This window comes from Mesorhizobium ciceri WSM4083 (genome assembly GCF_000519305.1).
In the GTDB taxonomy this organism is placed as follows: domain Bacteria; phylum Pseudomonadota; class Alphaproteobacteria; order Rhizobiales; family Rhizobiaceae; genus Mesorhizobium; species Mesorhizobium ciceri_B.
The window spans coordinates 57335-113536 of sequence record NZ_JAFG01000010.1 but is presented as its reverse complement, the minus strand read 5'-3'; the positions used below and the strand labels follow the sequence as shown (position 1 = coordinate 113536).

Here is a 56202-nt window from a genome sequence, read left to right as displayed (position 1 = left end):
ATGCCCTTTTCCAGCACGAAGCCACGGATCTCGTCCTTGCCGTTCTCGCCCTTCAGCTTCGCCCAGACGACGAACACGTCGGCGACCGGCGCGTTGGAAATCCACATCTTCGAACCGGACAGCTTATAGCCGTTGGCTGTCCTCTCGGCGCGTGTCTTCATGCCGCCCGGGTCGGAGCCTGCATCCGGCTCGGTCAGGCCGAAACAGCCGATCCACTCGCCGCTGGCAAGCTTGGGCAGATACTTCTTGCGCTGCTCGTCCGAGCCATAGGCGTAGATCGGATACATTACCAGCGACGACTGCACTGACATCATCGAGCGATAGCCCGAGTCAACACGTTCGACTTCCCGCGCGACCAGCCCGTAGGTCACATAGTTGGCGCCGAGACCGCCGAATTCCTCGGGGATGTTGATGCCGAGCAGGCCGGCATCGCCCATTTCACGGAAGATCGCGGTGTCGAATGTCTCGTTGAGATAGGCGTCCTCGATCCGCGGCGCCAGTTTGTCGGCGGCGAAGGCGGCCGCGCCGTCGCGCACCATGCGCTCGTCTTCCGAAAGCTGGCCCTCGATCAGGAACGGGTCTTCCCAGACGAATGCGTTCTTGTCGGCGGCCATCGCGTTTCTCCCAAACCAATGCATGTCGCTCAAAACGACGACATGCATGAAGCAAAATGTTGGCCCGTTCTATCGGCCTGCGCCTCGAAAAAATCAAACGAAATTGATTCACCGATCAATGAGCGTTAGGAATGGATCATGAGTGTCCAACGCCGCCTTTTGCCCAATATAAGCGCCCTTGCCGCCTTCGAGGCAGTGGCCCGACTGGGCAGTTTCACCGCCGCCGCCCAGGAGCTCGATCTGACCCAGGGCGCGGTCAGCCGGCAGATCAGACTGCTGGAAGATCAGTTCGGCCGCCGGCTGTTCGAACGCGACAGCCGCAATGTCAGGCTGTCGACATCGGGCGAAATCTACGCCGAGGCGGTGCGTTCAGCACTTGGCCAGTTGCGTGACGCAGCCCTTGGATTGATGAGCAATCGGCATAGTGGCATCCTGAACCTTGCCATTTTGCCGACCTTCGGCACGCGCTGGCTGATGCCGATGATCCCCGATTTCGTCGAAAACAATCCCGATATCACCATCAACTTCGTCACCCGCGTCGGCCGCTTCGACTTCGCCAGGGAGAGGCTGGATGCCGCCATCCACTATGGCCTGCCGGACTGGCCTGAGGCCGACTCGACACTGTTGGTGCGCGAAACGGTGGCGCCGGTCGTGTCGCCCGAATTCCTCGCCGGCCGCGCCATCGCCTCACCGGCCGATGTCGGCCGCCTGCCGCTGCTGCACATGGCGACGCGTCCTGGCGCCTGGACCGAATGGTTCGAGCATCAGCGCCTGAGCGCACCGACCGGGCCCGGAATGCAGTTCGAGCAGTTCGGCACCGCCGCCCAGGCCTGCATGGCGGGGCTCGGTGTGGCGCTGCTGCCGCTGATCCTGATTGCAGGCGAATTGCAGCGCGGCCAACTGGTGCCGGCGCCAGGCCAGCCCATGCAAAGCCGCAGCGCCTACTATCTCGTCGTCCCGCACGACAAGCGCGGCCATCCGCCGGTCGCCAGTTTTCGCGACTGGCTGTTAAGGCATCTAACTTTGCAGGAGGTCATCCGCAAAGGCGTAAAAAGTGGTCCGGGCATACCGGCGGAGCAGGTATTTGAGCGGCTGGAAGAAAAATACAGCGGCGGAAACCCGTAGCAACGTGGGGCTTTCGAATGCGTCCCGTTACCAGTCACGAACGTTAGTGCTGCCCCTCACCTGCCTGCCGGCATCCTCTCCCCGTATAGGGACGGGGAGAGGGGCGCTGTGATCGCCGATTTCGTCAATCACCAATGTCGCAAAGAAGGGCACCGTCGTTGCGGACAGCCTCCTTCTCCCCGTCACTATACGGGGAGAAGTGCCCGGCAGGGCGATGAGGGGCGGCGCCGAACTCGACGATTGGTCATCTTCGTCACAAGCAGAATAGCTACTTCCGCTTCAGCGCATCCGCCAAGGCAGCGCCGAATGCGCCTTGCTGTGCCGGCCGCTCCGGCTGACGTTGCTGCGGTGCCGGCGAACGTGGTGCCGGCCTGCCGCCACCATTGTCGCGTGGCCCGCCACGCGGTGCGCCACCCTCGCCGCCATCCTTGCGCATGGAAAGCGCGATGCGCTTGCGCTTGATGTCGACGTCGACGACCCGCACCTTGACCACGTCGCCGGCCTTCACGACCTCATGCGCGTCCTTGATGAAACGGTCGGCCAGTTGCGAGACATGCACCAGCCCGTCCTGATGCACTCCGATATCGACGAAGGCGCCGAAGGCGGCGACATTGGTGACGGTGCCTTCCAGCAGCATGCCGGGCTTCAGATCCTTGATGTCGTCAATGCCGTCGGCAAAAGTCGCCGTCTTGAAACCGGGGCGCGGGTCGCGGCCGGGCTTTTCCAGCTCCGCCAGGATGTCGCGCACCGTAGGCAGGCCGAAACGCTCATCGACGAAGACGCGCGGGTCGAGCGCCTTCAGCGCAGCGCTGTCGCCCATCAGAGAGCGCACGTCACGCCCGCAGGCCGCCACGATCTTCTTCGCCACGCCATAGGCTTCCGGATGCACCGACGAGGCATCGAGCGGCTCGCTGCCATTGGCAATGCGCAGGAAGCCGGCGGATTGTTCGAAGGCCCGAGGTCCGAGCCGCGGCACCTTGAGCAGATCCTTCCGGCTGGCGAAGGGCCCGGTCGCATCGCGATGCGCAACGATCGCGTCGGCCAGCGACGCACCCAGACCTGAAACGCGCGCCAGCAGCGGCGCCGAGGCTGTGTTGAGATCGACGCCGACGGCATTGACTGCGTCTTCCACCACCGCTTCCAGCGAGCGGCCGAGACGGTACTGGTCGACATCATGCTGGTACTGGCCGACGCCGATCGATTTGGGCTCGATCTTGACCAGCTCGGCCAGCGGATCCTGCAGGCGCCGGGCGATCGACACGGCGCCGCGCAGCGACACGTCGAGACCCGGGAATTCCGCCGCCGCCGTCGCCGATGCCGAATAGACAGAGGCGCCCGCCTCGCTGACGATCACTTTCAAGGGCTTCGGTCCGCCATCCGCCGGCATGTCGGACAGCATGTCGGCGACCAGTTTTTCCGTTTCGCGGCTGCCGGTGCCGTTGCCGATCGAAATCAGCTCGACCTTGTGCAGCCGGATGAGCTTGGCGAGCTCCGCCTGCGTGCCACGCACATCATTCCTGGGCGGAAACGGATAGACCGTCGTCGTTGTCAGCACCTTTCCGGTGCCGTCGACCACGGCCACCTTGACACCTGTGCGGATGCCGGGGTCGAGCCCCATCGTCGCGCGCGAACCGGCGGGAGCGGCCAGCAGCAAATCCTTTAGGTTTCGGGCAAAGACGTGGATCGCTTCCTCTTCTGCCCGCTCACGCAGGTCGCGCATCAAATCGAGTGTCAGGTGCAGCGACAGTTTTATGCGCCAGGTCCAGCCCGCCACCTCCATCAGCCATCTGTCACCCGGCAGGCTGCCGCCGATGGCATAGGCATTGGCGATCATCCTCTCGACCGGTTTCACCGGCGACGCGTCGTCGGCATCGACCTCGATGTCGAGCGACAGCACTTCCTCGTTGCGGCCGCGCAGCATCGCCAGCGCGCGGTGGCTCGGCACATTTGTCCAGCGCTCGACATGGTCGAAATAATCGGAGAACTTCGCGCCGGCCTCCTGCTTGCCGTCGACCACCCTGGCCCGCATGAAGGCGCGCTCCTTCATGTAGCTGCGCAATTTGCCGACCAGATCGGCATTCTCGGCGAATTGCTCCGACAGGATATCGCGCGCGCCGTCGAGCGCCGCTTTGGCGTCAGCCACCTCTTCGCTGACATAGGCCAGCGCCAGTTCGGCAGGCACCAATGAGCGGTTCGCCAAGATGGCTTCGGCCAGCGGCCCCAGCCCGCGCTCCCTGGCGATCTCGGCCTTGGTCCGGCGCTTGGGCTTGTAGGGCAGGTAGATGTCCTCAAGTTCCGCCTTGGTGGTGGCGGCGACGATCTTGCCTGCAAGCTCCTCGGTCAGCTTGCCCTGTTCGCGGATCGAGCCAAGGATGGTGTCGCGGCGCGCGTCGAGCTCGCGCAGATAGGCAAGGCGTTCGGCAAGATCGCGCAATTGCGTGTCGTCCAGCCCGCCGGTGACTTCCTTGCGGTAGCGCGCCACAAATGGCACCGTCGCGCCCTCGTCCAGCAGCCCGATCGCCGCGGCCGCCTGTTCGGGCCGCGCCTTGATCTCGGTTGCGATGATGGCTGCGATGCGCTTGATGTCGGATGCCATGTCGTTCCTGCTCTCATCCAAAGAGCGGCGACCATAGGCGCAGACATTCGGTCCGCCAACCGCTGCGCTTTCATCAGCCCGGCGGGTCCACAGGAAAGCGTGCGCTAATGTGGCGGCTCGGGTCCAGTCTAGACCATCCGGCTGAGCGCCTCGAAGAAGGCGACGATCTCGATATCGAGCGGATCGTCGACCGGCTCCGGCTGCGACGACATCTTGGCGATCACCACTTCGGTCCTGGGATCGACATACAGCCACTGGCCATGAATGCCGATGCCGCAATAGGCGCCGTTCTCGTGTCCAGTCTGGTACCATTTGTTCCGGTAACGACCTTTGGGAAACAGTGGCAGCATCGCACCGCGCTGCCAGGCGTCCGCACTGCCGCCAGTGCTGGTCGTGTCGCGAACCCAGGCTTCCGGTAGGATGCGGCGGCCATTGGCCACCCCGCCCTGCCGCATCATCTCGCCGACACGCGCCAGGTCGCGCGGCGTCACCGAAATACCGCCGGCCGTGCGCGCCGTACCTTCCATGTCGACGCCGATCGAGGCTTCGCTGACAGCGCCGAGCGGCAGCCACAGCCTCTCGCGCATCAGGTCGGTGAACCGCTGGCCCGACGCGCGCTCGAGCAGCAGGCCGAGCAGGTCGGAATTCGGCGAGCGGTAGCGGAAGGTCTGGCCATGCGGCTCGGCAAGGCGTTGCAGGGTCAGGATGAATTCGCGCAGGCTCTCCGTGTCGCCGCCCGGATTCCACAGCGTGGCGCGGCGATAGCGGGCGAAAGCGCTCTCCGGGTCGAGATAGGCCTCCTCGAAATCGAGGCTGACGCTCATGTCGAGCACGTGCCGCACGCTCGCATCGCCATAGGCCGAGCCGGCGGCTTCAGGGAAGTAAGCCGTCACCGGCGCTTCCGGGTCGAACACCCCCTCGCCTTGCAATATGCCGGCGATGATGGCTGTCACCGACTTGCTGATCGAAAAGATGATGTGGCGGGCGCCGAAGTCCATATGCGGGGCGAACCAGTCGCCGACGATCTTGCCGCCTTTCATCACCGTCAGTGCGTCGGTGCTCGAACGTGCGAGAAATTCAGCCACCGTCTCCGGTGTGCTGGCGATCGCGACCTTCTCGCCGAGCAGCCCCCCCATATCGCGCACGGGGGTTTCAACAACCCCCGACGCCACCGCTACGCGGGCGGTCGGCACCAGTTCGCCGAGATTCTGGAACGACCACCGGTTGAACGGGTTCTCGCGCCAGTTGGCGAGCACCACCTCGTTGCGCCGGAAGCCATAGCGGGTCTCGAACACGGTCTTGCCGGTCATGGCGTTTCCTTCCGGGTCGTTTCTTCTTTGTGGGGGCTCAGCGAAGTGCCGTGGCGATAGCGTGCACGGCTTTCAGCGTCGCTATGGAATAGGCACCATTGGCGAAATCCGGCCAGGTCGAAAGCTTCACCACGACCATTCCGGTGTTCCAGTCGATATGGATCATCTGACCGAACACGCCGCGGCACATCAGTGCGCGCGAGCGCGGGTCCTCGATCCAGAACTGGTTGCGATAGCTGCCCTCCGGCAGGCTGGGGCTGAAGCCCGGCCCATGCCTGCCGTTGCGCGTCGCCTCGACCCAGCCGGCCGGCACGACGCCGCCACCATTGTCGAGGATCAGCTGGCCGAAGCGGCCATAGTCGCGCAGCGTCGCGTTGAAGCCACCGTCGGCCACCGCATAGCCGGCGCTGTCTACCGTGAAGCAGGCGCTTTCATCAGCGCCGAGCTTTTGCCAGAGTTCTTCCGAAACCACCTGCGGCAGCCGTTTGCCTGTCACCCGCTCCATGATGAAGGCAAGCACGTCGGTCTCGATCGAGCGGTATTCGAATTGAGCCCCGTGCGGGCGGATCGTATCCTTCAAGCCGAGGATCAGCTCGAACATGTGCGAGGGCCAACGAAAGGCCGGATCGCTGTCCGGCGGCACCGGCTTCCAGCCGGTGGCGACATCGACCTGGCCGATGTCGGAATAGCGGTCGGTATATTCCTCTGAGAAACGGACGCCGCTGGTCATGTCCAGCACATGCTGGACGCTGGCGCCGGTCCAGCCGGTAACGCCGAGCTCCGGCAGGTAGTCTGTTACCAGTCTGGCCGGATCGATCAGGCCGCGCCCAACCAGTATGCCGAACACCGAACCGGTAACGGACTTCGCCATCGACTGCGACAGGTGCAGCGTGCGCTCATCCATGCCGTTGAAGTAGCGCTCATAGGCGACCTTGCCGTCCTTGAGCACCAGGAAGCCGTCCGTATAGGTCTCGTCGAGCAGCCCGGCGAGCGTCGTCGGCATGCCCTCGCTGTCCTCGACCGCCAGCCCGTCGAGATCGGCCTCGGCGCGTTCGAAGCGGTGGCGATGGCCATTGCCGCGCCAGACTTCGGCGGTCGGCAGAATTTCACGAATGTGCTGGAACGCCCAGCGGTTCCACGGCGGCCGGTCCCAGTCGAGCTTCGGCGGCACCATGGCGGGCGGCGAGCCCTGCATGATCGGCGGCCGCGGATCGGAATTGCGATAGGAGTCCATGACGGCCGAGTCCCTTGAACATGAAAACGGACCCGGCGGCATGTGCCGCCGGGTCCGTCGAACCCAGTTTATTTCTGCAACTCGGTCCAGATCTTGGTGTAAATTTCCTGGGTCTCCGGCGAGCACATCTGCTGCAGCTCGCCACGTGGCTTGTCCGCGGCCGGAATGATGACTTCCGGCGCGTCCTTCATGTCGGCCGGCATGTACTTGTCCGAGCCGGTGATGGCATTGGCGTAGCGATGGAAGGCCGAGAGACCTGCCGCGTTTTCCGGGTCCATGATGAAGTTCTGGAAAAGCTTGGCGTTCTCGACGTTCTTGGCTTCCTTCAGAACGACGACGTTGTCGCTCCACAGGCCGAAGCCTTCTTTCGGATAGTTGTAGTGGATGGCAGGGTTGGCCAGCCGCTGGCGCAGCGCCGAGCCGTTCCAGTCGCTGGTCGCCTTGAAGTCGCCGGCGCCCATCTTCTCGATGGTGTTGTATTCCATCGCGATCCAGTTCGGCTTGGCCGCCACCAGCAGGTCGCGCACCTTCTTCAGCACCGCCTTGTCGTCGGTGCATTGCTGGCCGCCGACATACTTGATCGCGGCGAACATCACATCGCCCATCTCCGGAACGACATTGACCTTGCCTTTGAGCTCGTCAGGCGTGTTGAAGATGATGCCCCAGCTATCCGCCGGTCCCTTGTAGGCATCGGTGTTGACGACCACGCCGATCGTGCCCCACGCCCACGGAACGCTGTATTTGCGACCCGGGTCGAAATCGGGATTGGCCCATTCCGGCGCCACGTTCTTGAAATTTTCCATCTTGCCCGGATCGGTCTCCTGAATGAGGCCTTCCTTGATCCAGATCGGCACGTAGGTCTGCGACGGCACCGCGATGTCGAAGCCGGTGCCGCCCTGGCGAACCTTGGCCAGCGCGGTGTCGTTGGAATCGTAATCGGTGATGGTCACCTTGACGTTGTATTTGGCCTCGAACTTCTTGATCACGTCGGGGCTGGTATAGTTGCCCCAATTGTAGATGTTGAGCACGCCATCGGCGCGGGCCAGGCCCGTCGAGGCGAGCAACGCCAACCCCATGGCGGTTGCTGTCGTCTTCCAGTTCATGGTTTTAACTCCCATTTTTCGGTTCAGTCTCGTTTCCTGCTGACGAAGAAAAACAACGTGACGATCGCGACCGAAAGCAGCAGGAAGGCGGTCGATATCGCGTTGATCTCGGGGGTGATGCCGCGGCGGATCTGGCCGAGCATGTAGGTGGGCAGCGTGTCCTGGCCGCCTGATTTGACGAACTCGGTGATGACGACGTCGTCGAGCGAGATGACGAAGGCCAGCATCAGCCCGGCCAGGATGCCGGGCCACAGAAGCGGCAGCGTGATGCGCCGGAAGGCCTTCCAGGGCGTCGCGTAGAGGTCGGCGGCGGCACGCTCCAGCGTCAGGTCCATGTTCTCAAGCCGCGCCCGGATCGGCAAATAGGCAAAGGGAATGCAGAACGCCGTGTGCGCGGCGACCAGATAGCCGATGCCGGAATAGCCGGTGAAGATCTTGATGCGCGAGAAGAAGATCAACAGCGCCACCCCGGTGACGATCTCGGGCACCATCAGCGGCTGGTTGATCGCCGCATATTTGAAGGTGAGGCCGGGATAGGGCGCGGTGCGGGTGGTGGCGAGCGCCGCCATGGTGGCAAAGATCGTGGAGAGCACCGCCGCGATGGAGCCAATCTGGAAGGAACGCAGCGTGGCATCGACGACCTGCGTGTTCTGCCATGCCGACTGGAACCATTTCAGCGAAAAGCCGCCCCATTCGGAGGTCGAGCTCGCCGCGTTGAAGGCATAGATGACCAACACGATGATCGGCAGATACAGCACGATAAAGCAGGTCGCGGCGATCGCGGTGAATCCTGGCTGGTGCTTGATGGAAAAGTTCTTAGCCATGACGCACCCCCGACTTGCCGGCATTGCGCACATAGGCAAGCAGCGCCACCATGACGATGATCATGACGGCGATCGACAGCGCCGAGCCGAGTGGCCAGTTGCGACCCTGCCCGAACTGCAATTCGATCAGGTTGGACAGCATCATGTTCTTGCCGCCGCCAAGAACGCTCGGTGTCACATAGGCGCCAAGCGCTGGAATGAAGACCAGTATGGAGCCGGCGATGACGCCCGGCTTGACCAGCGGAAAGATGATCCGCCGCAGCACCTGGAAGCGCGACGCGTAAAGGTCGTACCCCGCCTCCACCAACCGGAAATCGAGCTTTTCCATGCTGGCATAGATCGGCAGCACCATCAGCGGCAGGTAGACATACGCCATGCCGATCAGGATCGCCGTGTCGGTGTAGAGTATCTGGATGGGCGCCGAGATGATGCCGAGCTTGAGCAGCATCGTGTTGACGATGCCTTCGTTGCGGATGATCTGCAGCACCGCGAAGGTGCGGATCAAAAGGTTGGTCCAGAACGGAATGGTAATCAGGAACAGCCAGAGATCGCGGGTCTTTTCGCTGCGCGTCGCCATGAAATAGGCGGTCGGGAAACCAAGCACCAAAGTGGCGATCGTCGTCACCACCGAGAGCTTGATCGAGCGCAGGAAGATGGTGACGTGGGCGGCGGCGATCGAAAGCGTGTCGTCGAAGATATCGCGTTCCAGAAACACCGATACCCAAGCTTCCGGCGAGAACTGCCACTTCACGTCGCCATAGGAGCCTGGCGTCAGGAACGAGTAGACGAGCACGATCAGCAAGGGGCCGGTCGCGGCGAGGAAAATGACCAGCAGCGCTGGCGCTGACAAAAGCCAGCGGTCACGGACATCGCGCCGCTCCGCTGCCTTGGCGACTTCTTCCGCGGTCGCCATCGTCAGTCCTTCAGAACCTGGGCGGCATCGTTGCCGATGAGGATGCCGACCTTGTCGCCCTTCTCGAAACCGCAGCCCGCGCTGCGCGTGTTCTGCTGGCGTACGGTGAAGAGTTCGCCACTGTCGAGATGAACATGGATGTGGGTGTCGGTACCGAAATAGACGATGTTCTCGACCGTCCCCGAGAGTTCGCCCTTGGCCTTGGTCAGCTTGGCGTGTTCGGGCCGAACCACCACCGTGGCGTTGGGTTTGGGCTGGAAACCCTGGGCCACGGTCGCCTCGATGGTCGCACCGGACTTGAGCGTGGCGCGCGCCTTGCCGTTGGCCATCTCGCTGATGGCGGCGGTGAGGAAGTTGGTTTCACCGATGAAGTCGGCGACGAAGCGTTCGGCCGGCTTGTCGTAGATATCCCAGGGCGAACCGACCTGGAGGATCTTGCCCGATGACATGACAGCGATGCGGTCGGACATGGTCAGCGCTTCTTCCTGGTCGTGGGTGACGAAGATGAAGGTGATGCCGGTCTCGTGCTGCAGCCGCTTCAACTCGATCTGCATCTCCTTGCGCAGCTTGTAGTCGAGTGCGGACAAAGGCTCGTCGAGCAAAAGCACCTTCGGCTGCGGTGCCAAGGCGCGGGCCAAGGCCACGCGCTGTTGCTGGCCGCCGGAGATCTGGCTGGTGCGACGACCGGCGAGTGCCTCCATCTTGACCAGCTTCAGCATCTCGGCGACGCGCGCCTTGATCTCGGCCTTCGGCTTGCCCAGCATTTCCAGGCCAAAGCCGATATTGTCGGCGACCGTCATGTGGGGGAAGAGCGCATAGGACTGGAAAACGGTGTTGACCGGCCGCTTGAAGGGCGGCAGCGGCGCGATGTCCTGGCCGTAGAGCAGGATTTCACCGGCGGTTGGAAAGTCGAAGCCGGCGATCAGCCTGAGCAACGTCGTCTTGCCGCAGCCGGATGGCCCCAGCAACGTGAAGAATTCGTTCTCGCGGATAGATACAGAGACCGTGTCGAGGGCAGCTACCTGCCCCTCACCTGATCCGAAAATTTTGCTGACGTTTACTACTTCAATCGCATTCCGATCCGGTTTGTCCGGCACGATTACGCCTCACTGTTGACTCCGCTCTTGCTGGCGGAGCTCTTCCCCTGTTCGATGTGACCACATGGCCGGTGGGTTGGCAAGCCCGGCATTGGGTTACAGTTCAGTCAGTCTTTGAGGCCTGCAAGCCCCATGCCATAGTCAGGCCTGATAGGTGATCTTGCCGCCGCAAATCGTCGTCACCGGCCGCACCTTGTGCAGATCGGCCGGGGCGGTGTTCTCGATATCCATCGACAAAACCACCAGATCGGCCATGTAGCCTGATTTCAGCTTGCCCTTGCGGTGCTCGGCGAATTCGGCGTAGGCGCCCTCGATCGTGTAACCGGCGACCGCTTCATGCAGTGAGAAACTCTGGTCCGGGTCGCTTTCTGCCCACGGTTTGCGCAACACTGCCGCCTGAATGCCCAGGATCGGATCGATCGGCGACACCGGCCAATCGGATGCGAAGACGACATGCGCGCCGGCATCCTTCAAGGTCCGCCAGGCATAGCTCAGCGGCCAGCGTGCCGGTCCGATGCGCGACACCGTCGGCTCCAACGGAAAATCCATGGCGCCGGGCGGATGCGGCGGTTGCATGGAGGCAATGACGCCGAGTTCGGCGAAACGCGGCACGTCCGAAGTGGTGGTGACCTCGATGTGCTCGACCCGGTGACGGCTGTCGCGCTTGCCGTTCGCCTTCTGCGCCGCCTCATAACCGTCGAGCACCGCGCGCACCGCGCCGTCGCCGATCGAGTGCACGGCGATCTGCAACCCGCGTCTGTCGACCGCGACGGCCAGATCGATGAATTGTTGCGGCGTGAACAGCGGCTCGCCAACCCAGTCCGGGCGGTCGGCATAGGGCTCGACCATGACAGCGGTCCAGGAATCGAGAACGCCGTCGTAGAACACCTTGACCATGCCCGACGACAGCCATTCGCTGTTGTAGCGTTCGGCCATATCGGACGCCTTGTCGAGCATGTCGAGCGTCATGAAATTCTTGTAGTGGAACGGGATCTTGACGCGGCAGGGCAAGCCTTCCTCGGCTTCGATCTCGGCCAGCAGCTCGAGCTGATAGAGATTGCCGTCCATGTTCTGGATCGAGGTGATGCCGTGGCGGGCGCACCAGGCGAGCCCGCGCCGCATGATGTCGCGGTCGGCGTCCCGCTCGGCCGAGGTCGGCATCGGGTCCGGCTCGCCGCCGGTCGACAGCCCCAGCCGCACCCGACCTTCGCCGGCAAGGTCGAGCACCGGGCCAAAGGCTTCGCCTTCGCGCAATTCACCGGCGGCCAGTCCGTCGTCGCCCATGACGATCTCATTGCCCTGCCCAAGCGTGCGCCCCTGCAGGACGCCGGCCATTTCCAGCGCCTTGGTGTTGGCCCACATGGTGTGATGGTCGGGCGCCGCCATGCAGAACGGACGATCGGGCAAAATGGCGTCGAGGTGATGGCGCGTCACCCGCTCGCTGCCGAGCACGGTGTAGTCGACGCCCTGGCCGACCAGCATCTTGGCGTCGGGCCGGGTCGGCGCATAGTCGCGGATCGCCTTCTGCAGCGCCTCGAAGCCATGGATACCGGTGAGTTGAAGGTGGGCAAGCTCAGCCCCGCCCGAAAACAGATGCATGTGGGCTTCGATGAAACCCGGCAGGACGGAGCCGCCCTTGGCGTCGATTACCTTGGTGGCCGGTCCCTTGAACTCTTCGATGGAGGCGCGGCTGCCGATGGCGATGATTGCGCCGTCCTTGACGGCGACGGCCTCGGCGGTGGGGTTGTCGTCGTCGATGGTCAGTAAACGACCATTGATGACGATCAGATCCGCATTGTGACCCGCACCTGTGACAGACATCGCGACTCCGCGCTTTTGACGACTGACTGAGACCGACAACCTCTTGTCCAACGACCTGCCACTCCACCGGAGCGGCGCCATGGGACGAAAAAGAATGCCAGCGCGCTGTCCTGGAAATTCCCCTTGTCATCCCAAGAGGCAGCGTGGATAAAGAATGCGACTGATTATTCGCGTTTGTCAACATACCGAATCTGGAATGTATTGCGGACAGCAAGCTCCCACCATGTTGAGACCGGGCGGGGAACGAGGACATCAAGCCGTGAAGCGCAGTCTCGACCGCAAAACCAGGATAGCGCTCGAACCGCGCAAACAGCCGCGGCAACAACGCTCCAGCAAGGTGGTCGACCGGATTCTCGACGCAGCGCTGGTCTTGACGCGCGAGCAAGGAACCAAGACGCCGACGACGCTCGCCATTGCGCAGCGCGCAGGCTTGTCGGTTGGTTCGATCTACCAATACTTCCCCAACAAGGAAGCCATTCTTCTGGACCTCGCCCGGCGCTGGCTGTCATCCTTTCCCGAGGTGATCGCCAAGCGTATCAAGGTCGCCCCGCCCACCAACCGTGAAGAGTTTCGGCGCGAAGTGCGCAAGCTCTTCATCGACACGTCCAGACTCTACCTCGAAAACGCCAGCCTGATGCCGGTGATCGAGGCCATTTCAGGCAACGCCGACCTCAGGCCGATCCAGAACGAATATGACGAGCAGATCATCGCGCTCTACGCCGCATGGCTGCAGCATGTGAACCCGGCGCTTGAAGACAAGATCGCCAGCCGGCTCGGCGAGCTGATGATGGACGTCGGGCACGCCTGCCGGCTTGTCGGGCTGAAAAGAGACCGCAAGACATACGACCTCATCGAGGACGATGTGGAAAGAATGTGGCTCGCTCTGGTGAGCCCTTATCTCAATCTTGAATCTTGACTGATTTCACACTTCGAGAGGAATTTATGAAGACTGTTTTCTCCCCCCTTCACGCCGGCCATGCCGGTCAAATGGAACTGGTCACATCAGCCATCGTGCCGGGTTTCGAAAAGCCATCGCGGGCCGAATTCATCAAGGCACGAGTCGAAAGCGAGAAGCTGGGTCCCATCATCGCGCCGCACGAACATGACCTCGCCGCCGCCAAGCGGATCCACAAATCGGACTATATCGACTTTCTCCCGACGGTCTGGCCGCAATGGCTGGAAGCAGGCCTCACGGGCACGGCGATGCCCTTCACCTGGCCGACGCGCGGCCTGCGCGGCGACGTGCCGCCAAAACGCATCGACGCGCTGCTCGGCTATTATTCCTTCGATGCCGGCGCCACCTTCGTCGAAGGCACCTGGGCTGCGATCAAGTCTTCCTACGACGTGGCGCTGACCGCCGCCGGCCTGGTCAAGGATGGCGAGGCTTCGGCCTTCGCGCTCTGCCGTCCGCCCGGCCACCATGCCGGGGCCGGCTTCATGGGCGGCTATTGCTACATCAACAACGCCGCCGTCGCCGCGCAATGGTTCCGCGACCAGGGCGCCAAACGCATCTCGATCCTCGATGTCGACTACCACCACGGCAACGGCACGCAGGAGATCTTCTACGACCGTGCCGACGTCCAGGTGCTCAATCTGCATGGCGATCCGATGGTCGAGTACCCGTTCTTCCTCGGCCATGCCGACGAACGCGGCGCGGGTGCCGGCGAAGGCTTCAACATCAACTATCCGATGCCCTTCGGCACCGACTGGGATGCATGGAACGCCTCGCTCGAAGATGCCTGCGCCAGGCTCACCGCTTATGCACCGGATGTCGTCATCGTCTCGCTGGGTGTCGATACGTTCGAGAAGGACCCGATCAGCCAGTTCAAGCTGAAGACCTCCGATTATCCCAAGATCGGCCGCCGCATCGCCAGGCTCGGCCTGCCGACGCTGTTCGTCATGGAAGGCGGCTATGCCGTCGAGGAGATCGGCGTCAATGCCGTCGGCGTGCTGACCGGGTTCGAGGATCGGTAAATGCCTGTCGTCCACGAGCATCCAGCGATTTTGGGACAACGACAGGCATAAGCAAAGGACCACCGGGACCGGGCGGCAACATCGCCCGGCTCCCACTATCGGGCCAAGGCACCAGCCTTCGGCACAGCAACCGGCGCGCCCATCTGTTCAATGCTCCCGAGCCTGGCGAAATCGACCAGCCGCCGAGATGGCCGGCGAAGGCTTTCGCGTCCCGGTCTTCTGTCCAAGGCGCGAAAACCGACCTCTGAGTCGCACCTGAGTCCATCGGATTCGATTTTGTCAAATCGCGTTTGATGTCAGATTCAACTGCGGGTAGATTAGACCCGAATCAGCCGGTCCTCGGGGGGCGCGGCGACCACCCAAAGTCTCTTGTTCCGGAGCTTTTCCGGCACCAGACGCGGACGGCTTCGCGTTCCCTGAATGGATTCGGGATTTGGTTCGGCGCAGCCCTGCGCCACGCGTGTGTCTTCGTCAAAGTAATGCGTATTCGGGTTCGGCGGCTGGCTTCCAGCATCCGGACAGCAGAAACGATTCCGGCCAAAAGCAACAAGAATGAGCAGTCCCGCCGCAGTTCTTCAATCCGACACATTGGGCTCGCGCCTGACGTCGCGCGGCGATCTCACCAGCTTTTTCATGCAACTGACCGCCGAGATCGGCGCCGACAGCTACATGTTGGTCGCCATTGTCCACGACCAGGACCGCAACGATGCGCGCATCGTCTCCTCCAACTGGATTTTCGATGCCATCGAACTGATCGGCAAGCGGCTGATCGCCGGGCTTGCGCAAGGCGCGCTCACTGTCGCGCCGGGCATCCGCCCACAGCCGCTGGTGGCATCCCGGGCACCTGAAGCAGGCGGATTGGTCACCGGCGAGGAAGCCCGACTTCTCGACGTTCTCGGCCATGCCGAGATCTATTCGCTGCGCCTTAATGTCGGTCGCCAGCGCCTGTTCGCCCTGTTCTCTGCGGCGACCGCCGGCAGCATCGACCAGCCAGCGTTGATGCGGGCGCAACTGAAATGCTGCTACGCGCTCTCGCACATCCCGCAACTGATTGCCGCCGCCGCCATGCAGGATCCGCTATCGGATCGCGAGCGCGAATGCCTGTTCTGGGTTTCCGAAGGCAAGACCACCGACGAGGTCGCCGTCATACTTGGCGTCTCCTCAAACACCGTCAACAGCTACATCACCCACGCCATCCAGAAATTCGCGGCCAGCAACCGCGCGATGGCCATCGCCACGGCGATCAGGAGCGGCATCATTTGAAACACGCCGATATCAAGGAAACGGCCGAAGCCCTTTTCAACGAGCAGCGCAACCCGTTCGGGGCCTTCACCCTTGGCTCCGAAACCCATCACGCCGTCACCATTCCCGATGCCGTGCGCCGCTGCCGCTGGATCGCCGTTGACATGAATGCCTCGGCTTTCGGCCTCTTCTTCGTAAGCCCCTCGCCCGAGCGGGCGCGGCTCGTGCCATGCTTTGATTCCGACTATCCCGGCATTGCCGTGGCCACCAAGTTCATCTCAGGCGCCAACGGCGAGGAGATCGTGCGCCACACCCGCCTCTCGACCGAACCGCGCTGGTGGACGGATGACGGCGTCGCCGCCATGGCGGAGCTGCTTGGCAATCTCGCCTGGACCGAGCGGATGCCGGCGCTGGCGCCCGGAACCAGCGGCATCGCTTTTCCCGTGCACGCCGACCGCGGCCAATGCGGCCTTGTCGTGTTCCTGGGCTCGGAGATGACCTTGCAGCAGGATGCGCTCTACGAAATACACGCCCGCTGCTTTTCGCTATTCGCCGCCGTCGCCCGCATCCGTCCGGGCGATGCCGGCCGCATGCGCGCAATCTCCAAGCGCGAACTCGAATGCCTGAAGCTGACCGCCAATGGCAACACCAGCGAGGAGATCGCGCGACTCCTGAAACTGTCGGTGCACACCGCCAACCAGTACCTGACCCAGTCGACCCAAAAGCTCAACGCCGTCAATCGCAACCAGGCCGTTGCCAAGGCGCTGCGGCTGGGCTTGATCGAATAGGGGAATTCGGCAGCGCTTCGAAAGCGACCGACGGTCAGCGATAGGCGAGCGGCTCGACCTTGCGGATACGCGCCTCTTCGATCACCGCCTCGAGCAGCGCCGTATTGTGCTCCGGGTCTTCGCCCGGCTTCTCGAACGACACGTAGTTGACCGCCACCGAAGCGCCGAGCTCGCTCAGCGTCAGCTGGAAATAGACGGTGACGCCGGGCGGCCTCAGTTCCAGATCGAGCACGATGCGCGGGCTGCCGCTCCAGTCGACATGCGCCTCACCACCATGGCCGAGCCGCAGAGTGCCCGGCATGAAGAATAACTCGACCGCTGAATCGACCAGGTCCGACAGGCACGCGAAATGCTCCAGCCGGATAAAGGCGATGTAGTCGGCGACATCGATCAGCCTGAGTTCCCCCACCACCTGCTCGATGGCGCTGGCGACGATGATCTCGCGAGATTTTGCGTGCGGTTGCCGGTTCATGAAATCTGTCTGCGCTCAGCCTTTTTCGAGTAGACGATCCGCACCAGTTCGGCGACGGCCTGGTAGAATTGTGACGGGATCACACTATCGACCGAAACTTGCTTGTACATGGAGCGGGCGAGCGCCACGTCCTCGAAGACCGGGATGTTGTGTTCCCGCGCGATCTCGCGGATTTTCAGCGCCACCAGATCCTGGCCCTTGGCCAGCACCATGGGTGCCGAGTCCTCGTCTCGCACATATTTCAGCGCGATCGAGAAGTGCGTTGGGTTGGCGATGATCAGCGTCGCGCGCGGCACCGCCGTCATCATCCGCTTGCGCGCCCGGTCGCGCGCCAGCGAGCGCAGCCGCGACTTGACGATCGGGTCGCCCTCGGACTGTTTGAACTCGTCCTTGACCTCCTGCTTGCTCATGCGCAGATCCTGCTTCCAGTGGAAGCGCGACCAGACGATGTCGATTGCCGAGATCAGCCCCATGACGAAGACGATCGCCACCAGGATGTCGACGGCGATGCCGCGGATGACGAGACCGAAGGCGACCGGATTGGTGATCATCCCGGCGAGCAGCTTTCGGTGGTCTTCCGATAGCGTGAAGCTCAGCACGACGATGGCAAACCCGACCTTGCCGAGTGACTTCAGGAACTCGACCCAACCCTGGATGCCGAACAGCCTGTTCCACCCCTTGGCGATCGAAATGCGCGAGAGTTGCGGCCGGATCCGCTCGCCTACGAATTGCGGCATGTTCTGGAACACCGAGGCGCCGATGCCGGCGACGGTCAGCAGCACCATCAGGCTCAGGACGGCGCGGCCAACCTCGAGGAGGACGATCTTGTAGAGCGCGATGACGTCGGTCTCGGTGTCCATCGGCCAGGCTTCCGGCTTCTCCAGGAACATCGACAGGAACATGCCGAGATCGATGATCGCATCCTTGGCGTAGAAGACGGTGAACACCAGTATGGCAACGAACGAGGCAAGGAGCGCTGTCTCCCGCGAATGGGGCAGTTTGCCCTGTTCGATGGTGTCGCGGATCTTCTTTTCCGTCGCCTCTTCGGTTTTCGAATCCTTGTCGACCGCGTCAGCCATGGCGCGGTCTTAGGCGGCGTCTTGGGTCGAGGGCAGTTCGAAGGCGCCTTCGCGCGACAGCCGGATCGTCGTCGTAACGATCGTCTTGCGGGCCGCCGTGATGTCGGCGAGAGGGACCCCGTCCGAGCCCTGCCCGAGTTCGGCTTCGATCATGCGCCGCGAGCGGGCGCCGATGGCCGACAGCACCGATTCCGCGAGTGCGGCCGACGTGCCGCGCAGGGCCAGCGTGACCAGCTCCGTCGACAGCCCGTCGAACAGCAGCACCCGCGCTTTCTGGGTGAGCAGCGGCAAGTCGTCGAAAGCAAACAGCCGGGCCCTCACACCGTCGAGATCGGGCGTGCCGGCGGCTTCCAGATCCTGCATGACCTCCTCAAGCAGCGGCTTGTCGAGTTCGTTGAGAACGCTGGCGACACGCGCCTGCCCGGCCGAGGTGTCCTTGGTCGAGGTTTCCGCCAGCACGCTGGTGCGCAGCCGGTTTTCGACGATCCTGGCGGCAGCGTCGGGAACATTGGCCATCGTCACCATGCGCTTGATGATTTCTCCACGCATCGGTTTGGTCAGTGTCAACAGCACGTTGGCCGCCACCTGCGGCGCCAGCTTCGACAACACCATGGCCGCCGTCTGCGGATGCTCACCGGCCAGGAAGGCGCCAAGCCGCGCCGGTTCGAGCTTTTCGAGCTCGGGCCAGATCGGCGGCGGACCTTCCGGTGCGACCTCGAATTTCTTGTCGCCCATGATCGCGCTCATCTCTTCGGGCGAGAGCGATTCGTTGAGGATGGTGTCCATCCTGTCGGCGGAATCGAGCAATCCCGCCCCTTCGGTGAACTCGGCCTCGAACTCGGCGACGATACGTTCGAGATCGCTTTGCGGAATCGTCCGCAGCAGGCGGGCGCCCTCGATCAGCGCCTTCAGTTCTTCTTGCTTGAAGAATTTCAGCAGGCGGCTGGCCGACGGCTTGCCCATCGCCACCAATATGGCGGCCGCCTTCTGCGCGCGGGTCAAGGTCACCGGCGTCGTCATGCCACTCGCCTCCGCTGCCACCGGCAAGCCCCGCAAACCATGTCTAGGCGCCCTTCGTGCCGGCGATGATTTCGGTCAGCCTGATGCCGAAACGCGACGGATCGCTTTCCAGCACGGTGATCTCGCCGCGCGCGATCTTGCGGCCGTTGACCACGACGTCGACAGGTTCCCCGATGCGGCGATTGAGCGCCACGGTCGACCCTTTTTGCAGCGCCATCAGATCGGAGACCGGCATCTCGGTGCTGCCGAGGATGATCTGGACATCAACGGGAATGTTCATGATCACGCTCGAATTGGCTGATGAGGCCGCCCTGAACGCCGCATCGGGGCGTTGCTCCTCTTCATGCAGGACACCGCGCAACTCTTCGATGGCACGGTCGAGCTGCTCGTCCGGCTGGTCGAGGTCGGCTTCCGCCTTGGTTTTGGCCATGATCGTCTCCAAATGCTCAGGCGCGTCCGGCGGCAGCCGGCATCAGCCCGTCGATAAAGTCCTGCCCGGCGTCGTAAGGATGCCTGATCCGGACGGTGTAATTCTGTCCCAGTTTGCCGAACTCGCATACGAACAGCGTCTTGCCCCGTGCGCTGAGACGCGCCTGGGTTTGGGCCGTTTCCTCGAATTCGATGACGTCGCCGATTTCGAAACCGGCGAGGTCGCCGAGCGTCAGCCGCGCCAGCGGCATCGTGGCCTCGAGCGCCACGGTGGAGCGCATCACCTCTTCCGAAAAGCGGGCGCGCCAGCTGGGGCCGTGATCGTCGTCGCTGACAGGCACGGCTCCGTCGCGGCTGGCCAGCACGACGCGCTGCGGCATCGTCACCGTGACGGTGCCACTGTCGGCCGGCGTCGAGATGCCAAGCACGATGCGGATTGCCGCGCCATCGCGCAGCACATACCGCTTCGCCTCGGTGCCGGACATTGCTCGCGGCGCGGGCAGGCGCAGGTCGAGCGAGCGCTTTCCCGAACCGTTGAGGGCCTGCGCGACCTGCTGGAACACCATGGTCGAGACATCGATTTCGATCTGCGACAGATCGCGTTCGATCGGCGAGACCGGCAGATCCGGATCGCCGCCGAACAGCGTGCAGACCATGATAGCGATCGCCGGAGCATCGATCACCAGGGTCATCGCATCGGAGGAGGCGGACGAGCCGATCACGGTCATGGCAAACGTGTCGCCGGCACGCGAACGCGCCTCGGGAACACGGCTGACCTCGATCGCTTTGAGATCGACGACGACCGGAACGCCAAGCTCGCTGGTCAGGCTTTTCTGCAACAGCGGTACCGCGCGTTCGGCCATGGCCCGGCCAGCGTCGATGACCTGGGCGGCTTCGCCGCTGTCGCCGACCAGACGCTCGATGATCAGCGAGCGCGCTTCCGCTGGGCTGCCCGGACTGGTCATGACAGTGCTGGGACCGATCTGTCGCGCATCGTTCAGGCGGCCTTCTTTTCGACGGTGCCGGTATTCATCGTGCTCTGCTCGACGGCGTCGATCGTCGGCCGTTCATAGGACGAGATGGTCTTGCGGCCAAACTCGATCGCCACCTGCGGCAGCGCGCCGTTCATGTAGGCCAACAGCGTCTGTTTGACGATGATATAGAGGCGGTTCTTCTTCTCGCGCACTGTCTTGATCTTGGTGGCGACCGGCCCGACCACCGAATAGGACAGGAAGATGCCGAGGAACGTTCCGACAAGTGCGGCACCAATCAAACCGCCGAGGATTTCCGGCGACTGGTCGAGCGCGCCCATCGCCTTGACCACGCCCAGCACGGCGGCGACGATGCCGAGCGCCGGCAAGCCATCGCCCACCGCCACCAGCGCATGATAGGCCTTCATCTTGTCGGACCTGATGGTCTGGATTTCTTCGTCCATCAGCGCCTCGATCTCGTGCGAGCGGGCATTGCCGATGATGATGATACGGCAGTAGTCGCAGATGAAATGCGTCAGGTCGTGGTTATGCAGCACGGTTGGGAACGCCTGGAAAATCGCCGACTCTTCCGGATTGTCGATATGCGCCTCGACTTCGCTGCGGGATTTCGAGCGCAACTCGCGCATCAGAGAGTGCAGCACGCCGAGCGTTTCGAGATAGTCCTGTTCCTTCGGCACTGCCTGCTTGAAGGCTTCGAGAATGCCCTTGCCGGTGTCCTTGACCGTCTTCATCGGATTGGCAACGAGGAAGGTGCCAAAAGCCGCACCACAGATGATCACGGCCTCCCACGGCTGGATAAGCACGTGAAGATGGCCGCCCATGGCCATGAAGCCGCCAAGGACGCAGCCGAGCGTTACCACCAGTCCAATCAGAATGCCCACGACAGGTCCTTCCGCATTTCACATCAGGAGCTAGGGATAGTCCCCGTGCCTTGTGTGAGGCTTGAATCGAGGGCGTGGAAGCGATTCAGTTTCGCGCAAGGAAGTAGGGGTATTGTGCCGGCATAGCTTCGGCCGGAGGCACGTCTTTGCTCAATACCTTTACCAGCTACCAGCTCATCACCAAGGACATTTCAAAATCGATCGACAGGATCGAGCAGCAGCCCGTGGTTGATCGCGACACCAAATATTATCTCGCCAACATCACCAAGGTGAAATCGATCGACGATTTCGTCAAAAACGACCGTTTGTTCAAATATGCCATGAAAGCCTACGGGCTGGAGGACATGGACTATGCCAAGGCGTTCATGGTCAAGGCACTCAAGGAAGGCGTCTCCGATCCCGACAGCTTCGCCAACAAGCTGACCGACAAGCGCTACGCCGAATTCGTCAGCGCCTTCAACTTCGCCGCCAACGGCGCCGATGCGACCATCTACAACAAGACGCAGCAGATGGTGACCAAGAACTACGCCACGCAGGCGAAAATCGCCGGCCTCGATCCGGATTCGGCCTATGTGAAGGGCGAGACGACATACTATCTCGCCAACATCACCAAGGTGAAGTCGATCGACGATCTGATGTCGAACAACCGGCTCTACACATACGCGCTGGCGTCATTCGGTCTCGACTCGGCGACGGAGGACAAGGATCTCATCAAGCGGGTTCTGCAGGGCGGCGTGCGCGACCCCGACAGCGTCGCCAACAAGATGACGGACAAGACCTATGCCGCGCTTGCCTCCGCCTTCAACTTCGAAGCCTATGGCGAAAACACCACCACCATCAATCCGGCGCAGCAGCCGACCGTCGACAAATACATGCGCCAGACCCTCGAAGAGAATGCCGGTCAGACCAACCAGGGCGTGCGGCTGGCGCTTTATTTCGATCGCAAGGCCCCAACCATCACCAGCTGGTATGACGTGCTGGCCGACACCGCGCTTGCCAGTGTCGTGCGCACCGTGCTCGGCCTGCCCGATTCCTTCGCCACCGCCGATGTCGACAAGCAGGCGCAGCTGTTCGAGCAAAAACTCGACATCTCGGATTTCTCCGACCCCGAGAAACTCGGCAAGTTCCTGACGCGCTTCACCAGCATGTACGAGATCAACCACCCGACTTCATCGGCCGTCACCTCGGTCAGCGTGCTGTTTGCGCAGCCACTCACCGTCGGCATCTCCACCGACCTGATGATGGCCATGCAGAAATTGAGGTTCTGAGACCATCATGCGGGACAGCCTGTACGTCGCCCTTTCGTCGCAGATCGCGCTCGAGCGGCGCCTCGACACCATCGCCGACAACGTCGCCAACGCCTCGACGATCGGCTTTCGCGCCACCGGCGTGAAGTTCGAGGACGTCGTCTCCGGCACCGGACAGAAATCGGTATCCTTCGCCTCTCCGGGCAAGACCTACCTTTCCGGCGCCCACGGTGCCTTGAGCGAGACCGGCAATCCCTTCGATTTCGCCGTCCAGGGCGATGCCTGGTTCGCCATAGAGACGCCGGTCGGCACCGTCATGACCCGCGACGGACGCTTTTCGATGAACGAGAACGGCGAGCTGATGTCGCTCGAGGGCCACCCGGTGCTCGATGCGGGCGGCTCGCCGATCCAGCTTGACCCCCGCAACGGTCCGCCCAAGGCCGGGGCCGATGGTTCGTTGCGCCAGAACGATCAGCTTGTCGGCTCGATCGGTCTCTACAATTTCGATCCAGGCCCGAACTTCGTCCGCTACGGCAATTCCGGCATCGTTCCGGCACGCACCCCGGAGCCTGTCACCGACCGATCCGATGTCGGCGTTGCCCAGGGTTTTCTCGAAGAGTCCAATGTCAATCCGGTGCTGGAGATCACCCGGCTGATCATGGTCCAGCGCGCCTTCGAGAACACCGCCGCCCTGATGCGGCAGACCGACTCCTCCACCGACGAGGCGATCAAGACGCTCGGCTCGAAATAATCCATGTCGCTCGACCAGCCATCCCTGCGCGCACCCGAAAGACAACTCCAGCCGGCGCCGGAAGACCGGCTTGCCGCGCTGGAACGGGTCTGGCGGCGTTTCGGCGACGCCGAGGCCATGCTCAAGCGCGGCGGCCGCGTCATCGAAGTCACGCCCACGCACTACAAGGTGCACGGCCTTTCCGGCTTCGCCAGACTGGGCGACATCGTCGAGCAGCCCGGCCATGCCGGTGCACGCCGCGGCGAGATCGTCAAGATCGGCCGCGACGAGGCCGTCGTGGCGCCCTTCGAACGCAGCGCCGATTCCGGCATCGGTGATGCCGTGTTCCGCCGCGGTCCGCTCGTGGTGGCGCCGCATGCCTCGTGGCGCGGCCGCACCATCGACGCACTCACCAGGGCGATCGATGGCGGCCCGCCGCTCGCCCGGGGAGATGACACATCGCGAGGCGCCCAGACGACGCCGGGCGCCATGGCGCGGCAACGCGTCGGCACGGCCTTCATGACCGGCGTCAAGGTCATCGACATCTTCACGCCGCTCTGCTTCGGCCAGCGCCTCGGCATCTTTGCCGGCTCCGGCGTCGGCAAATCGACGCTGCTTGCCATGCTCGCCGGCGCCGACGCATTCGATACCGTCGTGGTGGCGCTCATCGGCGAACGCGGCCGAGAAGTCCGTGAATTCCTCGAGGACACGATCGGCGAGAGCATGGCCAAGACCGTCGCCGTCGTCGCCACCAGCGACGAAAGCGCCATGATGCGCCGGCGTGCGCCGGACACCGCCATGCGCGTCGCCGAGCATTTTCGCGACCAGGGGCATCGCGTTTTGCTGGTGCTGGATTCGATCACCCGCTTCGCTCACGCCTTGCGTGAGGTGGCGACGGGTACCGGCGAGCCGCCGGTCGCCCGCGGCTACCCGGCCTCGGTGTTCACCGAACTGCCGAAGCTGCTCGAACGCGCCGGGCCGGGTACGGAAGGCCCCGGAGTTGAAGGTAGGGGATCGATCACCGCCATCATTTCCGTGCTGGTCGACGGTGACGACCACAACGACCCGGTCGCCGATTCCGTGCGCGGCATCCTCGACGGCCATGTCGTGCTCGACCGCACGATCGCCGAACAGGGTCGCTATCCCCCCGTCAACCCGCTGTCGTCCATATCGCGGTTGGCCGGAAAGGCCTGGAGCGTCGAACAGCGCGCGCTGGTCACAAGGCTGAAGTCGATGATCTCGCGCTTCGAGGACACGCGCGATATCCGGTTGCTCGGGGCCTATCAGGGCGGAGTCGATGCCGAACTCGACATCGCCGTGCGCCAGGTGCCGCTGATCTATGAAGCGCTGACGCAAGCGCCAAAGGATCGCCCGTCGACCGACCCGTTCTCCGATCTCGCCCGCCACCTCAAGAGCAAGCTGAACGCCGATGCCGGAGACTGAACGCGAATATACCGAGCGCATCCTGCGCGACATGATCGCCGAGGCCAACGCCGTGGAGCAAGCCGAGGCTGACGAAACGAGAACTGCCAAGGCAAAGGCCGCCCGTGCCATCGCAGCCAAAGCCGAGGCCGTTCTGGCCAGAGCCGTCAAGCCAATCCTGCCACGGGCTGGCAAAGCCGATCCTGATCTGGCCAGGCCCGTCGAACCCGCTCTGCCCCGGGCTCCCCAGGCGGTGGCTGCCGAGATGACGCAGGCCAGCCGCGACTCGCTGATCGACGGGCTGTTCCCGCGCACCGAATGGCCGCAGCCACCAAAGGCACCGTTTCCCCGGCTGAAGAAGACGTCCGACCGACGCAGCGATTTCGTCATAGCCGCGCTCGGCATCACGCTCGGCCTGATCTGCGCCCTGTTCCCCTGGTACATCTTCTTCAACCAGGACCAGTTTGGCGTCCAGGCGATGAAGTTCGGCGGCACCGGCTCTAATTCCGGGCGAGCGGGCGGCGGCGTGGTCGCGCAACGCAGCGCACCGCTGACGGCAAAGGACGTTCCCGCGGCCAATCTCGATCTTCTTGCCACGGGGACGGTGCGGGATGATGCCAATCCCGCAGCCGCACCCGACGAGCAACCGTTTCCGGCCGACGCGGCGAAATTCCGCATGGTTCATGTCGCCAACGGCCGCGCCATGATCCAGGACGACGCTGGCCTCTGGATCGTCCAGCGCGGCTCGATACTGCCTGACTCCAGCCAGGTGTCCTCCATCGAGCAGCGCAACGGCAAATGGGTCATGGTCACCAGTGCCGACCAGGTGATCGAACTCTCCAAATAAACGATCTCAGGCTGCCGGCCATCCGCAAGGCCCGCGCAAGACTGGCGGCCTAGTCTCTGGGTACCTGCTCGGAGATTCCCATGGAGCCCGTTTCCCTTTTCGACCTCGCCGCCAAGCAAGCGCAATGGCTGGCCGTGCGCCAGTCGGCAGTCGCCGGCAACATCGCCAATGCCAACACGCCAGGCTATACGGCAAACGACGTCGAGCCATTCGAAAAGGTGCTCGACCGCGCCGCCGTATCGCTGCAGGCGACCCAGGCCGGCCATCTCGGCAATGCAGCGACCAATGCCGGCTTCACCATCAAGCCGCAGGAGAATGACGGCGTCGTCATGCCGTCCAAGAACTCGGTCGTTCTGGAAGACCAGTTGCTGAAAGCCGGCGAGGTGCGCCGCTCCTTCGAACTCAACACGGCGATCGTCAAGGCGTTTCATACGATGATGATGATGGCGGTGAAGAGCTGACCATGGACGCACTGACCGCAGCCCTCAAAGTCGCAGCATCCGGCCTCGGCGCCCAGTCGGAGCGCCTGCGCGTGGTTTCCGAAAATCTGGCCAACGCCCAGTCGACCGGCACCGCGCCCGGCTCCGATCCTTATCGCCGCAAGACCATCAGCTTCGTCTCCGAGCTTGACCGGACCTCCGGCAGTTCAACGGTTGCAGTGAACTCGATCGATCGAGATCCCAGTGACTTTCCAGTCGAGTTCCAGCCCGGCAACGAGGCCGCCGACGAGAAGGGCTACGTCAAGATGCCCAACGTCAACGTGCTGATCGAAATGGCCGACATGACCGAGGCCAACCGCTCCTACGAGGCCAACCTTCAGGTCGTCAAGCAGGCCCGCGACCTGATTTCCATGACCATCGACCTGATGAGGAACCAGTAATGATCAGCGGTATCGGAGCCCTTCAGTTCAAGCCGTCGATCGGCGGCGATGACACGGCGACAAGCCTGCTCCAGGGCGGCGCGACACCCTCGGCCGGCGGCAATGTCGGCACCTCCTTTGCCGAGGCGCTGAGCCAGGCCGCCTCCAAGACCGTCGACACGATGCAGAATGCCGAGCAGGTATCGATGCAGGCGCTCAAGGGCGACGCCGACACCCGTCAGGTGGTCGACGCCGTGATGAGCGCGCAGCAGGCGCTTCAGACCGCCGTCGCCATCCGCGACAAGGTGGTTTCCGCCTATCTCGAAGTCAGTCGAATGGGCATCTGAGGAATTCCGCCATGAAAGCACTCGCCATCGCCGCCACCGGCATGAATGCCCAGCAGACAAATCTGGAAGTCATCGCCAACAACATCGCCAACATCAACACCACCGGCTACAAGCGCGCCCGTGCCGAATTCTCCGACCTGCTCTATCAGGTCGACCGCACGCAGGGCGTGCCCAACCGCTCCAACGCCTCGCTGGTGCCGGAGGGCGTCTCGATCGGCCTCGGCGTCAAGACGACGGCCGTGCGCAACGTGCACACACAGGGCGAACTGACCAGCACCGGCAACAGTTTCGACCTGGCGCTGACCGGCAGGGGCTGGTTCCAGATCGAGGGTGCCGACGGCGGCACGCTCTACAGCCGCGCCGGCGCTCTCAACACCAACGCCACCGGCCAGCTCGTGACGGTTGACGGCGCTGCCGTCATTCCGGCAATCAATGTTCCCGTGGATGCCGTCGAGGTCATCGTCAACAAGACCGGCCAGGTCTTCGCCCGCATCGACGGCCAGACCGATCTGCAGAACCTCGGTCAGCTTCAGATCGCCAATTTCGCCAACGAGGCCGGCCTGGCGCCGCTCGGCGACAATCTGTTCCAGGAAACCACGGCTTCGGGGCCGGCGAATGTCGGCGTGCCGGGCGATCCCGGCTTTGCCACCATCCAGCAGGGCTATCTCGAAGCCTCCAATGTCGACCCGGTCAAGGAAATCACCGAGCTGATCTCGGCGCAGCGCGCCTATGAGATGAACTCCAAGGTCATCCAGGCCGCCGACGACATGGCCTCCGTGGTCTCCAAGAACATCAGGTAACGCATGATGTCGACGCCCGGCCTCCTGTCCGCATTCCGCCGCACCGCGCTCGTCCTTGCGCTGGTGACCGGCAGCATGCCGGCTTTTGCCCAGGAATCGGCCAACCAGTCGGCCACCCGGATCGCCAGCAATCAAGCTGGCGGCGAGGTGGTGCTTATTCCGAGCCGGGTAATCTATCCCGGCGAGACCATCAACCTGGCTGCCCTGAAACAGGTCACCCTTATCGTCGGCAAGCACAAGCCGGAGGCGGTCGCCACGCGAGCCGAAGAACTGGATGGCAAGGTCGCCAAGCGCACGCTGCTGCCCGGCCGCTACATTCCCTCCACCGCCATCCGCGAGGCCTGGCTGGTCGAACAGGGTGCTTCCGTGCAGATCTTCTTCATCGCCGGCGGGCTGACGATCTCGGCCACCGCCGTGACGCTGCAGCCGGGAGCCGCGGGCGACCTCGTCAAGGTTCGCAACATCGACAGCGGCAAAGTCCTGTCCGGCACCGTGATGGCGGATGGAACCATCCAGGTCAGCGCTTCATGATGCGCGGGCTTACCCTGATACTGGCAGCCGTGCTTGGCCTGCAGCCGGCTCTGGCCGACGGCCTGACGCCGAAGGCCAAGCGTGAGCTCGCCGCCAAGAATGGCGGCGTCTACAACGATCCCGAATATGATCCGGCCACCACCAGCCGCATGTTCCGGGTTTCGACCGGGCCGAGTTCGCTGCCGCCGGGCCAGGTCGCCTCGCGCATCAAGGACATCGCCCAGCTGCAGAGTTCGCGCGACAATCAGCTCGTCGGCTACGGCCTGGTCATCGGCCTTGCCGGATCGGGCGACAGCCTGCGCAACTCGCCATTCACCGAACAGTCGATCCGCGCGATGCTCGAAAATCTCGGCATCGCCACCGAAGGCGGCAGCGCGCGCGCCAAGAATGTCGCCGCCGTCATCGTCACCGCCAACATGCCGCCATACGTGCAGTCGGGCGCCCGCATCGACATCGACGTCTCCTCGATGGGCGACGCGACCTCGCTTTCCGGCGGCACGCTGATCATGACGCCGCTGAAGGCGGCGGACGGCGAGATCTATGCCGTCGGCCAAGGCTCGGTCATCGTGTCCGGCTTTACCGCCCAGGGACAGGCCGAGCAGCTGACGCAAGGCGTGCCGACCTCCGGCCGCGTGCCGAACGGCGCCATCGTCGAGCGTGCCGTCCAGGCCGAGTTCGACGATCAGGCGATCCTGACGCTGCAGCTGCGCAATCCCGATTTCTCGACCGCTATCCGCATAGCGGACGCCATCAACGACTACACCGGCCAGCGCTTCGGCATGCGGGTGGCGGCCGAGCGCGATTCGCGCACCGTGCAGATCAGAAGGCCGAAAGGTGTCTCGGCGGCGCGCTTCTATGCCGAAATCGAGAATTTGGTGGTCGAATCCGACACGCCGGCCCGTGTCGTCATCGACGAGCGCACCGGCACCATCGTCATCGGCAATGACGTCAAGATCTCGCGGGTCGCCATCAGCCACGGCACGCTCACCGTGCGCATCACCGAAGCGCCGCGCGTCATCCAGCCCGAACCCTTCTCCAAGGGCGAGACCGCCATCGAACCCTTCACCGCCATCGACGCCAGCCGGCCCGACGCCCGCGTTGCCGTGCTTGACGGACCCGATCTCCAGACCCTCGTTTCCGGCCTCAACCGCCTCGGCGTCAAGCCGGATGGCATCATCGCCATCCTGCAGGGCATCAAGTCGGCCGGGGCTCTGCAGGCCGACCTGGTTCTGCAATAGGCGATGCCGATGACGCGCTCCTTCCCACGCCATGACGGCAGACACCGCAAAGCCGCGATCCTGCTCGCGACCGCTATTCTCGCGGCTCTGCCCTTTGCCGGCGACACCGCACGCGGCGAGGAGACGGTCCGTCAGGTCCTGCCGGGAGCACCGGTGGCAGCGGCGCCGCAGCAATTGACGCGGGAAAAGGCGCCGGACCAAAGCGAGATCGAGCGCTTCTGCTCAAACATCGCCGACGCCGCCCGCGACCGCCGCTATGTCCTGCAGGCGGAGGAACTGAAGCAGCTCCAGGCCGGCATTGACGAGCGCATGAAAGCTCTCGATGCAAAGAAAGCTGAATACGAGACCTGGCTGAAGCGACGCGAGGTTTTCCTGGCCCGGGCAGAGGACGGCGTCGTCCAGATCTACGCCGGCATGAAGCCCGACGCCGCCGCCGAGCGGCTGGCCATCGTCAATGCCGATCTGGCTGCGGCCATATTGATGAAGCTCGATTCACGCAAGGCGAGCGTCATCCTCAACGAAATGGACCAGAAGGCGGCGGCGACGCTCACCGGCATTATGGCCAGCGCAGCCCGAAGGGTAGATCCGTCATGATCCGGAAAATGCTTGTCCTGTGCGCGGTCACCGTGCTGTCGGGTTGCGGAACCAACCTCAAGGAGGTCGGCAGGGAGCCGGCTCTGTCCCCGGTCGGCTCCGGCATCGATGGCGGCAGCACCGGCTCCCTCTATCGCTACCCGCAAACGCCGCCCACGCCGGTCAAGAAATTCTCGTTGTGGGACGACCGCCAGAGCCGGCTGTTCACCGACCCGCGGGCGCTGTCCCAGGGCGACATCCTGACGGTCAAGATCAAGATCAACGATCGGGCCAACTTCAAGAACCAGAACGACAGGAGCCGCACCGCCAATCGCAAGCTCGGTTACGACCTCAGCGCGCAGTGGGACAAGTGGAGCACCGCCGGCAAGGGCGCAGGGGCTCTCAGCTCTACCACGGACACGACGGCCGACGGCGAGATCAAGCGCTCGGAAACGCTTGAGCTCAATGTCGCGGCGATCGTCACCGATGTGCTGCCCAACGGCAATCTGATGATCACCGGATCGCAGGAAGTGCGCGTCAACGCCGAGCTCAGGGTGCTGACGCTCGCCGGCATCGTGCGGCCGGCCGATATAGGCGCCGAAAACACCATCCCCTACGAACGTATCGCCGAGGCCCGCATCTCCTACGGCGGACGCGGTCGCATCACCGAGGTCCAGCAGCCTGCCTACGGCCAGCAGATTCTCGACCAGGTTCTTCCGTTCTAGGGTTGGGGAACAGAGCACAGTGGCAAATGTCGAACAGGTCCAGCCGCGCAAGGGTCCCTCCTTTGCCATTCAGGGCGGCATGCTGCTGGTTGTGACGGCGGCCGCCATCGGCATGGGCTGGATGTCCGGCGGCTATCTGAAGGGTGTCGACGCACCGTCGTCGGTACCGGCGGCGCCCGAGAATGAAGGCAAGACGGAGCAGCCGGCTTCTGCCGAGCAGCCAGCAGTGGGGCCTACACTGGTTGTGCTGGCGCCGATCACCACCAACATCGCCTCGCCTGCCGATACCTGGATCAGAATGGAGGTGTCCGTTGTCTATGACGGGCCGCAGCCACAGGCAATGTCGGATGACATCCACCAGGATCTTCTGGCCCTGGTGCGCACCTTGAAGATGCATCAGATCGAGGGCGCCAGCGGCTACCAGCACCTGAAGGCCGATCTCGAGGAACGCGCCGCGATCCGCAGCCAGGGTCACGCCAAGCAGATTCTTATCAGGACATTGCTGCTCGAATGAGAAAGTACCTTCTCGCCACGGCCATGATCGCCGCCGCCACCTCCATCGCGGCGGCCCAGCAGCTCGATCTCGGCGGCATCGGCAAGGCTGACGGCACCACCGTCGGCTACATCATCCAGATGTTCGGCTTGCTGACCGTTCTGTCGGTGGCGCCAGGCCTGCTGATCATGGTGACCAGCTTCACCCGTTTCGTCATAGCCTTCTCGATCCTGCGCGCCGGCATCGGCCTGCAGTCGACACCGGCAAACCTCATCCTGATTTCGCTGTCGCTGTTCATGACCTTCTATGTCATGGCGCCGACCTTCGATCAGGCCTGGAACACCGGCGTCAAACCGCTGATGGACAACCAGATCACCCAGACCGAAGCCTTCGACAAGATTTCGGACCCGTTCCGCACCTTCATGCTGCACAATGTGCGTGACAAGGATTTCGACCTCTTCGCCGACCTCGCCCGCGAGCGCGGCCAGACCGTTTCGCGTGACACCGTCGACCTGCGCATCCTGGTGCCAGCCTTCATGATCTCGGAGATCCGGCGCGGTTTCGAGATCGGCTTCCTGATCGTGCTGCCATTCCTGGTCATCGACCTGATCGTGGCCACCATCACCATGGCGATGGGCATGATGATGCTGCCGCCGACGGTGGTTTCGCTGCCTTTCAAGATCCTGTTCTTCGTCCTGATCGACGGCTGGAACCTGCTTGTCGGCAGCCTGGTGCGCTCCTTCAACTGACCCCTGCCGCGCCGGCTCGAAATCCCAGCAATATATTTTCGATTAACCGTCCGGTTTAGCCCTTTGGTAGGGACTTGCCCGCATATTCGCTCGCAGATGGCGGGTGATCGATTTGAGAGATCATGGGCATGATGCCGCACCGTCATACCGGTAGAGCCGGTATGTAAAAAATACCTGTAAAATCAAGGTCCGAGTACCATGTCCAGCATCATGACGAACAGCGCCGCATTGACGGCCCTGCAGAGCCTCAACGCCACCAGCAAATCCCTCACCGACACCCAGGCCCGCATCTCGACCGGCTACAAGGTCTCGCAGGCTTCGGACAACGCCGCCTACTGGTCGATCGCCACCACGATGCGCTCCGACAACCAGGCAATGTCCACCGTTTCGGACGCTCTCGGCCTTGGCGCCTCTAAGGTCGACACAGCCTATACCGGCATGAGTAGCGCGATCGATACCATCAACCAGATCAAGACCAAGCTGGTCGCGTCCTACGGCCAGACGGATGCCTCCAAGGAAAAGACCCAGGTCGAAATCGCCGCCCTTCAGAACCAGTTGAAGGCCTACGCCGATGGTGCCACCTTCTCCGGCACCAACATGCTTTCGGTGTCCACTGCGACAGGCACCGCGGCCGACGTGAAGATTGTTTCGGCCTTCAACCGCGACGCGACCGGCGCGGCTTCGATCTCGACGATCGATGTCAATGTGGAAAGCATCAAGCTGTACGATGCCGGCGCGGCACCAACCGCCAAGGGTATTCTCGACACGGCTCGCCTCGGCACCACGGGCGCTGCTGTTGCCACGGCCTCGGCACCGACGTTGGGCGCTGCCGCAGCGGCTACCGACACCTATTCGGTTGCCTCGCTGACTATCTTCTCGGGTGGCACGGCCGCCAGCGATAGCCAGATCGCGCAGCAGATGAACGTCGTCGATGCCGCGCTCAAGGCCATGACCAACGCCGCCACCACGCTCGGCGCCGCCAAGAGCAGTATCGACCTGCAGAAGACCTTCACCTCGAACCTGATGGACTCCATCGATCGCGGTGTCGGCCAGCTCGTCGATGCCGACATGAACAAGGAATCGACCCGCCTCCAGGCCCTGCAGGTCCAGCAGCAGCTCGGCATCCAGGCGCTGTCGATCGCCAACGGTTCATCGCAGTCGATCCTGTCGCTCTTCCGCGGCTAATCGCCTTCGCCCAACCACAGTTCGCAGTAAAAAATTCGGGCCGCGCCAACAGCGCGGCCCGATTTGCGTTTGCTCGGACCGCGCGCAACGCTCTGTCGTTAACTCTCGAAAGGCCGCGTTTAACAGGCTGTTAACCATGTCCCGCTAATTATGGTTAACCAATAGCTTACAACGGTTGGCGAATCGGCCCTACTGGCACGATACCACGGTTGAAGCAGGCCTATCCGGCATGTCTGAGCATGCCGGCCTTTGAGAAGGAGCGACTTTCTTGGCGAGTATCATGACCAACGCCGCGGCGTTAACCGCGCTTCAAAGCCTCAGCGCCACCAACAAGTCACTCGAGCAGACACAGGCCCGCGTATCGACGGGCTACCGTGTCTCGCAAGCTTCGGACAACGCGGCCTACTGGTCGATCGCCACCACGATGCGCTCCGACAACCAGGCCCTGTCGACGGTGCAGGATGCACTCGGCCTCGGCGCCTCGAAAGTCGACACCGCCTACACCGGCATGAACAATGTGCTGACAACGATCGGCCAGATCAAGACCAAGCTGCTTTCGACCGTCGGCCAGACGGACGCAGCCAAGGCAAAGACGCAGACCGAGATCAAGGCGCTTCAGGCGCAGATGAAGTCCTTCGCCGATGCGGCCACCTTTTCAGGCTCGAATTTCCTGGCGGTGACCTCAAAGCAGGTTGCGGCCGCCAATGACGGCGTCCAGCCCGATTCCCAGATCGTGTCCTCATTCAATCGTTCCTCATCCGGCGCCATCTCGATCGGGACGATCGATATCGATGTCGAGAGCACCAAGCTTTTCGATTATGGCCTCGCCACGGACGTGAAGAATTACGGCACACTCGATCGCCAGACGTCCATTTATTCCACGGGGGCGGCCCAGACCTTGTATGACGATGCCTATGCGACCGTGATCGCGGGCGGCGGAACGGACATCGCCGCGAACACCGCCGGCCAGACGGCGGCGGGAGCGGTCGCCAAGGTCGACAATATCTCCGCCTACAACCTCGATATCACGGCACCAGGCATTACCGACGACATCATCACGCAAATGGTGAACAGGATCGACAAGGTCATGGCCCAGCTGACCGATTCCGCCACCATCCTCGGTTCGGCCAAGAGCAGCATCGACCTGCAGAAGACCTTCACCCAGAGCTTGATGGACTCCATCGACCGCGGCGTCGGCCAGCTTGTCGATGCCGACATGAACAAGGAATCGACCCGGCTCCAGGCACTGCAGGTTCAGCAGCAGCTCGGCATCCAGGCATTGTCGATCGCCAACAGCGCCTCGCAGTCGATCCTGTCTCTGTTCAAGAGCTGATCACGGGCGCCACCAGCGCCGTCCTTTCCATCAGAAAATCGGGCCGCGCCGTCAGCGCGGCCCGATTTCATTTTCGCACAAGCTTCGAAGACTAGAGTTCCAGCGGACAATCATGCTGGGAGTCGTTGAACCGTGCCGGAACAGATCCAGAGCATCATCTCGAATCTCCGCGGGTTTGGCGTGAAGCGCCTCGCCATGCTGGCGGGCATCGCCGTTCTGGTGATGGGCGTCATCGGCATCGCCTCGGTCTATCTCAACCGCCCCGCCTACGACACGCTCTATGTCGGGCTCGACCGCGCCGACGTGAACCAGATCGGCCTGGTGCTGGGCGAAGCCGGCATCGGCTTCGACGTTGGTTCTGACGGGACCTCCGTGCTGGTGCCGGTCGGCACCACCGCTCAGGCCCGCATGCTGCTCGCCGAAAAGGGCCTGCCGACCAGCGCCAATGCCGGCTACGAATTGTTCGACAATGTCGGCTCGCTCGGGCTCACCTCCTTCATGCAGCAGATCACCCGCGTGCGCGCGCTGGAAGGCGAGATCGCCCGCACCATCCAGTCGATATCGGGCATCAAGGCGGCGCGGGTCCACATCGTCATGTCCGAACGCGCCAATTTCCGCCGCGACGAGCAGCAGCCTTCCGCCTCCGTGGTCATCCGCTACGCCGGCATCGACGCCGAGAAGAGTGCCATGTCGATCCGCCATCTTGTCGCCGCCGCCGTTCCCGGCCTGGCGGCCGACAAGGTGACTGTTCTCGATTCCAGCGGCAATCTGCTGGCCGCTGGCGACGATCCTTCCAACACCAGCGCCGCGCGCACGCTCGGCGTCGAGCAGACCGTCGAGGCGCAGATAGGAGACAACATCCGCCGTGCGCTGACGGCCTATCTTGGCCCCGACAATTTCCGCGCCAGCGTCAAGGCCGAGGTCAACACCGACACCCGTCAGACCGAAGAGACCATCTTCGATCCGAATTCCCGCGTCGAACGCTCGGTACAGTCGGTGCGCGCCAACGAGAACAACAACCAGAAGCAGGCTTCCACTCCGGCCAGCGTCGAGCAGAACCTGCCCGAGACCCAGGCAACCGCCACCGATGGTCCGCAATCCTCCTCGCAGAACGACCGCAGGGAAGAGATCACCAACTACGAGATCAATTCCAAGAAGATCGCCACGGTCTCCAACGGCTACACCGTCACAAAGATGTCGATTGCCGTGGTCGTCAACCAGCAGCGGCTGACGGCCATCCTCGGCAAGGACGCCACGCCGGAGCAGATCGCCAAGCGCGTCGCCGAGATCCAGAAGATGGTGACGTCCGCTACCGGCCTGGACGAAAAGCGCGGCGACATCATCGACGTCTCGGCGGTCGAGTTCATCGACGGCCTGGATGGCGAGGCGATCCCGCAGGCGGGAATGCTCGATTCGATCGGCCAGCATGCCGGCACGATGATCAATGCCGGTGCCTTCATCGTCGTGGTGTTCCTGGTCGCCTTCTTCGGCCTGAGGCCGATGGCCGCGGCGCTGACGGCAAAGGCCACTCCGGCCTTGGCAGGTCCCAGCTTCGACGACGTCCAGCGCTCGCTGCCGACCCCGGAGGCAATGGCGGCCACCGACAGTGCCGCGATTGGGACCTTGCCAGGCACACGCCCAGGTCCCACGCCGCTCGACGATCTTCGCCAGAAGATCCGGCCGGCGCCGCAGGACAGGCTTGCCAGGATGGTCGATATCAACGAGGAGCGCACCGCGCAGATCCTGCGCAAATGGGCTGCCCAGGAAGTGGCGGTGTAAACCATGCCCTCCGTAGCCCTCTTCGATCTTCTGCCTGATTTCGGGACGCGCGCGCAACGTGCCGGCCAGTCCCGGGCAGCAGTCGATCCCGCACACAAGCCCGAGCCGGCGCCGCAGGCCGATATCGGCACTCTGATCGCCGAGGCGGTTGCCCAGGCGGAAACAGCGCTGGAGGTCCGCCTGTCGGCTGCGCATGACGCCGCGCTCGAAGCCGAACGCCAGGCCAATGCCGAGGAAGCAAGGATATTTCTCGAAAGCCTCGGCGACGATGTCGGCAAGGCGGTCTCGTTGCGCATCGATGCGATGGAGGCGCGCGTGACCGGACTTGTCGCCGCCTCGGTCGCCCGCATCATCGGCGGCATCGTCAGCGACGATCTGCAGAAACGTTCGATCGAGGCATTGGCCCGCGCCATCAGCGAAGCGGTCGGCGATGCCGAAGCGGTGCGCATCGTCGTGCGCGGCCCGCTATCGATGTTCGAAACACTGAAGGCGTCGCTGGGACCCCGCGCCGCCAATCTCGATTTTGTCGAGGCGCCAGGCTTCGACCTGACCGTCGCCATCGACGAGGCGGTGTTCGAGACGCGCATGGCCGAATGGTCGACGGTCCTCTCGGAGGTCTTGGCATGAGCGTCGCAGACGCCGACCACGGCCGCCACGAGATCATCATCGTGCGGCGCAGTCATGACGACCATGACGAGGCCCACCATGGCGGCGTCTGGAAGATCGCCTTCGCCGATTTCATGACGGCCATGATGTGCTTTTTCCTGGTCATGTGGCTGATCAATGCCGCCAACGAGCAGACCAAGGCAGCCGTCGCCAGCTACTTCAACCCGGTCAAGCTGGTCGACCGCAATTCGAGCCGCAAAGGTCTTGAGGATCTCGGCGACGGTCCCCGCGCGATCGGGACGACGGCCGACAATCCGAAGAAGGCGACCAACAAGGCCGGCCAGGACGGCGATGGCTCGGCGGACCGCAAAGAAGACAAGCAAGAACTCCCGCAGGCGGAACACTCCGACGAGCACCTGTTCGCAGATCCCTATGCGGTACTTTCAGAAATCGCCACCGACACTGGCGTAATGCAGAATGTCAGTCAGAAGGGTGACGGCGGCGCCCAGGCAGCCGGCCCGGCGACGGGCGCCTCCGGCGGTGCCTCCTACCGCGATCCCTTTGAGCCGGATTTCTGGTCGCAGCAGGTGGCGGCGCCAGCCGCCGAGGCCAGCGCCGAGCGCACCAGGACCGAGGGCGATCCGCTCAAGCCCGGAGATAAGACCGCCGAAACGCAAGTGCTCAAAGTCAAAGCCGTGCCGCCTGTCGCGGCCGCACCGCTTGAGCCGCAGGCAAAGGACGTGACCGGCAAGCAGGCCGCGAACCCTGCCACCGCAATGGCCGGCGAGACCAAACCGGACGGCACCAAGGCCGCCGACGCAGCCAAGGCGGAGCCTGAGGCGCAAAAGGCCGCCAAGCCCGACATCGGCGAGAAGGCGCCAACCGCAGCTGCCGTGAAGGCAGCTGCCGACGTCAAGCGGCAGCTGGCCGATGCCTTCAAGCCCGGCGACAAGCTGCACGACGGCGTCACGGTCGAAGCCACCGACAAGGGGGTCGTCATCTCGATCACCGATCAGCTCGACTTCGGCATGTTCGAGGTCGGCTCGGCATTGCCGAGACGCGAACTGGTGCTGGCGATGGAGAAGATCGGCCGCATCGTAAACAGCCAGAAGGGCACCATCAGCATCAACGGCCACACCGATGCCCGGCCGTTCCGCAGCGACAGCTACGACAATTGGCGGCTGTCGACGGCACGCGCGCATTCCGCCTATTACATGCTCGTGCGCGGCGGCGTCGACGAACGCCGCATCACCGAGGTCGCCGGCTTCGCCGACCGCCAGCCGAAGGTAGCAGCCGATCCATTGGCGGCCGCGAACCGCCGCATCGAGATCCTGATGGCGACCGGCGGATGAAGCGAGCGGCCGTCACCCGCCGGTTGATTGGCCTGCTGCTGCTGGCCGGCGGACACCCGTCGGCCGGTTTCGCCCAGGACGCGCTGCAGCCGTATCAACTGGTGCGCTCGCTGCAACTCATCCAGGACCGCATAGCCGCCGGCGATCATGCCGCCCTGCCGATGCAGGCCAAGCTGCTGGAGATGGCGGATGCGCGCCTGCGGGCGGCGAATGCCGAGGACTACAAGGATCCCAAGAACTTTCGAGCCCTGCTTGTCTACGGCATGAGCGGCGGCAACCCGGTGACCGTCGAAGCGGCCACGTCGCGCGCTACGACGGATCCGCAAAGCCTTGCCATCGCCAAAGGCGTGATTGATTACCTCAACGGCCGGCCCGGCGAGGCTATCGAAGCCTTGAGGCCGATCGAGCCCATGGCGTTGCCTCCGGATCTCGGCGCCTTCCTCGCTTTGGTCAAAGGCTCACTGCTTGCCGGTGATCAACCGGCGACCGCACTCCGTCTGCTCGACGAGGCAAGATTGCTCAGCCCCGGCACGCTGGTCGAGGAAGCGGCACTTCGCCGTTCGGTCGGCCTTGCAGTCGCGCAAGGCGACGCGGCACGCTTCGCCCTTGCTTCCACCCAATATGTCGAGCGCTATCTCTATTCGCCCTATGCCAGCCAGTTCGCCGACTCCTTCGTCTCCGGCGTCATCGCGCTGCACATGTCGATCAGCCAGGACAAGCTGGGCGACATCACCTCGATGATGGATCCCGAGCGCGAGAAGGTTATCTATCTGCGCATCGCCCGCCGGGCCGCGATAGACGGCCTGAACGACTTGTCGGCCTTCGCTTCGGCGCGGGCCGAGCAGGGCCGCGACGGCAACACCAATCAGGACGATCCACGCGCTCTGCTCTATGCCAGCCTTTCCACCGTCACCTCGGGCACAATCGAGGACGTTCGTGCCAAGCTCGGCAAGATCGACCGCACCAGGCTCTCGGAAGGCGACCGCGCTTTGCTCGACGCCGCGCAGGCCATTGCCGGCGAGGTCGTCGCGCCGCCCACCGCCCTTCCCGAGGAAAAGCCTGCCCCTGTTGCGGCCGAGCAACCTGCGGCTCCCGAGATCGCCACGCCGCAAAACGCCGATGACAGTGGACTGCCACCGGTCGAAGGCGCCATCGCGGAGCAACCCGCCGCCACCGCGGCCTCCGGCGGACCGGCCGCCAATGCGCCGGACACGGCGGCAGTTGCATCCGCCGACGCAGCGACAGTCATGCCGGCGTCGGCACCGTCGCCCGCAGCCGCTAAAGGGCTCGCCGATCCGACCGACGCGGCCATGACCAGAACACGTCGACAGCTCGACCTGATCGACCAGATGCTTGGAGCCGCCCCCAAATGACCACCAGCCTCGGCTCGGCCTTGCCAGGATTTGCCTCCACGCGCGCGACGTCGGAGCAGCCGGCCGCGAACGGCAGAAACGATGACGCCGGCTTCGGCAAAATGCTGCGCGACGATGCCCGCCCGGAACGGCAGCCGTCGACAGAGGCGGGATCGCGCGACCAGCGCTGGAGCAAGCTCGCTGCGGGCCTTGCCGGGCATGACGCAAAGGCCGAACCGGCATCGGCCGAGCCCGGAAGGACCACCACCTCAGCCAAAGGGGCAAGCGTGAAAACCGGCAAGGACGGATTGGAAGCAAAGGCCCACAAGGCCGACGCCGAAGAGATGGCGTCGGATACCGCGCCGCTTCAGGACGACCTGCCGCTGCTGATCGCGTTTCATGACCTGCGGCATTTCTCGACAGCGGCCAAGGCAGCCGGGGGCAATGCTGCCACTGGCGAGAATTCGTCGGACCCGGCGCTCGACGGACAGGCGTCACTGCCAAAGACCTACCGGTCAAAATCCGCGGGCGGACGCGAAGCACTCGAAACCGTATCGAAGCCGGAGCAGGCGTCGATAATCGACGGACCTTTGACGGCGCTTGACGGTCAGTCGCCGAGCGCTGCCTCCAGCGCGCCCAAACGCGACGTCACAGCGGCGGCCCAGAAGCTGTCGGACGCGCCGGCTGCCGATGTGCCCGGCGTGCGGTCGAAGCACGCCGCGAATGCGATGAAGAGCATCGAGGATGTGCAGTCCTCGATGCGTCCCGAAGCGGGAAAACAGTCCCTGTCCACCGCGCGCATCGACGTGGTGTCGGAACGGAGCTTCCCCGCACCGCCGCAGAGCCCCATCAGCCAGGCGGCCCTCAATGTGATCAACGCCATAGCCGCCGACGCCGGGCCGCAAAAGGCGCTTTCAGCCTCACCCACGTCCGCCCATCTGGCCAGCTCTGTTGCCGTTCCGACACATGTGCTGAAGATCGAACTCCACCCCGCCGAACTCGGCATGGTGACGGCCAGTCTTCGCCTCTCCGGGGAACAACTTTCGATTGAGCTGAAGCCTGAAACACACGACGCCTATCGTCGGCTGTCGGCCGACAGCGAGGCCATCGTCAAGTCGCTGCGGGGGCTCGGCTTCGAGGTTGACAAGGTCACGATACTGCAACCTTCGGTAGCAGTTCCCGCTACAACCCGGACGGATGCAACCGCTACTCTGGCGGCGGCAACAGGCCGCGATCCAGCATCCTTCCAACCGGGGAATTCGGGCAGTGGCAATGGTGGAGCCGGCGGCCAGCAACCGGGCCAGCAATCCTCAGGGAAACGCAACGATGACGCGCAGGACTACGGCCGCGGCACTTCGCCTGCTCGCGAGCGCGCTGGCGGCGATATCTTTATCTAGCGCGACAAACGCCGCCGCAGCCGCGGCGAACCCCTGCGAGCCGGAGATCCTGCGCGCCGCCGATCGTTATGGCGTGCCCGCCGGCATCCTCTATGCCGTTGGCCTGACGGAGACCGGCAACAAGGGCAGCCTTCAGCCCAATGCCTTGAATATAGAAGGAAAAGCAGTCTTTCCAAGGAGCCGGACAGAGGCCCTTGCCGCCTTCGCCAATGCCCGGCGCGAAGGCAAGACGCTGATCGATCTAGGCTGCATGCAGATCAATCACCACTACCACGCATCGCATTTTCGCAGCGTCGAGGACATGCTCGACCCACGTCAGAACGTCGACTATGCGGCGCGCTTCCTGGCTAGTCTCCATGCCCGTCACGAGACCTGGTCGATGGCCGTTGCCCGCTATCATGCCGGTCCCGACAACGACCCGGCGCAGAAGATCTATGTCTGCCGCGTCATTGCCAACATGGTCGCCACCGGCTTTGGAAAATGGACCGCGAACGCCCGCGGCTTCTGCAACCCGTAAGCGCATTTCCCGCTTCTAATAGACAAACCGTACAACCCGGAATTGTTGGCTGGACTTGGTCAGAGCTTGCCACCGAAAGCATATCTGGTTGCACGCTAATGCAACCGATACGATTCCAGACTCCCAAGAAACTAGCTACAAGAAATGACGGTTGTTCAGGATTCCCGCCAGCGGATACGCCTCTCTTCACGGGACAAATGATTTGATTCGGAAGGCGGGGCCGATGATTGTGATCGTTGACGAGCGCGAGCTCGTAACAGAGGGATACAATTCACTTTTCGATCGTGAGGGCATCGCCTGTGCAGGCTTTGCATCCGGCGAATTCGGTGAGTGGGTGAACTCTGCCGCGGACACCGATCTGCGCTCGGTCCGGGCCTTCCTCATCGGCGACTGCCGCGAAGGCTCCATCTCTCCGCGCCAGATCCGCGACCGCACCGGCGCCCCGGTGATTGCGCTCAGTGAACAGCATTCCCTGGAGAACACGCTGCGGTTGTTCGAGAGCGGCGTCGACGACGTCATTCGCAAGCCCGTCCATATCCGCGAGATCCTGGCCCGCATCACCGCCATCCGCCGCCGCGCCCAGGAAGACGTCGCCTACACCGAGATCGGCGCCATGCGCATCTTCATGGACGGCCGCGACCCCGAGATCGACGGTCAGCCCCTCCCCCTGCCGCGCCGCGAGCGCCGCATCCTCGAATATCTGGCGAGCAATCGCGGGCGCCGTGTCACCAAGACCCAGGTTTTCAACGCCATCTACGGCATCTTCGACGAAGAGGTCGAGGAGAACGTGGTGGAAAGCCACATCAGCAAACTGCGCAAGAAGCTGCGCGAGAAGCTGGGCACCGACCCGATCGATTCCAAGCGTTTCCTCGGCTACCGGCTCGTCTTCTGATGCAGCGCCGCGCCAGCCTCGCGCAAGAAAACATGCGTAGCCTCGTAGCCAGCAGCATGGACACAGCGGAGACGTTTCGATGAGCCTCTACGGAATGATGCGGACCGGCGTTTCCGGCATGAACGCCCAGGCAAACCGCCTATCGACGGTCGCCGACAACATCGCCAATTCCGACACCACCGGCTACAAGCGGTCCTCCGCCGAATTTTCGACGCTGGTCATGCCGTCGACCGGCGGTGCCTACAATTCCGGCGGCGTCACCACGACGATCCGCCAGGCGGTCAGCGATCCGGGCGTGCTTCAGTACACGACCTCGGTATCCGACCTTGCCGTCAGCGGCGATGGCTTCTTTGTCGTTCAGGATCCGAGCGGTACGCCCTATCTGACCCGCGCCGGCGCCTTCGTTCCCGATGGGCAGGGCAGGCTGGTCAACTCGGCCGGCTTCCAGCTGATGGCCTACAGCTATGAAAATGGCGTGCCGGCAGCGACGGTCAACGGCTTCGAGGGATTGGTTCCGGTTGTCATCTCAGACCAGGGAATGACCGCAACGCCGAGCACCGAGGGTAGCTATGCCGGCAACCTGCCGGCAGGCGCGACACCGGTCGCGACCGCCAACCTGCCCGCCGCCAACGCTGCGACCGCGCAATACACGTCGAAATCCTCGATGGTCGCCTATGACAATCTCGGCAACAAGAAGCTGCTCGACGTCTATTTCACCAACACCGGCGCCGGCACCTGGCAGGTGGCGGTCTTCGATCAGTCGAAGGCCACCCCTGGAACATCGTTCCCCTACACCGCCGGCGGCTTTCTGGGCTCGGCCAACCTGACCTTCGACACCACCACCGGCAAGCTCACCGGCACGCCCACCGGCGTTTCATTCACCGTGCCGAACGGCGCCACCCTCAATCTCGATCTGTCGGCGCTGACCCAGCTCGGCACCGGCTTCACGGTTTCCGACGCCCAGGTCAACGGCAACGCGCCGAGCACCATCGACAAGGTCCAGATCAGCAAGGACGGCACAATCTACGCCCAGTACAAGGACGGCTCGACCAAGCCCCTCTACAAGATTCCGCTGGCCGACGTGCAGAGCCCGGACCAGCTCACCGCGCTGCCCGGCAACGTCTATTCGCAGGGCACCGAGTCCGGTGCGGTTCGTGTCGGCTTTGCCAATGAAGGCAAGCTCGGCTCCATCATCTCCGGCGCGCTCGAGAATTCCAACGTCGATATCGCCGAAGAACTGACCAACATGATCGCGGCACAGCGCAGCTACACCGCCAATTCGAAAGTCTTCCAGACCGGTTCCGATCTGATGGACGTCCTTGTCAACCTGAAGAGATAAGACGGGCGTCGCCCGCGAAAGACCCGCATGTCACTGTCTACCGCATTGAGTATCGCCCAGTCGGCGCTTATGAACACCGCGCGACAGACCAGCGTTGTCTCGCGCAACGTCGCCGACGCCTCCAACCCGGACTATTCGCGGCGCCAGGCCGTCGTCACCAGCACGGCGCCGGGCGCGCGTTCGGTCGATATCCAGCGCGCAGCCAACGAGCTTTTGTTTCGCCAGAATCTCGGCGCGCTGTCGGCCTGGAGCGGCCAGAGCGCGCTCTACAGCGGCATGGATCAGCTGGGCGTTGCGGTCAATGGCGTCGACAATGCGTCCTCGCCCTCGACCGCCATCGCCGACCTGCAGAAGGCGCTGCAGCTCTACGCCACCTCGCCGTCCAACCAGAACCTCGGTGCCTCCGTCATCGACGCCGCCAAGCAGGTCGTGCGCTCGCTCAACGAGGGCTCCAAGGCAGTCCAGGATTTCCGCACCCAGACCGACGGCCAGATCGCCACCGCCGTCGATGACCTGAACTCGCTGCTCGGCCAGTTCCAGGATGCCAACACGGCCGTCATGTCCGGAACCCGTTCCGGCACCGACGTTTCCGATGCGCTCGACCAGCGCGACGCGCTTTTGAAGAAGATTTCGAACTATGTCCCGGTGTCGACCTTCACGCGAGGCGACAATGACATGGTCATCACCACCGGCGATGGCACGACTTTGTTCGAGACGATACCGCGCACGGTCACCTTCGCGGCGTCGGCAGGCTATACCGCGGGTGCCGCCGGCAATGCCGTCTACATCGACAACGTGCCGATCTCGGCGGGTGCCGGCGGCAACACCAGCGCCAGCGGCACGCTTGCCGGCCTGCTGCAATTGCGCGACGGTGTCGCCTCGACCATGCAGAGCCAGCTCGACGAGACGGCGCGTGGCCTGATCACCGCTTTTGCCGAGACCGCACCCTCGATGGCCAATGCCGCCGGCCTGTTCACCTGGTCGGGCGCGCCGGCCGTGCCGGCCGCGGGCACGCTGGTCACCGGCCTTGCCGCATCCATCAGCGTCAATGCAGCGATGGACCCGAGCACCGGCGGCAACCCGACGCTGCTGCGCGACGGCGGCGCCAACGGTGCGGCCTATGTCGCCAACACGGGCGGCGGCGCATCCTATTCCACCCTTCTCGTTGCCTATGGCGACCGGCTCGACCAGCCGATGACTTTCGACCCCGCCGCCGGGGTTTCTGCAACGTCCAGCGTGTCCGACTACGCCGCCAATTCGATCGGCTGGTTCGAGGGCGTGCGCCAGCAGGCTTCGACCGCCTCCGACGCCAAGGAAGCACTGGCATCGCGCAGCGCCGAGGCGCTGTCCAACGCGACCGGGGTCAATGTCGACCAGGAAATGTCGCTGCTGCTCGACCTCGAACACACCTACCAGGCATCGGCCCGAATGATGAAAACCGTCGACGACATGATGACGGCCTTGCTCAACGCGGTGGGATAATTCCATGACTTCAGTCTCCTCGGCCGCAATCTCCAATGCCATGCGCTCCCAGCAGATGCGCATGCAGGCCGAACTCGTCAAAGCCACCAAGGAATCCTCGACGGGCAGGGTCGCCGATGTCGGCCTGGCTCTCGGCGGGCGCACCACCCAGGCCGTCACCTTCCAGCGCGACCTTGACCGGCTCAACGTCATCATCGATTCCAACGGCCTGGTCGGCGCCCGGCTTTCCTCGACGCAGACCTCGCTTGGTCAGCTCTCCACCGCCGCGCAGACCTTCCTGTCCGCCCTGACCACCGCTTCCTCGAGCGACTCGTCCAACAGCCTCACCCGGGACTCCGGCAAGGCGACCATCCAGCAGCTGACCTCGATCCTCAACACCAGCGTCAATGGTGAATATCTGTTTGCCGGCACCAACACAGACGTCAAGCCGATCAACGATTTCACGGCCGCCGGCTCTCCTGCCAAGGCTGCGTTCGATACCGCTTTCCTCACCAATTTCGGTTTCACCCAGGACGACCCGGCAGCGGCCAATATCACGGCTGCCCAGATGGACGATTTCATCACCAATGATGTGGCGCCGCAGTTCGCGGGCGCGGGTTGGCAGGGCAACTGGTCGAACGCCACCGACCAGCAGATCGTCAGCCGCATCGCACTCAACGAAACCACACCGACTTCGACCAGCGCCAACAGCGATGGCATTCAGAAACTAGCCATGGCCGCAGCCATGGTCAGCAGCCTGATGTCCAGCAACATCAGCCAGGCGGCGAAGAATACGGTTGTCAGCCGCTCCACCACACTGGTTGGCGAAGCGCTGAGCGGCATTGGCCAGCTTCAATCCGAGACCGGCATCGTCCAGAAGCGGGTTTCCGATGCCAACGATCGGATGAAAACGCAGGTCGACCTTTTCGAACGGCACATTCTCGATCTGGAAGCCGTCGATCCGGCGGCAGCCGCAACACGGGTCGCGGACCTGACACAGCACATCGAAACGTCTTTCGCGTTGACCGCACGCCTGCAGCAGCTCAGCCTGTTGAATTACCTGACCTGACAACGCTTAACGGAACGGTAGAGCCCCAACGATGTACCAATTCTCCTACGCCGACATCCAGAGCAACTCCGTTGCCGACGCGAAGGACCGCGAGCGGGAGCTTCTGACCCGCTCGATCGACATGCTGGCGGCGGCGGCAGTGGCCGGCCACGATTCGATGGAGGCGATCGAGGCGCTTCATTTCACCAACCGCGTCTGGACCGCCTTCGTCGAGGATCTTGGCTCCAGCGACAACGCCCTGCCCAAGGAACTGCGCGCCAATCTCATTTCCATCGGCCTGTGGCTGCTGCGCGAGGCGGAGGACATCCGTCAGGGCCGCACCAACAATTTCGAAGGGTTGATCGAGGTGTCCCAGATCATCAGGGACGGCATTCAATGACCAACACGCTGAAGATATCGCTCAAGCCGAACGAAAAGATCTACATCAACGGCGCCGTCATCCGGGTCGACCGCAAGGTCACCGTCGAATTGATGAACGACGTCCAGTTCCTGCTCGAAAGCCACGTGATCCAGGCCGACGATGCCTCGACGCCGCTCAAGCAGCTTTATTTCATCCTTCAGGTCATGCTGATGAATCCGGCGGGCGCCGCCGCCGCGCGCGATATGTTCCGCCGTTCGCTGCCGCTGCTTCTGGCAAGCTTCGAGGACACCCAGATCTGCAGCGCGCTGAAACAGATCGACCGCATGGTCGGCGAGGATCATATCTACGAAGCGCTGAAGGCGATCCGCGCGCTTTATCCGCTCGAACGCCGCGCGCTGGGTGGTAATGACGATGTTTTGGGTGCCGAGCGCCCGCTGGCCGTGGGAGCACGCTACTGATGAACGTGGACATGACGACGACGATTCCGACAGGCGCCAATCAGGCCACGGCCTCGACCTCGAAGACAGCGGTCGACTACCAGTCCTTCCTGAAGCTTCTGATCGCCGAGATGAAGAACCAGGATCCGACCAAGCCGATGGATTCGACGCAGTATGTCGCCCAACTCGCCACCTTCTCGCAGGTCGAGCAATCGGTGCAGACCAACACCAAGCTCAATCAGATCATGCAGTCCTCGGCGCTGTCGCAGGCCGACGCACTGATCGGGCGCTCGATAACCTCCGCCGACGGCCTGACGACGGGCACCGTGGCTTCGGTGCGCCTCGCCAGCAGCGGTCTCATCGCCGTGCTGCAGAACGGCACCGAAGTCGCGGTCGGTCCGGGAGTTTCGGTCAAGGCAGCTAGCTGACGCTTTCGGCAGAGAGCCAGTCCCATGAATGAGGCCGACGCTCTCGACATCGTCCAGTACGCGGTGTGGACGGTGCTCGTCGCGTCCGCTCCGGTGGTGCTGGTCGCCATGGCGGTCGGCATCGGCATCGCCCTCATCCAGGCGCTGACGCAGGTGCAGGAGATCACCTTGACCTTCGTGCCGAAGATCGTCGCCATCATGCTGGTGGTGGCGCTGACGGGCCCCTTCATCGGCAGCCAGATATCGGCCTTCACCAACGTCATCTTCGAGCGTATCCAGAACGGGTTCTGAACCTTTTCCAGGAAGGTGTGCCCGCGACATGCCGTTCACCCTGTCTGAAGCCAGACGCCACTGATCCCAGCGGCACCTCCGGACCCACGGCGGACAAGGCCTGGACCGCCTCTATCCCATTGTTGGACCATGAGCTTTTTTGCCCTTTGCGGCGCCATGCCCTACTTTCGGCAAACGGTCTGCGCAAACGGATTGTCTGACGAGCAGGCACGACATGGCAGGAACCCCAAATGATTGACGAAAAGCCGGACAGCGAGAGCGTCTCGGCGCTGGCGCCCTTCCGTCACGGCATTTTCCGCGCCGTGTGGGGCGCAAGTCTCGTCTCGAATTTCGGTGGCTTGATCCAGGGTGTCGGCGCCGCCTGGATGATGACCACGATCGCCACCTCGCCCTATCAGGTAGCCCTGGTCCAGGCTTCGACCACCTTGCCGATCATGCTGTTTGCACTCGTAGCCGGCGCCATCGCCGACAGTTTCGACCGGCGCAAGGTGATGCTTGTCGCCCAGACCTTCATGCTGGTGGTGTCGGTGCTTCTGACCCTGTTCACCTATTCAGGCCTGATCACGCCATGGACGCTGCTTGCCTTCACCTTCCTGATTGACAGCGGCACCGCGCTCAACAGCCCATCCTGGCAAGCCTCCGTCGGCGATATCGTTCCCCGCAACAAGGTGCCGGCGGCCGTCGCCCTCAATTCGATGGGCTTTAACCTGACGCGCAGCGTCGGTCCGGCAATCGGCGGCATCATCGTCGCCGCGGCCGGTGCCGCGGCCGCCTTCGCGGCGAACGCGGTGAGCTATATCGGCCTGATCGTCGTGCTGGCGCGCTGGAAGCCGAACGTGCCCATATCGACCTTGCCGCGCGAGTCGCTGGGGGCTGCCATGGGCGCCGGCCTGCGCTATGTCGCCATGTCGCCCAACATCGGCAAGGTGCTGGTCAGGGGTGCTGCGTTCGGCTTCAGTGCAGGCGCTGTGCTTGCGTTGCTGCCTCTGGTGGCGCGCGATGTCGTCAAGGGCGATGCGCTGACCTATGGCATCATGCTCGGCGCCTTCGGCATCGGCGCGGTCGGCGGCGCCTTGATCAGCGTCAGGCTGCGGCAGTTGCTGTCCAGCGAGACGATGGTGCGCTGTGCTTTTGCCGGCTTCGCTGTCTGCGCATTCAATGCCGCCGTCAGCCAGCATGCCTGGCAGACGTCGCTCGGCCTGCTTGTCGGCGGCGCCTGCTGGGTGATCGCGCTTTCGCATTTCAACGTCACGGTGCAGATGGCGACGCCGCGCTGGGTGGTCGGCCGGGTGCTGTCGGTCTACCAGACCGCGACCTTCGGCGGCATCGCGCTCGGCAGCTGGATCTGGGGTGTCGTCGCCGATGCGCACGGCGCCGAGACCGCGCTGATCGCAGCCAGCGTCGCCATGCTGGCCGGCGGCGCCATCGGTCTTTTGCTACCGCTGCCGCAACAGCAGGTGCTCAACCTCGACCCGCTCAATCGCTTCAAGGAACCGCATTTGGCGCTTGACCTGAAGCCGCGCAGCGGCCCCATCGCCATCATGATCGAGTATGTGATCCGGCACGAGGACGAACCGGAGTTCCTCGCCATCATGGCCGAGCGCGGCCGCATCCGCCGCCGTGACGGCGCCCGCAACTGGACGCTGGCGCGCGATCTCGAGAATCCCACCGTATGGATCGAGCATTACCACACGCCGACCTGGATCGAATATATCAGGCACAATGGACGCATCACCCATGCCGACGCCGTCATCGGCGAACGCGTGCGGGCGCTCCACAGCGGCGACGAGCCGCCCCGCGTGCGGCGCATGATCGAACGCCCGACCACCGCCGGCACGGCGCTTGTGATGGCCAAGGGACCAATCGAGCATTAGGCTCCGTAACCGCGCCCACTGTCGCAGGCATCCGGTTAGGCCTTCCTGTCAACCCTCGCCCGACAGGTCCCGGCGCGCCTTGTCGAGTTCCTCGGCATAGCGCCGCATCAGATGGCCTTCGGTCAACAGGCCCAGCACGATGTGGTCGGTGAAATCCTCGACGACAGCGAGTTCTTCGGCGCCGGCGCGCTGGAATGTTTCGGCGGCGGCCTGCACGTTCATGCTCGGCACCAGCACCGCGTCCTTGTATTTGGCAAGATCGCGCACCGGCACCTCGCCATCGGAAGGATCGCTGTGCAGTTCGGCCACGATCAGCACGCCGACATAGTGATCGCCCGCATCGACGGCGATGACGCGTTGGGCCGAGCCGAGCGGCACTTGCTTGCGGAAGGCTGCCAGCGTCGTCGAGGCATAGATGGTCTTGATGTCCTTGCGCATCATCGAGCCGACTGTGAGGCTGCGCATCCAGCCGACATCATGGGCGCTGCGGATGGTCTCGCCGCGCAGATGGAAGCGCCATGTCGAGAACGAGTAACCGAAGGTTTCGCGCACCAGGATGGCCGACATGATCGAGGCGGCCAGCACGACGCCGGTCAGCGTCAGGTCGCGGGTCGATTCCAGCGCCAGGAAGGTCATCGTCAGCGGACCGCCGACGACACCGACGGCGAGCGAAGTCATGCCGACGACGGCGGCGACGGCAGGGTCGATGCCGGTTGCCGGAGAAATAACAAGCATCACATCCGCGAACGCCTTGCCGAGCAGCGCGCCGAGGAACAGCGAGGCGAAGAACAATCCGCCGCGAAAGCCCGACCCCAGCGAGATCGCCGATGCCGCCAGCTTGAGCACGAAGACGCTGGCCACCACGGCCAAACCGTAATTCATCGAGAATTCGCGATGCAGCGCGCCATGGCCGCTGGACAGCACCTGCGGCGTGATCAGCCCCAGCAAGCCAACGATGACGCCGCCGATGACGGGGCGCAGCGACGCATCGATCGACAGCCTGGCAAAACCGCGCTCGATCAACGTCACCAGATGCATGATGGCGATCGAGGCGGCGCCGCCGAGCAGGCCGAGCAGCAGGAACGGCACATACTGGCTGGCGGTGAGCGCCGGCAGACCGGAAAGCTCAAGCGGAAACGGCACGCCGCCGAACATCTCGGCGGTCAGCGAGGCTGAGATCGCGGCGGTCATGACAGGCGCGACATTGGCGACCGAGTAGATGCCGATGACCAGTTCGAAGCCGTAGAAGGCGCCGGTCAGCGGTGCATCGAAGGCAGCGGCGATGGCGCCGGCCGCACCACAGCCGACCAGGATGCGGACATCGTTGCGGCGCAGCCTGAAGATGCCCGCCAGCCGCGATGCCAGCCCGGAGCCAACCTGCGTGTAGCCGGCTTCCAGCCCGACCGAGGCGCCAAAACCGCTGGAGATCATGGTCTGGCCGGCGATGATGAAGGTGTCGGTCAGCGACATGCGCCCGCCATAGAGCGCATTGGCTTCGATCGGGTCGATCGGTGTGCGGAATTTCCGTATCCTGAGCCAGACCACCGTCAGCCCCAGCAGCATGCCGCCGATCGCCGGTATCAACGCCTGCATCGGATTGGCGAGCGAGAACATGCCGGAAAGCCGGCCGCCTGGCTGAACGCCGAACAGCAGCCCGTGCAGGTCCTGCACGATCTGGCTCATCGCCGTGACCAATATGCCCGCCATGACGCCTACGACACCGGCGAGAATGACCACCACGATGCCGCGCGCCTCGAGCAGGGGCAACGACCTGATCAGCACCGCGCGCAGCCGGCGGGCATAGACTTCGCTGTGGTTTCTGGAAAGCACCGGGGCGGCTCGCCGATATCAAAAGGCAGTGGAAAGCCAGCCTGATACGCCCGGCGGCACGGCATGGCAACCACAATGCCGACAGACACCATGTTGGCGACAGCGCGATATCGATCGCCGATGGACAGTTCAGGTCGGCATGGGCTCGCCGGCTTCATAGAGCACGAGGTTGCGCTCGCCTATGCCAAGCGCCGCCCAGCTCGCACGCCAGTCCGCAATGTGCGGCGAGCGGAAATGCGCGTCGAGCGCCGCCCTGTCGCTCCAGACTTCCGTGACCCGGATGAGCCCGGCATCGAAAACATCCTGCGCATAGGAATACTGGATGCAGCCGGACTCGGCGCGGCTGCCGGAAACCATGCGCTCCATTGCGGGCTTGGCTTCCTCAAATTTGTTTGGCGGCAAGCGGATGGTACCGATGATCAGAAGCATGGAGTTTGCCTTCTTTACGAGGCCGGCCGACACGGCGACCTGCGCATGATCGTTGGAACTAGCCAGTCTCCCACCCTCGCGCAAGCTTGGCGGGCTACCCTCACAGGGCTGTCGCGCGCTCGGCAGTCTATGGGGTTTGAGGACGATATGGCGATCAGCGAAAGCATTCAGCCCGGCGCGGTGGCCAAGAACGGCCGCGACGTCTTTTTCGCCATCGGCATCGTCATCATCCTGGCCGTCCTGTTCCTGCCGATTCCGGCCTTTCTCATCGACATCGGCCTCGCCTTCTCGATCGCGCTTTCGGTGCTGATCCTGATGGTGGCGCTGTGGATCCAGCGGCCGCTCGATTTCTCGTCTTTTCCGACCGTGCTGCTCATCGCCACCATGCTCAGGCTGTCGCTCAACATCGCCACCACGCGCATGATCCTGGCGCATGGCAATGAGGGCACGCACGCGGCCGGCTATGTCATCGCCGGCTTCTCCAAGCTGGTGATGGCCAGCGACTTCGTCATCGGCCTCATCGTTTTCATGATCCTGATCGTGGTGAACTTCATCGTCATCACCAAGGGCGCCACGCGTATCGCCGAGGTCGGCGCCCGCTTCACCCTCGACGCCATCCCCGGCAAGCAGATGTCGATCGACGCCGACCTCTCGGCCGGCATGATCGACGACAAGACCGCGCAGCTGCGCCGCCGCGAACTGGAAGAAGAAAGCTCCTTCTTCGGCTCGATGGACGGCGCCTCGAAGTTCGTGCGCGGCGACGCCATCGCCGGCCTCATCATCACCGCCATCAACATCGTCGGCGGCATCGCCATCGGCTACATCAGGCACGGCATGGGCATGGGCGAAGCCGCCGACGTGTTCATCAAGCTGTCGGTCGGCGACGGCCTCGTCACCCAGATCCCGGCACTGATCGTGTCGCTCGCCGCCGGCCTGCTCGTCTCCAAGGGCGGCACCCGCGGCTCGACCAACCAGGCGGTGTTCGGCCAGCTCGGCGCCCACCCGCGCGCCCTCTATGTCGCGGCATCGCTGCTGGTGCTGCTCGGCCTGATGCCCGGCCTGCCGCTGTTCCCGTTCTTTGCGCTCGCCGCCGGCATGGCCGGCCTCGGCTACGTCATCCCGATGCGCGCCAACCGGGTTCTCGCCGAAGCCGAGGCGATCAAGGACCAGGAAAAGGCGACCAAGGTCGAGGAAGAGAAGAACTCGGTCAAGGCCTCGCTCGCCACCGCCGAGATCGAGCTCTTGATCGGCAAGCAGCTGTCGACAAGGCTGCTGACGTCGCATCAGGAACTGGTTTTCCGCATGGGCAAGATGCGCAAGAAATTCGCCACCCAGTACGGCTTCGTCGTGCCGGAAGTGCGTGTCGCCGACGATTTCGCCATCCCGCCGAAGAGCTACCAGATCAAGGTGCACGGCACCGTGGTGGCCGAATACCAGATGCGCGTCGGCGAGATCATGGTGCTGCTCGGCAATCGCGACATACCCGAGATACCGGGCGAGGAAATCCGCGAGCCGGCCTTCGGCATGCGCGCCTATTCCGTCGTCGAAGCCTTCGCCGAGGATCTGAAGCGCGAGAACTACACCTTCGCCGACAACATGTCGGTGCTGCTCACCCATCTCTCCGAGGTCATCCGCAACAACCTGCCGCAGCTTCTGTCCTACAAGGACATGAAGGCGCTGCTCGAACGCCAGGACCAGGAATACCGCAAGCTCGCCGACGAGATCTGCACCACGCACATCTCCTATCCCGGCCTGCAGGCGGTGCTGAAGCTGCTGCTCGCCGAGCGCGTCTCGATCCGCAATCTGCACCTGATCATCGAGGCGATCGCCGAGATCGCGCCGCATGTGCGCCGCACCGAGCAGATCGTTGAACATGTCCGCATCCGCATGGCCCAGCAGATCTGCGGCGATCTGTCCGAGGGCGGCGTGCTGAAGGTGCTTCGCCTCGGCAATCGCTGGGACCTCGCCTTCCACCAGAGCCTCAAACGCGACGCCAAAGGCGAGGTGCGCGAATTCGACATCGACCCGCGCCAGCTCGAGGAGTTCGGCCAGGACGCCACCAAGGCGATCAAGAAATATCTGGAAGCCGGCGAGCGTTTCGTCCTCGTCACCGCGCCCGACGCCCGCCCCTATGTGCGCATGATCATCGAGCGCCTGTTCACCACGCTGCCGGTGCTCAGCCATGTCGAAATCGCCAAGGGCGTCGAGATCAAGGTGCTCGGAACCATATCGTGAGCGTGCTGTCGCAAGGCGTCGTCATCGCGGCGTTCCTCGCCTTCTGCCGCATCGGTGCCTGTTTCATGCTGATGCCGGGCCTGTCCAGCGCCCGCGTCCCGGTCCAGGTCAGATTGTTCGTGGCTGTCGCCGCCACCGGCGGCCTGCTCGCTTTCCTGTGGGACAAGATCTTTCCTTTCGTCGACCCGCGCCCGCAGATCCTGGTGCCGATGATCATCTCGGAACTTCTGGTCGGCGGCCTGATCGGCGCCATGACCAGGCTCTACATGGAAGCCCTGCGCTTCATGGGCTCGGCCATCGCTATGCTGGTCGGTTATGGCGGCACCGGCGGACCGGCGATCGAGGAGCCCGAACCCCAGGCAGCCCTTGCCGCCATCATCTCGTTCTCGGCACTTCTGATGCTGTTCGTCTTCGATTTCGACCACGAGATAATACGCGCGCTGGTTTCCTCCTACACGGTCGCGCCGGTCAACATCTTCTTCAACCCGCAGGCAGCCCTCGTCGATGTCACCGACACGGTGTCGGACACCTTCTTCCTGGTCATCCGCCTCGGCAGCCCGTTCGTCGCCTATGCCATTCTCGTCAATCTGACGATCGGCTTCGTCAACAAGCTGACCCCGCAGATCCCGATCTATTTCATCTCCCAGCCCTTCATCATCGCCGGCGGCATGATCATCTTCTATTTCGCCGTCGGCACCATGCTGTCGCTGTTCGTCGACGGCTTCGTCGACCTGACATTGGCGAGATAGAAATGAGCACGCGCAAGGACCGCCTCAAGAAGCTGGTCAAGGTGCAGGAACAGCTGAAGGCGCTGCACGAAACCCGCCACGCCACCTTCCTTGCCGCGGCCGGTGCGGCCGAGGCCGAAGCCAGGGAACTGGTCGGCCATTTCGACCAGGCCGATTCGCTGTCCGCCCTGTTTCCCGACCTCTACCATCGCCGCATCGCCCAGGCGGTCGTGCGCCAGGAGGCGAACCTGGCGAGCGCCAGGCAGGAAGCCAGCCTCATCGCCGCCGCGACCGCCCGCACCAACATGGTCGAGCGCGCCTACAAGGACGTGCGCAACCGCGACGAACGCGAACGCTCCGACCGCGAGCGGCTGGACCTGATCACGCAGAAGCGGACGCAGGAGTAGCAGGGAGTATTGTGGCGCGAAGCGGACCCTCCAAGATTCGGGCCTTCCCGTAAACGCTTTACAGCCCGGTTTGGTAGCGCTACCGTTTGGCCTAGCGTGAGCCTGGGAGGAGCCAGGGCTGTCGCTGGCGGAAGCGTTGTTCCTTCGACGACGTCGCAGGAATTTGTTGGGAGGACCGATGGCGTCTGTCGCAATTGGCGAAGTCTATAAATCATTCGGCGCTGTCGAGATCCTGCACGGGGTCAGCGTGAACATCGAGGACGGCGAGTTCGTCACTCTGGTCGGGCCGTCGGGCTGCGGAAAATCAACCCTTCTCAGAATGATCGCCGGCCTGGAAAAGATTTCACGCGGCCAGATCGCGATTGGCGAACGTGTCGTCAACAACGTTGCGCCCAAGGAGCGCGACGTCGCCATGGTCTTCCAGAACTATGCGCTCTATCCACACATGACCGTCGCCGAGAACATGGCGTTCTCGCTGATGCTCAAAGGAGTTTCCAAGCCGGAGAGCGATGCCGGCGTGCGCCGCGCGGCCGAAATCCTTGGGCTGGTGCCGTTGCTGGCGCGCTATCCTCGGCAGCTTTCCGGCGGCCAACGCCAGCGCGTCGCGATGGGCCGCGCGATCGTGCGTGATCCGGCGGTCTTTCTCTTCGACGAACCGCTGTCCAATCTCGACGCCAAACTCAGGGTGCAGATGCGCGCCGAGATCAAGGAGCTGCACCAGCGCCTCAAGACCACGACAGTCTACGTCACGCACGATCAGATCGAAGCCATGACCATGGCTGACAAGATCGTGGTCATGCATGACGGCATCGTCGAGCAGATAGG

Annotated in this window: 57 protein-coding genes (2 of these 57 only partly in view); 40 read left to right on the top strand and 17 right to left on the bottom strand. The window is 63.5% G+C overall.

The window, feature by feature from the left end:
* Positions 1-614, bottom strand: partial view of an acyl-CoA dehydrogenase gene (locus tag MESCI2_RS0120905; protein ID WP_027038274.1) — the 5' portion only. It extends 583 nt beyond the left edge of the window; only the first 614 of its 1197 coding nucleotides appear in the window; the start codon lies at positions 612-614; its stop codon lies off the left edge, out of view.
* Between the two features lie 138 nt (positions 615-752).
* On the opposite strand from MESCI2_RS0120905, the gene MESCI2_RS01000000134955 reads away from it, so the two are divergent.
* A complete protein-coding gene (locus MESCI2_RS01000000134955) occupies positions 753-1739 on the top strand; it encodes a LysR family transcriptional regulator (protein WP_245270403.1) in 987 nt (328 codons plus the stop codon).
* A 268-nt stretch (positions 1740-2007) separates the two neighbouring features.
* Here MESCI2_RS01000000134955 and MESCI2_RS0120895 read toward each other — a convergent pair whose 3' ends face one another.
* From MESCI2_RS0120895 to MESCI2_RS0120860, 8 genes are all read right to left on the bottom strand, one after another.
* The gene (locus MESCI2_RS0120895; RefSeq protein ID WP_027038273.1) at positions 2008-4335 is read right to left on the bottom strand and encodes a Tex family protein; all 2328 of its coding nucleotides are present in this window, start codon (positions 4333-4335) and stop codon (positions 2008-2010) included.
* Positions 4336-4463: 128 nt separating this feature from the next.
* Positions 4464-5645 (bottom strand): serine hydrolase domain-containing protein, encoded by a 1182-nt coding sequence (locus MESCI2_RS0120890; protein WP_027038272.1) that lies wholly within the window; start codon positions 5643-5645, stop codon positions 4464-4466.
* 37 nt (positions 5646-5682) lie between these two features.
* Entirely contained in the window at positions 5683-6879 is a 1197-nt protein-coding gene (locus MESCI2_RS0120885; protein WP_027038271.1) for a serine hydrolase domain-containing protein, read from the bottom strand.
* Between the two features lie 68 nt (positions 6880-6947).
* Positions 6948-7982, bottom strand: a complete 1035-nt coding sequence (locus tag MESCI2_RS0120880) for an extracellular solute-binding protein (protein ID WP_023809982.1) — start codon at positions 7980-7982, stop codon at positions 6948-6950.
* Positions 7983-8005: 23 nt separating this feature from the next.
* Entirely contained in the window at positions 8006-8806 is an 801-nt protein-coding gene (locus tag MESCI2_RS0120875; protein ID WP_023809983.1) for an ABC transporter permease, read from the bottom strand.
* Positions 8799-9719, bottom strand: a complete 921-nt coding sequence (locus tag MESCI2_RS0120870) for an ABC transporter permease (protein WP_027038270.1) — start codon at positions 9717-9719, stop codon at positions 8799-8801. The genes MESCI2_RS0120875 and MESCI2_RS0120870 overlap by 8 nt, the downstream gene beginning before the upstream one ends.
* A 2-nt stretch (positions 9720-9721) precedes the next feature.
* Positions 9722-10816, bottom strand: a complete 1095-nt coding sequence (locus MESCI2_RS0120865; protein ID WP_027038269.1) for an ABC transporter ATP-binding protein — start codon at positions 10814-10816, stop codon at positions 9722-9724.
* A gap of 141 nt (positions 10817-10957) precedes the next feature.
* Positions 10958-12637: an amidohydrolase gene (locus MESCI2_RS0120860; RefSeq protein WP_027038268.1), complete on the bottom strand. Its 1680-nt coding sequence runs from the start codon at positions 12635-12637 to the stop codon at positions 10958-10960.
* A 154-nt stretch (positions 12638-12791) separates the two neighbouring features.
* Here MESCI2_RS0120860 and MESCI2_RS0120855 point away from each other — a divergent pair, with 154 nt between their 5' ends.
* From MESCI2_RS0120855 to MESCI2_RS0120840, 4 genes are all read left to right on the top strand, one after another.
* Positions 12792-13553 carry a TetR/AcrR family transcriptional regulator gene (locus tag MESCI2_RS0120855; RefSeq protein ID WP_245270402.1) on the top strand — a complete coding sequence of 254 codons (762 nt, stop codon included), beginning with the start codon at positions 12792-12794 and terminating at the stop codon, positions 13551-13553.
* Positions 13554-13579: 26 nt separating this feature from the next.
* Positions 13580-14611, top strand: a complete 1032-nt coding sequence (locus MESCI2_RS0120850) for a histone deacetylase family protein (protein WP_027038266.1) — start codon at positions 13580-13582, stop codon at positions 14609-14611.
* A 552-nt stretch (positions 14612-15163) separates the two neighbouring features.
* On the top strand, positions 15164-15874 hold the full coding sequence (locus tag MESCI2_RS0120845; RefSeq protein ID WP_027038265.1) for a helix-turn-helix transcriptional regulator: 711 nt from the start codon (positions 15164-15166) through the stop codon (positions 15872-15874).
* The gene (locus MESCI2_RS0120840; RefSeq protein WP_027038264.1) at positions 15871-16641 is read left to right on the top strand and encodes a helix-turn-helix transcriptional regulator; all 771 of its coding nucleotides are present in this window, start codon (positions 15871-15873) and stop codon (positions 16639-16641) included. Before MESCI2_RS0120845 ends, MESCI2_RS0120840 begins: the two co-directional genes overlap by 4 nt.
* A 34-nt stretch (positions 16642-16675) precedes the next feature.
* Here MESCI2_RS0120840 and MESCI2_RS0120835 read toward each other — a convergent pair whose 3' ends face one another.
* The 6 genes from MESCI2_RS0120835 to motA are packed head-to-tail and all read right to left on the bottom strand — an operon-like array spanning position 16676 to position 21514.
* Complete coding sequence (locus tag MESCI2_RS0120835; protein ID WP_023809991.1) at positions 16676-17113, bottom strand: hypothetical protein; 438 nt, start codon at positions 17111-17113, stop codon at positions 16676-16678.
* Complete coding sequence (gene flhB, locus MESCI2_RS0120830; protein WP_027038263.1) at positions 17110-18192, bottom strand: flagellar biosynthesis protein FlhB; 1083 nt, start codon at positions 18190-18192, stop codon at positions 17110-17112. The genes MESCI2_RS0120835 and flhB overlap by 4 nt, the downstream gene beginning before the upstream one ends.
* Before the next feature lie 9 nt (positions 18193-18201).
* The gene (locus tag MESCI2_RS0120825; RefSeq protein ID WP_027038262.1) at positions 18202-19212 is read right to left on the bottom strand and encodes a flagellar motor switch protein FliG; all 1011 of its coding nucleotides are present in this window, start codon (positions 19210-19212) and stop codon (positions 18202-18204) included.
* A 43-nt stretch (positions 19213-19255) separates the two neighbouring features.
* Positions 19256-19642, bottom strand: a complete 387-nt coding sequence (gene fliN, locus MESCI2_RS0120820) for a flagellar motor switch protein FliN (protein ID WP_023809994.1) — start codon at positions 19640-19642, stop codon at positions 19256-19258.
* Between the two features lie 16 nt (positions 19643-19658).
* Entirely contained in the window at positions 19659-20606 is a 948-nt protein-coding gene (locus MESCI2_RS0120815) for a FliM/FliN family flagellar motor switch protein (protein ID WP_027038261.1), read from the bottom strand.
* A 32-nt stretch (positions 20607-20638) separates the two neighbouring features.
* Complete coding sequence (motA, locus tag MESCI2_RS0120810; RefSeq protein WP_027038260.1) at positions 20639-21514, bottom strand: flagellar motor stator protein MotA; 876 nt, start codon at positions 21512-21514, stop codon at positions 20639-20641.
* 146 nt (positions 21515-21660) lie between these two features.
* Between motA and MESCI2_RS0120805 the strand changes: the two genes are divergently transcribed.
* The 31 genes from MESCI2_RS0120805 to MESCI2_RS0120650 all read left to right on the top strand — a co-directional run bounded on the left by MESCI2_RS0120805 (position 21661) and on the right by MESCI2_RS0120650 (position 49748).
* Positions 21661-22782, top strand: coding sequence for a DUF1217 domain-containing protein (locus MESCI2_RS0120805; RefSeq protein ID WP_027038259.1), 1122 nt, complete (start codon positions 21661-21663; stop codon positions 22780-22782).
* A gap of 7 nt (positions 22783-22789) precedes the next feature.
* Positions 22790-23512 (top strand): flagellar basal-body rod protein FlgF, encoded by a 723-nt coding sequence (gene flgF / locus MESCI2_RS0120800; RefSeq protein ID WP_027038258.1) that lies wholly within the window; start codon positions 22790-22792, stop codon positions 23510-23512.
* Positions 23513-23515: 3 nt separating this feature from the next.
* Positions 23516-24934 (top strand): flagellar protein export ATPase FliI, encoded by a 1419-nt coding sequence (fliI, locus tag MESCI2_RS0120795; protein WP_027038257.1) that lies wholly within the window; start codon positions 23516-23518, stop codon positions 24932-24934.
* On the top strand, positions 24921-25760 hold the full coding sequence (locus tag MESCI2_RS0120790; protein WP_027038256.1) for a hypothetical protein: 840 nt from the start codon (positions 24921-24923) through the stop codon (positions 25758-25760). The genes fliI and MESCI2_RS0120790 overlap by 14 nt, the downstream gene beginning before the upstream one ends.
* Before the next feature lie 80 nt (positions 25761-25840).
* Positions 25841-26221 (top strand): flagellar basal body rod protein FlgB, encoded by a 381-nt coding sequence (gene flgB / locus MESCI2_RS0120785; RefSeq protein WP_027038255.1) that lies wholly within the window; start codon positions 25841-25843, stop codon positions 26219-26221.
* 2 nt (positions 26222-26223) lie between these two features.
* A complete protein-coding gene (gene flgC / locus MESCI2_RS0120780; RefSeq protein WP_027038254.1) occupies positions 26224-26640 on the top strand; it encodes a flagellar basal body rod protein FlgC in 417 nt (138 codons plus the stop codon).
* Positions 26640-26966: a flagellar hook-basal body complex protein FliE gene (locus tag MESCI2_RS0120775; RefSeq protein WP_023810002.1), complete on the top strand. Its 327-nt coding sequence runs from the start codon at positions 26640-26642 to the stop codon at positions 26964-26966. The genes flgC and MESCI2_RS0120775 overlap by 1 nt, the downstream gene beginning before the upstream one ends.
* Positions 26967-26977: 11 nt before the next feature.
* Positions 26978-27766: a flagellar basal-body rod protein FlgG gene (gene flgG / locus MESCI2_RS0120770; protein WP_013529795.1), complete on the top strand. Its 789-nt coding sequence runs from the start codon at positions 26978-26980 to the stop codon at positions 27764-27766.
* A 3-nt stretch (positions 27767-27769) separates the two neighbouring features.
* Positions 27770-28297: a flagellar basal body P-ring formation chaperone FlgA gene (gene flgA / locus MESCI2_RS0120765; RefSeq protein ID WP_027038253.1), complete on the top strand. Its 528-nt coding sequence runs from the start codon at positions 27770-27772 to the stop codon at positions 28295-28297.
* The gene (locus MESCI2_RS0120760; protein ID WP_027038252.1) at positions 28294-29535 is read left to right on the top strand and encodes a flagellar basal body P-ring protein FlgI; all 1242 of its coding nucleotides are present in this window, start codon (positions 28294-28296) and stop codon (positions 29533-29535) included. The genes flgA and MESCI2_RS0120760 overlap by 4 nt, the downstream gene beginning before the upstream one ends.
* Before the next feature lie 9 nt (positions 29536-29544).
* Positions 29545-30129, top strand: a complete 585-nt coding sequence (locus MESCI2_RS0120755) for a MotE family protein (RefSeq protein ID WP_027038251.1) — start codon at positions 29545-29547, stop codon at positions 30127-30129.
* Positions 30126-30833, top strand: coding sequence for a flagellar basal body L-ring protein FlgH (flgH, locus tag MESCI2_RS0120750; protein WP_027038250.1), 708 nt, complete (start codon positions 30126-30128; stop codon positions 30831-30833). The genes MESCI2_RS0120755 and flgH overlap by 4 nt, the downstream gene beginning before the upstream one ends.
* 19 nt (positions 30834-30852) lie before the next feature.
* Entirely contained in the window at positions 30853-31347 is a 495-nt protein-coding gene (locus tag MESCI2_RS0120745; RefSeq protein ID WP_027038249.1) for a flagellar basal body-associated FliL family protein, read from the top strand.
* Entirely contained in the window at positions 31344-32075 is a 732-nt protein-coding gene (gene fliP / locus MESCI2_RS0120740) for a flagellar type III secretion system pore protein FliP (protein WP_027038248.1), read from the top strand. Before MESCI2_RS0120745 ends, fliP begins: the two co-directional genes overlap by 4 nt.
* A gap of 198 nt (positions 32076-32273) precedes the next feature.
* Complete coding sequence (locus tag MESCI2_RS0120735; protein ID WP_027038247.1) at positions 32274-33260, top strand: flagellin; 987 nt, start codon at positions 32274-32276, stop codon at positions 33258-33260.
* A 268-nt stretch (positions 33261-33528) separates the two neighbouring features.
* Positions 33529-34593 (top strand): flagellin, encoded by a 1065-nt coding sequence (locus MESCI2_RS0120730; protein WP_027038246.1) that lies wholly within the window; start codon positions 33529-33531, stop codon positions 34591-34593.
* 132 nt (positions 34594-34725) lie between these two features.
* Positions 34726-36372, top strand: a complete 1647-nt coding sequence (gene fliF, locus MESCI2_RS0120725) for a flagellar basal-body MS-ring/collar protein FliF (protein WP_027038245.1) — start codon at positions 34726-34728, stop codon at positions 36370-36372.
* Between the two features lie 3 nt (positions 36373-36375).
* Positions 36376-36999 carry a hypothetical protein gene (locus tag MESCI2_RS0120720; RefSeq protein ID WP_027038244.1) on the top strand — a complete coding sequence of 208 codons (624 nt, stop codon included), beginning with the start codon at positions 36376-36378 and terminating at the stop codon, positions 36997-36999.
* On the top strand, positions 36996-38330 hold the full coding sequence (locus MESCI2_RS0120715) for a MotB family protein (protein ID WP_027038243.1): 1335 nt from the start codon (positions 36996-36998) through the stop codon (positions 38328-38330). The genes MESCI2_RS0120720 and MESCI2_RS0120715 overlap by 4 nt, the downstream gene beginning before the upstream one ends.
* On the top strand, positions 38327-39703 hold the full coding sequence (locus MESCI2_RS0120710; protein WP_027038242.1) for a chemotaxis protein MotC: 1377 nt from the start codon (positions 38327-38329) through the stop codon (positions 39701-39703). The genes MESCI2_RS0120715 and MESCI2_RS0120710 overlap by 4 nt, the downstream gene beginning before the upstream one ends.
* Positions 39700-41079, top strand: coding sequence for a flagellar hook-length control protein FliK (locus MESCI2_RS0120705; protein ID WP_027038241.1), 1380 nt, complete (start codon positions 39700-39702; stop codon positions 41077-41079). Before MESCI2_RS0120710 ends, MESCI2_RS0120705 begins: the two co-directional genes overlap by 4 nt.
* Positions 41009-41596, top strand: a complete 588-nt coding sequence (locus MESCI2_RS0120700; RefSeq protein ID WP_050596600.1) for a transglycosylase SLT domain-containing protein — start codon at positions 41009-41011, stop codon at positions 41594-41596. Before MESCI2_RS0120705 ends, MESCI2_RS0120700 begins: the two co-directional genes overlap by 71 nt.
* Before the next feature lie 223 nt (positions 41597-41819).
* Positions 41820-42488, top strand: a complete 669-nt coding sequence (locus MESCI2_RS0120695) for a response regulator transcription factor (RefSeq protein WP_013529780.1) — start codon at positions 41820-41822, stop codon at positions 42486-42488.
* 79 nt (positions 42489-42567) lie between these two features.
* Entirely contained in the window at positions 42568-43827 is a 1260-nt protein-coding gene (locus tag MESCI2_RS0120685; RefSeq protein ID WP_027038239.1) for a flagellar hook protein FlgE, read from the top strand.
* A 27-nt stretch (positions 43828-43854) separates the two neighbouring features.
* Complete coding sequence (gene flgK / locus MESCI2_RS0120680) at positions 43855-45309, top strand: flagellar hook-associated protein FlgK (RefSeq protein WP_027038238.1); 1455 nt, start codon at positions 43855-43857, stop codon at positions 45307-45309.
* Between the two features lie 4 nt (positions 45310-45313).
* Positions 45314-46357, top strand: a complete 1044-nt coding sequence (locus MESCI2_RS0120675; RefSeq protein ID WP_027038237.1) for a flagellar hook-associated family protein — start codon at positions 45314-45316, stop codon at positions 46355-46357.
* A gap of 31 nt (positions 46358-46388) precedes the next feature.
* The gene (gene flaF / locus MESCI2_RS0120670) at positions 46389-46736 is read left to right on the top strand and encodes a flagellar biosynthesis regulator FlaF (protein WP_024502698.1); all 348 of its coding nucleotides are present in this window, start codon (positions 46389-46391) and stop codon (positions 46734-46736) included.
* Complete coding sequence (gene flbT / locus MESCI2_RS0120665; RefSeq protein ID WP_027038236.1) at positions 46733-47176, top strand: flagellar biosynthesis repressor FlbT; 444 nt, start codon at positions 46733-46735, stop codon at positions 47174-47176. Before flaF ends, flbT begins: the two co-directional genes overlap by 4 nt.
* A complete protein-coding gene (gene flgD / locus MESCI2_RS0120660) occupies positions 47176-47583 on the top strand; it encodes a flagellar hook assembly protein FlgD (RefSeq protein ID WP_024502700.1) in 408 nt (135 codons plus the stop codon). The genes flbT and flgD overlap by 1 nt, the downstream gene beginning before the upstream one ends.
* A 24-nt stretch (positions 47584-47607) precedes the next feature.
* The gene (gene fliQ, locus MESCI2_RS0120655) at positions 47608-47874 is read left to right on the top strand and encodes a flagellar biosynthesis protein FliQ (RefSeq protein WP_023810020.1); all 267 of its coding nucleotides are present in this window, start codon (positions 47608-47610) and stop codon (positions 47872-47874) included.
* A 230-nt stretch (positions 47875-48104) separates the two neighbouring features.
* Positions 48105-49748, top strand: a complete 1644-nt coding sequence (locus tag MESCI2_RS0120650) for an MFS transporter (protein WP_027038235.1) — start codon at positions 48105-48107, stop codon at positions 49746-49748.
* A 48-nt stretch (positions 49749-49796) separates the two neighbouring features.
* Here the strand turns inward: MESCI2_RS0120650 and MESCI2_RS0120645 are convergent, their stop codons facing one another.
* The gene (locus tag MESCI2_RS0120645; protein WP_027038234.1) at positions 49797-51578 is read right to left on the bottom strand and encodes a chloride channel protein; all 1782 of its coding nucleotides are present in this window, start codon (positions 51576-51578) and stop codon (positions 49797-49799) included.
* A gap of 129 nt (positions 51579-51707) precedes the next feature.
* Positions 51708-52007, bottom strand: a complete 300-nt coding sequence (locus MESCI2_RS0120640) for a putative quinol monooxygenase (protein ID WP_027038233.1) — start codon at positions 52005-52007, stop codon at positions 51708-51710.
* A 147-nt stretch (positions 52008-52154) separates the two neighbouring features.
* Here MESCI2_RS0120640 and flhA point away from each other — a divergent pair, with 147 nt between their 5' ends.
* From flhA to MESCI2_RS0120620, 4 genes are all read left to right on the top strand, one after another.
* Positions 52155-54242, top strand: coding sequence for a flagellar biosynthesis protein FlhA (gene flhA, locus MESCI2_RS0120635; RefSeq protein ID WP_023810024.1), 2088 nt, complete (start codon positions 52155-52157; stop codon positions 54240-54242).
* Entirely contained in the window at positions 54239-54991 is a 753-nt protein-coding gene (gene fliR, locus MESCI2_RS0120630; RefSeq protein ID WP_013529768.1) for a flagellar biosynthetic protein FliR, read from the top strand. Before flhA ends, fliR begins: the two co-directional genes overlap by 4 nt.
* Before the next feature lie 2 nt (positions 54992-54993).
* Positions 54994-55377 (top strand): hypothetical protein, encoded by a 384-nt coding sequence (locus tag MESCI2_RS0120625; RefSeq protein WP_027038232.1) that lies wholly within the window; start codon positions 54994-54996, stop codon positions 55375-55377.
* A 178-nt stretch (positions 55378-55555) separates the two neighbouring features.
* A protein-coding gene (locus MESCI2_RS0120620) for an ABC transporter ATP-binding protein (protein WP_027038231.1) crosses the window boundary here: on the top strand, positions 55556-56202 show its 5' portion. The gene runs 439 nt beyond the window's last position; only the first 647 of its 1086 coding nucleotides appear in the window; it begins with the start codon at positions 55556-55558; the stop codon falls past the right edge of the window.

Bases quoted from the DNA above. Each gene is read 5' to 3' on its own strand.
- MESCI2_RS01000000134955 (WP_245270403.1), top strand. From the start codon at position 753: ATGAGTGTCCAACGCCGCCTTTTGCCCAATATAAGCGCCCTTGCCGCC.
- MESCI2_RS0120895 (WP_027038273.1), bottom strand. From the start codon at position 4,335: ATGGCATCCGACATCAAGCGCATCGCAGCCATCATCGCAACCGAGATC.
- MESCI2_RS0120890 (WP_027038272.1), bottom strand. From the start codon at position 5,645: ATGACCGGCAAGACCGTGTTCGAGACCCGCTATGGCTTCCGGCGCAAC.
- MESCI2_RS0120885 (WP_027038271.1), bottom strand. From the start codon at position 6,879: ATGGACTCCTATCGCAATTCCGATCCGCGGCCGCCGATCATGCAGGGC.
- MESCI2_RS0120880 (WP_023809982.1), bottom strand. From the start codon at position 7,982: ATGAACTGGAAGACGACAGCAACCGCCATGGGGTTGGCGTTGCTCGCC.
- MESCI2_RS0120875 (WP_023809983.1), bottom strand. From the start codon at position 8,806: ATGGCTAAGAACTTTTCCATCAAGCACCAGCCAGGATTCACCGCGATC.
- MESCI2_RS0120870 (WP_027038270.1), bottom strand. From the start codon at position 9,719: ATGGCGACCGCGGAAGAAGTCGCCAAGGCAGCGGAGCGGCGCGATGTC.
- MESCI2_RS0120860 (WP_027038268.1), bottom strand. From the start codon at position 12,637: ATGTCTGTCACAGGTGCGGGTCACAATGCGGATCTGATCGTCATCAAT.
- MESCI2_RS0120855 (WP_245270402.1), top strand. From the start codon at position 12,792: ATGCGACTGATTATTCGCGTTTGTCAACATACCGAATCTGGAATGTAT.
- MESCI2_RS0120850 (WP_027038266.1), top strand. From the start codon at position 13,580: ATGAAGACTGTTTTCTCCCCCCTTCACGCCGGCCATGCCGGTCAAATG.
- MESCI2_RS0120845 (WP_027038265.1), top strand. From the start codon at position 15,164: ATGAGCAGTCCCGCCGCAGTTCTTCAATCCGACACATTGGGCTCGCGC.
- MESCI2_RS0120835 (WP_023809991.1), bottom strand. From the start codon at position 17,113: ATGAACCGGCAACCGCACGCAAAATCTCGCGAGATCATCGTCGCCAGC.
- flhB (WP_027038263.1), bottom strand. From the start codon at position 18,192: ATGGCTGACGCGGTCGACAAGGATTCGAAAACCGAAGAGGCGACGGAA.
- MESCI2_RS0120825 (WP_027038262.1), bottom strand. From the start codon at position 19,212: ATGACGACGCCGGTGACCTTGACCCGCGCGCAGAAGGCGGCCGCCATA.
- fliN (WP_023809994.1), bottom strand. From the start codon at position 19,642: ATGGCCAAAACCAAGGCGGAAGCCGACCTCGACCAGCCGGACGAGCAG.
- MESCI2_RS0120815 (WP_027038261.1), bottom strand. From the start codon at position 20,606: ATGACCAGTCCGGGCAGCCCAGCGGAAGCGCGCTCGCTGATCATCGAG.
- flgF (WP_027038258.1), top strand. From the start codon at position 22,790: ATGCGGGACAGCCTGTACGTCGCCCTTTCGTCGCAGATCGCGCTCGAG.
- fliI (WP_027038257.1), top strand. From the start codon at position 23,516: ATGTCGCTCGACCAGCCATCCCTGCGCGCACCCGAAAGACAACTCCAG.
- MESCI2_RS0120790 (WP_027038256.1), top strand. From the start codon at position 24,921: ATGCCGGAGACTGAACGCGAATATACCGAGCGCATCCTGCGCGACATG.
- flgB (WP_027038255.1), top strand. From the start codon at position 25,841: ATGGAGCCCGTTTCCCTTTTCGACCTCGCCGCCAAGCAAGCGCAATGG.
- flgC (WP_027038254.1), top strand. From the start codon at position 26,224: ATGGACGCACTGACCGCAGCCCTCAAAGTCGCAGCATCCGGCCTCGGC.
- MESCI2_RS0120775 (WP_023810002.1), top strand. From the start codon at position 26,640: ATGATCAGCGGTATCGGAGCCCTTCAGTTCAAGCCGTCGATCGGCGGC.
- flgG (WP_013529795.1), top strand. From the start codon at position 26,978: ATGAAAGCACTCGCCATCGCCGCCACCGGCATGAATGCCCAGCAGACA.
- flgA (WP_027038253.1), top strand. From the start codon at position 27,770: ATGATGTCGACGCCCGGCCTCCTGTCCGCATTCCGCCGCACCGCGCTC.
- MESCI2_RS0120760 (WP_027038252.1), top strand. From the start codon at position 28,294: ATGATGCGCGGGCTTACCCTGATACTGGCAGCCGTGCTTGGCCTGCAG.
- MESCI2_RS0120755 (WP_027038251.1), top strand. From the start codon at position 29,545: ATGACGCGCTCCTTCCCACGCCATGACGGCAGACACCGCAAAGCCGCG.
- flgH (WP_027038250.1), top strand. From the start codon at position 30,126: ATGATCCGGAAAATGCTTGTCCTGTGCGCGGTCACCGTGCTGTCGGGT.
- fliP (WP_027038248.1), top strand. From the start codon at position 31,344: ATGAGAAAGTACCTTCTCGCCACGGCCATGATCGCCGCCGCCACCTCC.
- MESCI2_RS0120735 (WP_027038247.1), top strand. From the start codon at position 32,274: ATGTCCAGCATCATGACGAACAGCGCCGCATTGACGGCCCTGCAGAGC.
- MESCI2_RS0120720 (WP_027038244.1), top strand. From the start codon at position 36,376: ATGCCCTCCGTAGCCCTCTTCGATCTTCTGCCTGATTTCGGGACGCGC.
- MESCI2_RS0120715 (WP_027038243.1), top strand. From the start codon at position 36,996: ATGAGCGTCGCAGACGCCGACCACGGCCGCCACGAGATCATCATCGTG.
- MESCI2_RS0120710 (WP_027038242.1), top strand. From the start codon at position 38,327: ATGAAGCGAGCGGCCGTCACCCGCCGGTTGATTGGCCTGCTGCTGCTG.
- MESCI2_RS0120705 (WP_027038241.1), top strand. From the start codon at position 39,700: ATGACCACCAGCCTCGGCTCGGCCTTGCCAGGATTTGCCTCCACGCGC.
- MESCI2_RS0120700 (WP_050596600.1), top strand. From the start codon at position 41,009: ATGACGCGCAGGACTACGGCCGCGGCACTTCGCCTGCTCGCGAGCGCG.
- MESCI2_RS0120695 (WP_013529780.1), top strand. From the start codon at position 41,820: ATGATTGTGATCGTTGACGAGCGCGAGCTCGTAACAGAGGGATACAAT.
- MESCI2_RS0120685 (WP_027038239.1), top strand. From the start codon at position 42,568: ATGAGCCTCTACGGAATGATGCGGACCGGCGTTTCCGGCATGAACGCC.
- flgK (WP_027038238.1), top strand. From the start codon at position 43,855: ATGTCACTGTCTACCGCATTGAGTATCGCCCAGTCGGCGCTTATGAAC.
- MESCI2_RS0120675 (WP_027038237.1), top strand. From the start codon at position 45,314: ATGACTTCAGTCTCCTCGGCCGCAATCTCCAATGCCATGCGCTCCCAG.
- flaF (WP_024502698.1), top strand. From the start codon at position 46,389: ATGTACCAATTCTCCTACGCCGACATCCAGAGCAACTCCGTTGCCGAC.
- flbT (WP_027038236.1), top strand. From the start codon at position 46,733: ATGACCAACACGCTGAAGATATCGCTCAAGCCGAACGAAAAGATCTAC.
- flgD (WP_024502700.1), top strand. From the start codon at position 47,176: ATGAACGTGGACATGACGACGACGATTCCGACAGGCGCCAATCAGGCC.
- fliQ (WP_023810020.1), top strand. From the start codon at position 47,608: ATGAATGAGGCCGACGCTCTCGACATCGTCCAGTACGCGGTGTGGACG.
- MESCI2_RS0120650 (WP_027038235.1), top strand. From the start codon at position 48,105: ATGATTGACGAAAAGCCGGACAGCGAGAGCGTCTCGGCGCTGGCGCCC.
- MESCI2_RS0120640 (WP_027038233.1), bottom strand. From the start codon at position 52,007: ATGCTTCTGATCATCGGTACCATCCGCTTGCCGCCAAACAAATTTGAG.
- flhA (WP_023810024.1), top strand. From the start codon at position 52,155: ATGGCGATCAGCGAAAGCATTCAGCCCGGCGCGGTGGCCAAGAACGGC.
- MESCI2_RS0120625 (WP_027038232.1), top strand. From the start codon at position 54,994: ATGAGCACGCGCAAGGACCGCCTCAAGAAGCTGGTCAAGGTGCAGGAA.